The organism is Coprococcus sp. AF38-1 (assembly GCF_003603945.1).
Classification (GTDB): domain Bacteria; phylum Bacillota; class Clostridia; order Lachnospirales; family Lachnospiraceae; genus Coprococcus; species Coprococcus aceti.
The window spans coordinates 279303-336973 of sequence record NZ_QVGO01000004.1; the positions used below are offsets into that span (position 1 = coordinate 279303).

At 41.1% G+C, this 57671-nt stretch carries 49 protein-coding genes and 6 tRNA genes (2 of these 55 cut by a window edge); 38 read left to right on the forward strand and 17 right to left on the reverse strand.

Annotated features, from left to right (window positions below):
• Nucleotides 1-101, reverse strand: the 5' portion of a protein-coding gene (locus tag DW025_RS07515; protein WP_119999426.1) for an anthranilate synthase component I family protein. It extends 1411 nt beyond the left edge of the window; 101 of the gene's 1512 nt are visible here — the first part of the coding sequence; the start codon lies at nt 99-101; its stop codon lies beyond the left edge, outside the window.
• Between the two features lie 781 nt (nt 102-882).
• On the opposite strand from DW025_RS07515, the gene DW025_RS07520 reads away from it, so the two are divergent.
• Nucleotides 883-2262, forward strand: a complete 1380-nt coding sequence (locus DW025_RS07520) for an MATE family efflux transporter (RefSeq protein WP_119999428.1) — start codon at nt 883-885, stop codon at nt 2260-2262.
• On the opposite strand, the gene DW025_RS07525 is transcribed toward DW025_RS07520, so the two are convergent.
• The 6 genes from DW025_RS07525 to DW025_RS07550 form a co-directional block, all read right to left on the reverse strand.
• Nucleotides 2228-3592 carry an MATE family efflux transporter gene (locus tag DW025_RS07525; protein ID WP_117550554.1) on the reverse strand — a complete coding sequence of 455 codons (1365 nt, stop codon included), beginning with the start codon at nt 3590-3592 and terminating at the stop codon, nt 2228-2230. The genes DW025_RS07520 and DW025_RS07525 overlap by 35 nt on opposite strands.
• Before the next feature lie 245 nt (nt 3593-3837).
• The gene (locus DW025_RS07530) at nt 3838-4680 is read right to left on the reverse strand and encodes a hypothetical protein (protein WP_022217400.1); all 843 of its coding nucleotides are present in this window, start codon (nt 4678-4680) and stop codon (nt 3838-3840) included.
• Nucleotides 4681-4816: 136 nt separating this feature from the next.
• Nucleotides 4817-5680, reverse strand: a complete 864-nt coding sequence (locus tag DW025_RS07535; protein WP_117549916.1) for an aldo/keto reductase — start codon at nt 5678-5680, stop codon at nt 4817-4819.
• Nucleotides 5681-5767: 87 nt separating this feature from the next.
• Complete coding sequence (locus DW025_RS07540; RefSeq protein WP_243002904.1) at nt 5768-6244, reverse strand: flavodoxin; 477 nt, start codon at nt 6242-6244, stop codon at nt 5768-5770.
• A gap of 409 nt (nt 6245-6653) precedes the next feature.
• Nucleotides 6654-7745: a PTS transporter subunit IIC gene (locus tag DW025_RS07545; protein ID WP_015534420.1), complete on the reverse strand. Its 1092-nt coding sequence runs from the start codon at nt 7743-7745 to the stop codon at nt 6654-6656.
• Between the two features lie 34 nt (nt 7746-7779).
• Nucleotides 7780-9294, reverse strand: a complete 1515-nt coding sequence (locus tag DW025_RS07550; RefSeq protein ID WP_119999430.1) for an aminoacyl-histidine dipeptidase — start codon at nt 9292-9294, stop codon at nt 7780-7782.
• Between the two features lie 271 nt (nt 9295-9565).
• Between DW025_RS07550 and DW025_RS07555 the strand changes: the two genes are divergently transcribed.
• Nucleotides 9566-10411 carry an Mrp/NBP35 family ATP-binding protein gene (locus DW025_RS07555; protein WP_022217397.1) on the forward strand — a complete coding sequence of 282 codons (846 nt, stop codon included), beginning with the start codon at nt 9566-9568 and terminating at the stop codon, nt 10409-10411.
• Nucleotides 10412-10460: 49 nt separating this feature from the next.
• Complete coding sequence (locus DW025_RS07560; RefSeq protein ID WP_119999431.1) at nt 10461-11375, forward strand: radical SAM protein; 915 nt, start codon at nt 10461-10463, stop codon at nt 11373-11375.
• Between the two features lie 99 nt (nt 11376-11474).
• Here DW025_RS07560 and DW025_RS07565 read toward each other — a convergent pair.
• Together DW025_RS07565 and DW025_RS07570 are read right to left on the reverse strand one after the other, a co-directional pair.
• Nucleotides 11475-11547 (reverse strand) — tRNA-Lys (locus DW025_RS07565).
• Between the two features lie 172 nt (nt 11548-11719).
• Nucleotides 11720-11792 (reverse strand) — tRNA-Lys (locus DW025_RS07570).
• A gap of 239 nt (nt 11793-12031) precedes the next feature.
• Between DW025_RS07570 and trmB the strand changes: the two genes are divergently transcribed.
• The 10 genes from trmB (at nt 12032) to DW025_RS07620 (ending at nt 22964) form a co-directional block, all read left to right on the forward strand.
• Nucleotides 12032-12679: a tRNA (guanosine(46)-N7)-methyltransferase TrmB gene (gene trmB, locus DW025_RS07575; RefSeq protein ID WP_119999433.1), complete on the forward strand. Its 648-nt coding sequence runs from the start codon at nt 12032-12034 to the stop codon at nt 12677-12679.
• An 83-nt stretch (nt 12680-12762) separates the two neighbouring features.
• Complete coding sequence (locus tag DW025_RS07580) at nt 12763-13893, forward strand: sensor histidine kinase (protein ID WP_055272018.1); 1131 nt, start codon at nt 12763-12765, stop codon at nt 13891-13893.
• Between the two features lie 138 nt (nt 13894-14031).
• On the forward strand, nt 14032-15723 hold the full coding sequence (gene argS, locus DW025_RS07585; protein ID WP_055222373.1) for an arginine--tRNA ligase: 1692 nt from the start codon (nt 14032-14034) through the stop codon (nt 15721-15723).
• A 1337-nt stretch (nt 15724-17060) separates the two neighbouring features.
• Nucleotides 17061-17831: a ParA family protein gene (locus DW025_RS07590; protein WP_022217394.1), complete on the forward strand. Its 771-nt coding sequence runs from the start codon at nt 17061-17063 to the stop codon at nt 17829-17831.
• Between the two features lie 12 nt (nt 17832-17843).
• Nucleotides 17844-18812: a ParB/RepB/Spo0J family partition protein gene (locus tag DW025_RS07595; protein WP_022217393.1), complete on the forward strand. Its 969-nt coding sequence runs from the start codon at nt 17844-17846 to the stop codon at nt 18810-18812.
• A 49-nt stretch (nt 18813-18861) separates the two neighbouring features.
• Complete coding sequence (locus tag DW025_RS07600) at nt 18862-19392, forward strand: DUF4446 family protein (RefSeq protein ID WP_022217392.1); 531 nt, start codon at nt 18862-18864, stop codon at nt 19390-19392.
• 256 nt (nt 19393-19648) lie between these two features.
• Entirely contained in the window at nt 19649-20941 is a 1293-nt protein-coding gene (serS, locus tag DW025_RS07605) for a serine--tRNA ligase (protein WP_118017039.1), read from the forward strand.
• A 38-nt stretch (nt 20942-20979) separates the two neighbouring features.
• Complete coding sequence (locus DW025_RS07610) at nt 20980-21852, forward strand: DUF3881 family protein (protein ID WP_015534425.1); 873 nt, start codon at nt 20980-20982, stop codon at nt 21850-21852.
• 37 nt (nt 21853-21889) lie between these two features.
• Nucleotides 21890-21963 (forward strand) — tRNA-Arg (locus DW025_RS07615).
• A 38-nt stretch (nt 21964-22001) separates the two neighbouring features.
• Nucleotides 22002-22964, forward strand: a complete 963-nt coding sequence (locus tag DW025_RS07620) for a 3'-5' exonuclease (protein ID WP_022217390.1) — start codon at nt 22002-22004, stop codon at nt 22962-22964.
• Nucleotides 22965-22999: 35 nt separating this feature from the next.
• On the opposite strand, the gene rsmG is transcribed toward DW025_RS07620, so the two are convergent.
• From rsmG to rpmH, 8 genes are all read right to left on the reverse strand, one after another.
• Nucleotides 23000-23707, reverse strand: a complete 708-nt coding sequence (gene rsmG / locus DW025_RS07625) for a 16S rRNA (guanine(527)-N(7))-methyltransferase RsmG (RefSeq protein ID WP_015534426.1) — start codon at nt 23705-23707, stop codon at nt 23000-23002.
• Nucleotides 23708-23752: 45 nt separating this feature from the next.
• A complete protein-coding gene (mnmG, locus tag DW025_RS07630; RefSeq protein ID WP_119999435.1) occupies nt 23753-25633 on the reverse strand; it encodes a tRNA uridine-5-carboxymethylaminomethyl(34) synthesis enzyme MnmG in 1881 nt (626 codons plus the stop codon).
• A gap of 37 nt (nt 25634-25670) precedes the next feature.
• Nucleotides 25671-27050: a tRNA uridine-5-carboxymethylaminomethyl(34) synthesis GTPase MnmE gene (gene mnmE, locus DW025_RS07635; protein ID WP_117549928.1), complete on the reverse strand. Its 1380-nt coding sequence runs from the start codon at nt 27048-27050 to the stop codon at nt 25671-25673.
• Between the two features lie 183 nt (nt 27051-27233).
• Nucleotides 27234-27860 carry an RNA-binding cell elongation regulator Jag/EloR gene (gene jag / locus DW025_RS07640; protein ID WP_022217387.1) on the reverse strand — a complete coding sequence of 209 codons (627 nt, stop codon included), beginning with the start codon at nt 27858-27860 and terminating at the stop codon, nt 27234-27236.
• On the reverse strand, nt 27860-29194 hold the full coding sequence (locus tag DW025_RS07645) for a YidC/Oxa1 family membrane protein insertase (RefSeq protein ID WP_119999437.1): 1335 nt from the start codon (nt 29192-29194) through the stop codon (nt 27860-27862). Before DW025_RS07645 ends, jag begins: the two co-directional genes overlap by 1 nt.
• Before the next feature lie 11 nt (nt 29195-29205).
• A complete protein-coding gene (gene yidD, locus DW025_RS07650) occupies nt 29206-29418 on the reverse strand; it encodes a membrane protein insertion efficiency factor YidD (RefSeq protein ID WP_022217385.1) in 213 nt (70 codons plus the stop codon).
• A gap of 4 nt (nt 29419-29422) precedes the next feature.
• Nucleotides 29423-29764 carry a ribonuclease P protein component gene (gene rnpA / locus DW025_RS07655; protein WP_022217384.1) on the reverse strand — a complete coding sequence of 114 codons (342 nt, stop codon included), beginning with the start codon at nt 29762-29764 and terminating at the stop codon, nt 29423-29425.
• 77 nt (nt 29765-29841) lie between these two features.
• Nucleotides 29842-29976 carry a 50S ribosomal protein L34 gene (gene rpmH, locus DW025_RS07660; protein WP_004852723.1) on the reverse strand — a complete coding sequence of 45 codons (135 nt, stop codon included), beginning with the start codon at nt 29974-29976 and terminating at the stop codon, nt 29842-29844.
• Nucleotides 29977-30647: 671 nt separating this feature from the next.
• Here rpmH and dnaA point away from each other — a divergent pair.
• From dnaA to proS, 25 genes are all read left to right on the forward strand, one after another.
• A complete protein-coding gene (gene dnaA / locus DW025_RS07665) occupies nt 30648-32015 on the forward strand; it encodes a chromosomal replication initiator protein DnaA (protein WP_022217383.1) in 1368 nt (455 codons plus the stop codon).
• Between the two features lie 398 nt (nt 32016-32413).
• Nucleotides 32414-33520, forward strand: a complete 1107-nt coding sequence (dnaN, locus tag DW025_RS07670) for a DNA polymerase III subunit beta (protein WP_022217382.1) — start codon at nt 32414-32416, stop codon at nt 33518-33520.
• 14 nt (nt 33521-33534) lie between these two features.
• Nucleotides 33535-33744: an RNA-binding S4 domain-containing protein gene (locus DW025_RS07675; RefSeq protein ID WP_015534430.1), complete on the forward strand. Its 210-nt coding sequence runs from the start codon at nt 33535-33537 to the stop codon at nt 33742-33744.
• A gap of 32 nt (nt 33745-33776) precedes the next feature.
• Nucleotides 33777-34877: a DNA replication/repair protein RecF gene (gene recF, locus DW025_RS07680; protein WP_119999439.1), complete on the forward strand. Its 1101-nt coding sequence runs from the start codon at nt 33777-33779 to the stop codon at nt 34875-34877.
• Nucleotides 34878-34879: 2 nt separating this feature from the next.
• Nucleotides 34880-36799, forward strand: coding sequence for a DNA topoisomerase (ATP-hydrolyzing) subunit B (gyrB, locus tag DW025_RS07685; protein WP_117549934.1), 1920 nt, complete (start codon nt 34880-34882; stop codon nt 36797-36799).
• 59 nt (nt 36800-36858) lie between these two features.
• Complete coding sequence (gene gyrA, locus DW025_RS07690) at nt 36859-39417, forward strand: DNA gyrase subunit A (RefSeq protein WP_119999441.1); 2559 nt, start codon at nt 36859-36861, stop codon at nt 39415-39417.
• A 225-nt stretch (nt 39418-39642) separates the two neighbouring features.
• Nucleotides 39643-39918 carry a hypothetical protein gene (locus tag DW025_RS07695; protein WP_015534433.1) on the forward strand — a complete coding sequence of 92 codons (276 nt, stop codon included), beginning with the start codon at nt 39643-39645 and terminating at the stop codon, nt 39916-39918.
• Nucleotides 39919-39946: 28 nt separating this feature from the next.
• The gene (locus tag DW025_RS07700; protein ID WP_119999443.1) at nt 39947-40789 is read left to right on the forward strand and encodes a fumarate hydratase; all 843 of its coding nucleotides are present in this window, start codon (nt 39947-39949) and stop codon (nt 40787-40789) included.
• Between the two features lie 18 nt (nt 40790-40807).
• Nucleotides 40808-41404 carry a Fe-S-containing hydro-lyase gene (locus DW025_RS07705; RefSeq protein WP_119999445.1) on the forward strand — a complete coding sequence of 199 codons (597 nt, stop codon included), beginning with the start codon at nt 40808-40810 and terminating at the stop codon, nt 41402-41404.
• Between the two features lie 192 nt (nt 41405-41596).
• A complete protein-coding gene (locus DW025_RS07710) occupies nt 41597-42865 on the forward strand; it encodes a fibronectin type III domain-containing protein (RefSeq protein ID WP_119999447.1) in 1269 nt (422 codons plus the stop codon).
• 183 nt (nt 42866-43048) lie between these two features.
• A tRNA-Ser gene (locus tag DW025_RS07715) sits at nt 43049-43136 on the forward strand.
• A gap of 31 nt (nt 43137-43167) precedes the next feature.
• Nucleotides 43168-43239: transfer RNA gene (locus tag DW025_RS07720), tRNA-Asn, on the forward strand.
• Nucleotides 43240-43256: 17 nt separating this feature from the next.
• Nucleotides 43257-43327: transfer RNA gene (locus DW025_RS07725), tRNA-Cys, on the forward strand.
• A 116-nt stretch (nt 43328-43443) separates the two neighbouring features.
• Complete coding sequence (locus DW025_RS07730; RefSeq protein WP_243104931.1) at nt 43444-44913, forward strand: FHA domain-containing protein; 1470 nt, start codon at nt 43444-43446, stop codon at nt 44911-44913.
• 140 nt (nt 44914-45053) lie between these two features.
• Nucleotides 45054-46745: a tetratricopeptide repeat protein gene (locus DW025_RS07735; protein WP_055272027.1), complete on the forward strand. Its 1692-nt coding sequence runs from the start codon at nt 45054-45056 to the stop codon at nt 46743-46745.
• 18 nt (nt 46746-46763) lie between these two features.
• Nucleotides 46764-47087 (forward strand): hypothetical protein, encoded by a 324-nt coding sequence (locus DW025_RS07740; RefSeq protein ID WP_070098442.1) that lies wholly within the window; start codon nt 46764-46766, stop codon nt 47085-47087.
• Nucleotides 47068-48459, forward strand: coding sequence for a hypothetical protein (locus DW025_RS07745; protein ID WP_243104933.1), 1392 nt, complete (start codon nt 47068-47070; stop codon nt 48457-48459). Before DW025_RS07740 ends, DW025_RS07745 begins: the two co-directional genes overlap by 20 nt.
• A gap of 14 nt (nt 48460-48473) precedes the next feature.
• On the forward strand, nt 48474-49670 hold the full coding sequence (locus DW025_RS07750) for an FtsW/RodA/SpoVE family cell cycle protein (RefSeq protein ID WP_119999449.1): 1197 nt from the start codon (nt 48474-48476) through the stop codon (nt 49668-49670).
• Between the two features lie 30 nt (nt 49671-49700).
• Nucleotides 49701-51122 carry a L,D-transpeptidase family protein gene (locus DW025_RS07755; protein WP_119999451.1) on the forward strand — a complete coding sequence of 474 codons (1422 nt, stop codon included), beginning with the start codon at nt 49701-49703 and terminating at the stop codon, nt 51120-51122.
• A gap of 30 nt (nt 51123-51152) precedes the next feature.
• Entirely contained in the window at nt 51153-52028 is an 876-nt protein-coding gene (locus DW025_RS07760; protein WP_119999452.1) for a hypothetical protein, read from the forward strand.
• Nucleotides 52029-52266: 238 nt separating this feature from the next.
• The gene (locus DW025_RS07765) at nt 52267-52926 is read left to right on the forward strand and encodes a helix-turn-helix domain-containing protein (RefSeq protein WP_117549944.1); all 660 of its coding nucleotides are present in this window, start codon (nt 52267-52269) and stop codon (nt 52924-52926) included.
• A 67-nt stretch (nt 52927-52993) separates the two neighbouring features.
• On the forward strand, nt 52994-54694 hold the full coding sequence (locus DW025_RS07770) for a sensor histidine kinase (protein ID WP_119999454.1): 1701 nt from the start codon (nt 52994-52996) through the stop codon (nt 54692-54694).
• Entirely contained in the window at nt 54687-55376 is a 690-nt protein-coding gene (locus DW025_RS07775) for a response regulator transcription factor (protein ID WP_022217373.1), read from the forward strand. Before DW025_RS07770 ends, DW025_RS07775 begins: the two co-directional genes overlap by 8 nt.
• 211 nt (nt 55377-55587) lie before the next feature.
• Nucleotides 55588-56289: an RluA family pseudouridine synthase gene (locus DW025_RS07780; protein ID WP_119999456.1), complete on the forward strand. Its 702-nt coding sequence runs from the start codon at nt 55588-55590 to the stop codon at nt 56287-56289.
• 142 nt (nt 56290-56431) lie between these two features.
• Nucleotides 56432-57671, forward strand: the 5' portion of a protein-coding gene (gene proS, locus DW025_RS07785) for a proline--tRNA ligase (RefSeq protein ID WP_119999458.1). It continues 194 nt past the right edge of the window; 1240 of the gene's 1434 nt are visible here — the first part of the coding sequence; its start codon is at nt 56432-56434; its stop codon lies beyond the right edge, outside the window.

A 57671-nucleotide genomic window follows, 5' to 3' on the forward strand; every position in this document is an offset into this window, starting at 1 on the left:
ATAGGTGTGATCACATCCGATAACATCTCGCAGCACACCGGAACCATCCTGTATCCGTCCGCCGCATATTTCTTTGCCTCGTTAAGTTCTGGTCTTATCATGTCTCATCCTCCTTGCCAATTAATCCATTATGAGCAGACGCATGAAAGGCGCTTCTCGCGGCGTCTGCGTGCTTCACAACATGTCGTCAAGCGTAGCTTGATGACCTACTCGCACATCAGTGCGTTTCCTTTTTAGGATTCCTCCCGCTTATGCGGGTCCCTCCTTATGAAAATAAAAAAAACCACAGGACATAAAAAAATTCCTTATCCTACAAACATTAGGACAAGAAATCTAATCTCCTGCGGTGCCACCTAATTTCATCAATAAATAAAAAAAAATATATATAAATAATTTATATATATTTATATATATCGATGCCCTCGACCATATACAATCATATATGTACCTTCTATAACGGTAGGTCTCCGTCTCCCCTACTTGAATCTGAAATCTTTCGGTTTGCCCTCACAAGTCCATTCACCTGCACTCCCATCGCTGCAATCACACCACCTGCAACTCTCTGAACATGTTATATGCCGCTACTCCTCTTGATCAACGGTTTATCTTATATCTGTAACCATAATGCGCTTTCCTAGTAAATTTGTCAAGAATAATTTTTCAAGTTTTTGCTATATTTTCACTCGTTTTTTACTGTTTCCCGCATATTTGCTGGACTTTTTCCACTTATCATTTATTTTATACTTTCTTTATTATTTGTTGATTGACTACCCCATCTAACTGAAATATTCTATACATTAGGCATTATAATAGAGAACACATCTATTCAAAATATAATCTTTTCCGAAAAATTCGAAAAGTTATCAACATTAAGGAGCAGTTATGAACACAAGTACAATTTCTTCAAATTCTGAAGAGAGGATGGGCACGGCGCCGATATTTAAACTTATGCTCTCCATGGGCATTCCAACATTTGTGGCGCAGCTCATCAATCTCTTATACAACATAGTGGACAGAATATACATAGGACATATCCCCGAGGTAGGCGCAGCATCCCTCACCGGAATCGGACTGTGTCTCCCGATCATCACCCTTGTAAGTGCATTCAGCGTGTTCGTGGGCGCGGGCGGAGCACCTCTGGCTTCCATTGCTCTCGGTAAAGGCGACAGGGACAAGGCACAGCGCATCCTGTCAAATGGCGTAACCCTGCTCATCATATTTACAGTTATTGTTATGGCTGTCATCTACACATTGAAGAAACCGCTTCTGTATTTCTTCGGTGCCAGCGATGCCACCTATCCACATGCCGATGACTATCTGAGCATTTACCTTATAGGCACTATATTTGTCATGATCACCACCGGACTGAACACATTTATCACAGCCCAGGGACAGTCAAAGACCGCCATGTTTTCTGTGCTCATAGGAGCCATATTCAACATCATCCTCGATCCGATATTCATATTTGCACTGAACCTCGGAATCAAGGGTGCGGCCATAGCGACCGTCATATCCCAGGCGATAAGCGCGGCATGGGTTATCAGATTTCTGACATCCAGCAAGGCTAGTCTTCGCATATCAGCGCAGATGATGCGCCCACAGGGCAAATTGATACTGTCCATCGCAGCTCTCGGTGTGTCACCATTTATCATGCAGGTCACGGAGAGCCTTATAACCATCGTGTTCACTCACGGGCTCCAGAAGTACGGCGATGACCTGTACGTGGGATCATTCACCATACTCCAAAGTATCATGCAGATTATATTTATCCCGATGAGCGGTTTCTCCCAGGGAGTCCAGCCCATCATCAGCTACAACTACGGCAAGGGCAACGTGGACAGAGTGAAGAAGACATGTACCATACTGATAACCATGTCCATCATAGTGTCATTTGTCCTGGCTGGGGCCGCATTCCTGTTTCCGTCCGTGGCAGCCGGAATATTTACCTCGGATGAATCCCTCAAAGCACTCTGTGCAAAAGTTCTTCCGATATACATATTCGGAATGATGTTCTTTGGCATACAGAACGGATGTCAGCAGTCCTTCATATCCATGGGACAAGCAGGCAAATCCCTTATATTTGCACTGCTGAGAAAGGTCATACTGATAATCCCACTCGCGATCATCCTGCCATACTGCACGCACTCAGTCATGAGTATTTACTACGCCGAGCCTATCAGCGACATAGTGTCCGCATTCTCATGCGGCGCAACATTCATGCTGACATTTAAGTCAATGATGAAAGGTGCAGGGAAGAAGTAACCCTCCTCATTTTCCTTCTCAGCAACACCATGCCCACCACGCACGACACGATCTCCGTGATCGGGAATGCCCACCATATCAGTGATACATCCGCCTGACCGCCTCTGACCAGAGCCGCAAATGCTCCGGCAAGCGGCAGGATGATTATCAACTGTCTGAGCAGCGATATCACAAGCGATTCCACACCGCCTTCAAGGGCCTGATATATTCCCTGAAATGCAACATTTACCCCGGCAAATACGAAACTTAGGGAGATTATCCTCATGGCGTCTATAAAATACACTCTGGACTGTCCCGCATTAAAAAGTCCGGCAAATGCAGCTGGAAACAGCTCTGTCACAGCCATTCCAAACACCATCAGCACTATTGTGTAGATTATTCCATACTTAATCGCATCATTTATCCTCTTTCTGTCACCCATTCCATAGCTGTATGCCGTGATCGGGGTGATCGCATCCCTGAGTCCAAATGCGAGAAACAGCACAAACTGCTGAACCTTGTAGAACAGACCATATGCAGTCTGCGCCGACTGGTTAAACTTGAGAATGAGATTCAGCGCGTATACCATGATGGACATAAGTGCCTGGGCTATGATGGCCGGGAGTCCTATGGCATATATTCCCCGGATGATTCTCCAGTCAGGCTTCATGTATGCACATCCATGTTCAAATTCCTTATTAAGTCTCAGATGGAACACGCACAGCAGAACCGCAGACGCTATCTGACCTATAATAGTCGCATAGGCGGCTCCTCTGACACCCATCTCAGGAAATGGTCCCACTCCGTATATGAGAAGCGGATCAAGTATGATGTTTATGACAGCTCCCATCACCTGACCTATCGTTGAATACATGGATCTGCCAGTTGCCTGAAGCAGCTTCTCAAACAACGAGAAGAATATTATTCCAAATGAATACACACAGCATATTCTTAGATAATCCACAGCCATCTCTGTGACCTGCGTGTCCATAGTCTGTGAGACTATATAAGTCCTCACTCCCAATATTCCAAATAACAAACACACCACATATATTACAGCACCGAGAAACAGACTGTTGCCAGCCACCTTGGCAGCTCTTTCCTTATCACCCTGACCAAGGGTTCTGGCAATAAACGCATTTGTGCCGACTCCCGTGCCTATGCCCAGAGCAACCATGAGCATCTGCACCGGAAATACCAGCGTGAGGGCATTTAACGCAGCCTCACTTCCCACCTTCATATTTCCCACAAATGCGCTGTCTACGATGTTGTACACCGCCTGAAGCGCCATGGAAAGAATCATAGGAATACCCATCTGGATCATCAGCTTTCCAACTGGCATATCTTTCATCTTATTTCTCTCTCTGTTTTCCTCTTTGTTCTTATCTATTTCTTCCACTCTTCAAACTCCTTTCCCTGAACAAAAAAAGCAGCTACCGCCTAAGTTAGTTGGACTTACGCTGAATAGCTACACACTAGAAAATTATTATATATACACATAAAAAGCGAGTGACAAAACTGGATTTACGCAATCTTTGCCACTCGCTTTCGATGTGTATTATACTTTTTGTTTTTGAAAAAGTAAAGTTGTAAAATTTATAATGGACTGAACATGTTATCCAGAATATCCTGATAATTTCTGTCACCAAGTGTCTCTATAGCTATTATCATCGTATACTTTCCGTCATCTGATCTTACTATTACATTTGTCAGAGAGTACTCAGTTCCAGACATATCAGCCGTTGCTGTACATATGTAGTGCTCTTCGCCAAATACTGTACACTTGGAATAATCAGTCTCAATATTGCTTGCTTCAGCGCCAATTCTACTTGCTGTAGATGTAATAACAGTATCCATCTGAGCAACAGTTGCCTTTGCTACTGTATTCTCATCAGCCCACACATCATAACCGTAATTTCCACCACCCTTAGGGGACTTTATTTTGAGCAGAATATAGTGTGTACCATCATTTGCACAGAATGCATAATCGTTTCCTACCGTAAAGCTATTGTCCAGATTATCCAATGCCCTCTGTACAGTCTCATCGCTATTGGAATCCTCCACAACCTCAGAGATATCGGTGGCAGTCAGTAATGAACCTCTTGTCTGAATTCCATAGCTTCCTTCAAGGTTGATCTTAAATCCAAAATACGAATTCTCATAACCATTCTTGGTGTATACACCTACTATTGAAGGATCAGCTTCTGCCTCTTCACTGTCCTCTGTATCTTCCTCTGTGTCCTCCTCATCAATGGCGACCGAACTGTCCTCAGTATCATCTGCAGTGTCCTGTGTTTCAGTATCCTGCTCCTCTGTTGCTGCTTCTGTCTCAGCTTCAGTTGTAGCCTTAGTTACAGAATTGTCATTGCCCCCACAGCCTGTCAGCATCAATCCCATCATCATTGCAGCCACTACAATATAACTTGTTCCCTTTTTCATATTGTTCATTTCCTCCTAAATGTATAAAATTAGCAACATCTCTATTATAAGGTAACTATTATATTATGCAAGATATTTATGATTGCAAACTATACAAACCTGACGGCTGTCCACTATAGCTATGAACTTTTCTTTATTATATACGTCCACCATATACAGGAAAACCACTGCTCGCTCCATAGCTCTCGATCTTCTTGAAATTCTTAAGAGCCTCCATATCCTCTGCACTTATCTCGAAATCGACCTCTGTATTGCTCTTCATGTGCTCTGGATTGGCCGTCTTTGGCAGTGAAATTGTTCCGAGCTGGATAGTATATCTGATGCAGAGCTGTGGAACAGTCACACCATACTTGTCCGCCATAGCCTTGATCTCAGGCTGATTGAGTATCTCACCATGTGCGATAGGTGAATAAGCCTCAACAAGTATATCGTTCTTCTGACAGTAATCCACCAGTTCTATCGGAGTATTGCTGATGTGAAGAAGTATCTGGTTGACCATAGGCTTGATCTCAGCAGTCTCCATAAGGCTCTCGATATCACCGATCTGGAAATTGGATATACCAATAGCCTTGAGCTTGCCTTCCTTGTATGCCTCCTCAAGTGCTCTCCATGCTGCTCTGTTGCCCTCCACGTATCTGTCATCGCTCTGATTTACCTTTACCCAAGGCTGTGGGCTGTGAATGATCATCATATCGAGATAGTCAAGTCCCATCTTCTCAAGCGTTCCATCGATTCCCGCCTTGGCCTCCTCATATGTCTTGTGCTCAGCCGCAACCTTTGAGACTACGAACAGTTCTTCTCTTGGAATACCACAGGTTCTAACTCCTTCGCCTACTCCGCGCTCATTGCCGTATGCCTGTGCAGTGTCAATATGTCTGTAACCTATCTTTACGGCCTCCCTCACGGCATCTGCTATCTTGTCATCGTCGATGAACCATGTTCCAAGTCCAAGCTTTGGAATTGCTACTCCATTGTTAAGTGTGTAAGTTTCTTTTAACATTTTTATATCCTCCTGTTTCTTTTTATTTCAATTTCAAATTATTTCCAGCTATGTTTATTACATCTGTTCAGTTACTTATCTGACACATTACTGTCCAAGGCCGAGCCCGCTTATCCAGTCGGCCACATCCTGCTGTGTCACACCCGACGAGAATCTCTGACCATCCTTCCAGTCTCCGCTTCCTGCCTCAGAAGCCAGATCATCTGCACTGCTTCCCAGTCCTGAGCTCGCCGATGTGCAGAACGGATATACAGTCTTGCCAGTGAAGTCATTTGCCTTGACAAATGAATCTACCGGCCATGCAGACGTTCCCCACCATATAGGATAACCTACAAATACCGTATCATACGATTCCCAGCCAGGAACTTCAGTGGTGGTAAGCTCCACATCCCTGAGGCTTTCGTCATTGTGTTCCTTTGATACCCTGCTGCTGTCATCATTGTAGTTCAGATCATCCGATGTATACTCCTGGGCCGGGGTGATCTCAAATATATCTGCTCCTGTCTCTGCCGCTATATATTCTGCAGCATCTTTTGTATTTCCAGTTGCTGAAAAATAGATCACCAGAGTCTTACCTGTCTCTGTGTCCTCCTGTCTGTTTTAACTACCATATTTTCGAAAAACGTCAGGAACTGTTTCTCTGACATATCTAATAATACTCTTTGGAGTTCACTTCAAGGCAAGGACTTTTTTGTATTCTTGATTTTTCTATCGTCTGCTCATTTTTGCTGTATTTTCACTCCACAAATCAAGCACCATATATTTTGTATCTTTTTCCTTCTGAATCACCCATTTTAGGAAAATATTATCTCCTTTTCCATATAAAAAGGCCCGAAAGACACAAAATCTGTAAATTTGTATCTTTCGAGCCAATTTCAATCTTATTTGCGAAAATATTGTATCTTTTCTGTTGTAATCTGCCTGATGGAAACAATTTTGAGATAATTTTCCTCCACCGGATTTCAGCCAATCTTTATGATAAAGTCATATCTCCATCCTTAACCCAGCCGAGTTTTCTCACCACCATGTTGATGAGCGGGCAGAGAACTGCAGGAAGTACAAATGAGATTAGGATCAGACCAACCCAGTCCATAGCTGTGACCGCTGTCTTGCTTCCCGCCTCGATATCATTCATCCAGCCTGTGTATACTCCGATCTGTCCAACCAGACCACATGTACCCATACCTGATGATACAGGAGTTCCATTCATCTGAAGCTTGAACAGACATGTTGCAAGAGGACCTGTGATCGCAGAGGTAACTATAGGTGCGATCCAGATTCTCGGATTCTTGATGATGTTACCCATCTGGAGCATTGATGTTCCGATTCCCTGTGAAACAAGGCCACCCCATTTATTCTCTCTGAATGACATAACTGCAAATCCAACCATCTGCGCACAACATCCCGCCACAGCAGCACCGCCGGCCAGACCTGTAAGTCCGAATGCCGCACATATCGCAGCGGATGATATCGGAAGTGTAAGTGCCACACCGACGAGAACTGATACCGCAATACCCATCCAGAACGGCTGAAGGTTTGTAGCCAGCATGATGAGATCTCCGACCTTCATGGCTATGGCACCGAGTGTAGGTGCAAGAAGTGCAGACACAGCCACACCACTTCCGATGGTAACCAGAGGTGTCACCAGTATGTCAATCTTTGTCTCCTTTGAGACAACCTTTCCAAGTTCAGTTGCAATAACTGCAATAAAATAAACTGCCAGCGGGCCTCCTGCGCCGCCCAAGGCATTTGCCGCAAATCCAACTGTTATCAGTGAGAACAATACGAGCTGTGGTGCCTTAAGAGCATATCCTATAGCCACCGCCATCGCAGGTCCTGCCATAGCAGATGCGAGACCTCCAACTGTATAATCTGTTCCATTCACGGTCGCAACAACCGCTTTAAGAAATGGCACACCAAACTGATTGCCAAGTGTGTTCAGGATAGTTCCGATAAGCAGAGTACAGAACAATCCCTGTGCCATGGCACCGAGAGCATCTATTCCGTATCTCTTGACACTGAACACGATGTCTTTCTTCTTCAAGAATCCTTTTACCTTTTCCATCATTTTCTCCTTATTGAAATTATATTGCTGTCAATTACTTCAATTTCTCAAGTATACCCAGTGTATACCTCCATGTTCTCTGTACACTGGCAACATCCATAGACTCTCTGCTTGTATGGATATTCTTCATATCCGGGCCAAATGATACACAGTCCAGACCCGGCATCTTGCCAGCGAAAAGTCCACACTCCACTCCGGCGTGAATCGCCTGTATAACAGGCTTTCTTCCATACTGCTCTTCAAACACATCCACCATAATATCTCTGAGAGGAGAATCATGTCTGTACTCCCATGCAGGATAATCCCCCTGCACTTCCAGACTTCCACCAGCCGAGACAGATACACATCGGAGCTGATCTATCAGATTTTCCTTTTCAGACTGTACACTGCTTCTTACTGAAAAGCTTGCTGTGACCTCATCCTCAGTTGTATTCAATATTCCAAGATTCAGCGATGTCTGCACAAGCCCTTCTATATCATTGCTCATCTTCTGAATTCCATTTGGCATCATCATAAGACTCCTGATAACTATATCCGATGACTTTTCTGTCATAACTCTGTTGATCATGGTTCTACCATACATATCGTTCTGCACATCATCCGCGTTATTATATGAACCCAGATCATCTGACAGATCCGTTTCTACTTTCACTATAAGCTCTGGATCAGTATTTCCAAATTCATGCCTCAGAATATTCTCATTCTTTTCCGCAGATTTTACAAAGTTATCCACATCCTCCGGATCAATACCCACATATGCCTCCGCCTTGTTAGGTATTGCATTGTCCTTAAGACCGCCCTGTATAGATATCAGTCTGTATGGAACATCCCTTCCTATATTATATAGAAGTCTTGCAAGCTGCTTGTCGGCATTTGCCCTCTGTTTTATGATCTCCACGCCGGAATGTCCACCGGTAAGACCCTCTACAATAATTTTCACAACTGAATGATCATCTTCTGCATTCTCATATTCAACCGGAATATGGCACGTAGCACACGCACCTCCGGCACATGACACCAACAGATACCCCTCATCCTCAGAATCCAGATTGAGCATGATCCGTGACTTAAGTGGACTACAGTCAATCGCCGCAGCTCCCAGCATTCCTATCTCCTCATCAACCGTAAATACGCACTCAATCGGTGGATGTGGTATATCGTCGGCATCCAGTATAGCCAGTGCAAATGCCACAGCTATCCCGTCATCTCCGCCAAGGGTGGTTCCATCAGCGGATATCACTCCGTCCTCAAGCACTAGTCTCAGTCCGTCCCGCTCAAAATCAATATCACAGTCAACATCTTTCTCACAGACCATATCCATATGTCCCTGTAGCATGACAGGGGCACTGTCCTCATACCCGGCAGTTCCGTCCTTGAATATGATCACATTGTTGCTCTCATCCTGTATATATCTCAGATTTTTGTCTATGGCAAACTTCACCAGATAATCACTTATCTTCTTTGTATCCGACGATCCGTGTGGAATCCCGCATATCTCCTCAAAGAAACGAAAAACTCCATATGGCTCGATATTTGATAAAACTCCCATGCTATATTCTCCTTTTTATAGTATTTTTCATGCCCAATTACTTTATTAGAATACTTTCTATCAGGTATTTCATTTCAACTCTACAATCCGTATACTATCATGTCTCTGATTATATATTTGACACCCGTCAATTTCAACTCACCTCTCAAATTTCATAGTACCTGCATTCGTTGACTTTGTAACCTCTTAATGATATATATTAATCAAATGCGTAACTTAGCATACAACACAGATTGCACAGACATCCATGTGCAGTAGATTGGAGAGTATCATGTCAGAGAATTGTACACACAACTGCAGTACCTGTGGTCAGAGCTGTTCCAGCAGAACAGAACCACAGAGTCTTATCATAGAGCCACATCCAGGTTCACATATAAAACATATTATTGCCGTGGTCAGCGGCAAAGGAGGAGTCGGCAAATCCTCAGTAACCTGTCAGCTCGCCGTTCTCATGCAGCGCATGGGTTACAAGACAGCCATACTTGACGCAGATATCACAGGACCTTCTATTCCAAAGGCATTTGGCGTACATAAGACACCAGAGGCAGAAGGAGATTTCCTGTATCCCGATGAGACGGAAACAGGAATCAAGATCATGTCTGTGAATCTTCTTCTGGACGACGAGACAACACCTGTCCTCTGGAGAGGACCTATCATAGCGGGAACAGTCAAGCAGTTCTACTCAGACATCATCTGGGGAGACATAGACTATATGTTCATCGACTGTCCTCCTGGAACCGGCGACGTGCCACTTACCATATTCCAGTCCATCCCTATAGATGGAGTTGTGGTAGTTACCACCCCTCAGGATCTCGTATCTGTCATCGTTGGAAAGGCTGTTCACATGGCAGACAGCATGAATATCCCTGTCATTGGTATGATAGAGAATATGTCATATTTCATTTGTCCTGACTGCAATAACAAGCACTATATATTTGGCAAGAGCCAGCTTGAGCAGGTCATAAGAGACCTGTATATAGGCCACGCGATCCGTCTGCCTATCAATCCTTCCCTTGCGGGGCTTATGGATAGGGGTGAGATAGAGCACATGGAAGCAAATGCTGATCTTCAGGAATTTGCTGATCTCATAAGCACATTTGACCCTGACAAATACTAATTCACCTGTCAGTTAATAGCAATTATTATCTATTTTGGAGGTAAATAATATGGATATCCGGCACATCCTGAACAACTGCATATTGTGTCCAAGAAAATGCGGTGTAGACCGTACATCCGGTCACACAGGTGCCTGCCATATGACAGACACAGTCAGGGTGAGCCGTGCAGCGCTACACATGTGGGAAGAGCCATGTATATCCGGAGAGAACGGTTCAGGTGCCGTATTCTTCTCCGGATGTGCACTTGGATGCTGCTTCTGCCAGAATAAAGCCATATCCGGAGGCAAGGCTGGCAAGGATATATCCATATCAAGGCTGTGCAACATTTTCTTTGAGCTTCAGGATAAGGGTGCCAACAACATCAATCTTGTCACACCGGATCACTATATACCACAGATCATATCAGCTATAGATATGGCGAGATCACGGAACTTCAAGCTTCCATTTGTATATAACTGCAGTGGTTATGAAACGGCCGAGATGATACAGCTACTTGATGGCTATATAGACGTGTATCTTCCTGATTTCAAATTCATGTCACCGGATCTGTCCTCAAAATACAGTAATGCTCCAGACTATCCTGAACATGCCAAAGCCTCCATATCTGAGATGGTCAGACAATGCGGAGGAGACCAGACCCGCTTTGATGACGACGGAATTATGCAGAGGGGTGTTATCGTCCGTCATCTGCAGCTTCCTGATCATCTGGATGATTCCAAGTCAATAATCACATATCTATATAACACATACAAAGATTCAATATATATAAGCATCATGAACCAGTACACCCCTATGCCGGGAATTGAGAATAGATTTCCAGAGCTTGGCAGAACTATAACTCCTTCTGAATACGATGAGCTTGTGGATTATGCCATTGATATCGGCGTTGAAAATGGATTTATACAGGAGGGTGAGACAGCAAAAGAGAGCTTCATTCCAGCATTCGATAACGAAGGCGTGTAACCCACACATCTTCAAATAAGGAAATAAATAAAAGACCATGGATTTTTGCACAAAAAAAATGGACCAGCCACAACATATTGCAGTCAATCCATCTTGTAGTGGGCCGCCGGGGGCTCGAACCCCGCACACCCTGATTAAGAGTCAGGTGCTCTACCAAATGAGCTAGCGGCCCGTATTTATTTATTATGTTCGTCACAACAGAGTAGATTATATATCAGTTCTGAGAATAATGCAAGTGTTTTTCTCATTTTTTTCAACTTTTCTGACATCCAGCAAATGATTTCAAACTGAGTGACAAAAAAATGGACCAGCCACAATTATATTGCAGTCAATCCACCTTGTAGTGGGCCGCCGGGGGCTCGAACCCCGCACACCCTGATTAAGAGTCAGGTGCTCTACCAAATGAGCTAGCGGCCCGTATTTATCATGTTGTGTTCGTCACAACAGATTAGAGTATACATTAGTTCTTTTTATAATGCAAGTGTTTTTTTCAACTTTTTTCATTTTTATTTGTTCGGTATTACTCTGCTCCTATCCCATATCAAAATTACCAGTTATATATATTGTTTGAATATCATTTTCGCCTATGTTATTATTATAAGGTATGACTTTTTCAATAAAAAGAAGATTTTTACAATAAATAGATGGAGATTACTATGAGACTGAGAAATGTAAAAGGATCAAGAGAGACTATCGCAGCAAATGACTATGTAGTGCACAATGAAACAGGCATGAAGGGGCATTGGCATGAGTTATTTGACAACGATAACCCTATACATATTGAGATAGGCATGGGCAAGGGACAGTTTATCATGGAGCTTGCAAGACGCAATCCTGATATCAATTACATAGGCATAGAGAAGTATTCAAGTGTCCTGGTGCGTGCCCTTGAGAAAAGAGAGCTTGAACCTGAGATGACGAATCTCTACTTTATAAGAATGGATGCCGAATATATAACTGACGTATTCGATACAAATGAAGTAGATAGAATATATCTCAATTTCTCGGACCCATGGCCAAAGGACAGGCATGCCAAGAGACGTCTCACATCTACACATTTTCTTGGTCTGTATGATCAGTTCCTCGCCCCTGAGGGAAGAGTTATATTTAAGACTGATAACAGAGGACTCTTTGATTTCTCTCTGGAACAGGTTCCCGAGGCAGGATGGATCCTTGAGAACTACACATATGACCTTCACAATTCAGAATACAACAAAGGCAACATCATGACCGAGTATGAGACCAAATTCTCAGCAATGGGAACACCTATCAACAGACTCGTCGCATACAGGGAAAAGAAATAAACGTTGATTTTGCATTTGTTGACACACAGTTTTTGGTATACTACAATGAAGATTACAGCAAATTTATGGAAAGGAGTTTCATCATGGATACATCTTCTATAGAAAGTCTCAAATTGGTGCGCAAGACCAATCAGGATCTGTTGAATTTCTTTAATGATTCATATATCAGCAAGCTTGAGCAGGTTCAGTCACTCAAAACTGAAGATTTTGAACTCAAGGCAAAGATAGACCAGCTTATAAAGACATTAGATGTATACTCCTTCAAGACAAGCACTGGTCACAATGTATTTTCACCATTCTCAGTAGACACCACCTCACAGCAGGAAAAGGCTACTCAGATAGAGCTTCAGTTAAAGGAGCTTCAGGATATGCAGCAGACTCTTCATCTTCAGATCAAAGAGGACGAAGAAGAAACCGCATTGCTTAAGAAGCGTATAACTGATCTATCCACCTCCAACAGACATATAGATGATCTTCTGACGGAGGTGACTGAGGAAGTATCTACTATTAATAATGAAGATACAACAGAAACAGACGGACCAGATACTGATTCCCTGACAGCAGCGGATCACGGAAAAAATATCCTCAGATTGTACCAATATGAGAAAAAACAGCTTGCGGACAGGATTCAATCCGACATCACAGATGTTCTTGACTCTAATTCACACAAGCTGGATGTACTGTCCTGGCTTATAAGATCAGATATCAACAGAGCTAAGGTCACACTCGAAGAGCTCACCTCATCAACGGCAAAACTTGCCGACCATGTAGATGAACTTGCCAATTCTCTCTCTGGAGAATCAGACAGCGAAGAGCCTGTATGGAATCATCTTGAGAAACTTTTCCAGGGTTACAAGGATGAACATCCTGAATGTGGCATATCATACGACATCAACTGTGCTGATTATGCCATGAATATTCCAGGTATTGTAGCTACATATCTTTTATCAATAACTAAAGATATTATGGACAACATATTTGTTCATTCAAATGCCAACAAGGTCTCAATCAAGATATATCTGAGCAGTAAGCTCATAGATGTATATATCAACGACAATGGCGTGGGTATAGACAACAATTATGATACCAACAGTCCATGGTACAGCAGTCTCCACAGAATCAAGGAGATCATATATCTGTTAAATGGAACTCTGAAGATCGATGGCGATTCAAAAACCGGAACAAATGTAAGATTTACTATTCCACTTGAATAATAACGTATCTGTTGAAAGACATATATTACTTAGTTTACAGGTTGGATATCTTAAAGTAACAAAGTGTTATATTGTGTATATGTTGTTTTATCAACACATATATATTTCGAATAAAATAAACATAAAAGGAACATTATCATGAAAGAAAAAATTGCACAGCTTATCTCAAATAACGTAGAAGGAATCGAAATGTCAGATATCATTGCTTCAATCGAGATTCCACCACGCCCTGATATGGGTGATTTTGCATTTCCTTGCTTCAGACTGGCAAAGGTGCTCAGAAAAGCCCCAAATATGATTGCAGCCGATATAAAGGAAGCCATAGGAGATGTAGATTTCATCGAGAAGATCGATGTAGCAGGTGCATACCTGAACTTCTATATCAAGAAAGATGTATTTGTAAAGACAATGATAGAGGCAGCCAACACAGATGACTTCGGCAAATCCGATATAGGCGAGGGACAGACCATATGTATTGACTACTCATCTCCTAACGTTGCAAAGAATTTCCACGTTGGCCATCTCAGAACTACAATAATCGGTAACTCTCTTTACAAGATTCATTCCAAGCTTGGATACAATGTTGTAAGAATAAATCACCTTGGCGATTGGGGCACACAGTTTGGTAAGCTTATCGTAGCTTACAAGGCATGGGGTTCAAAGGAAGCTGTTGAGAAGGATGGAATCTCAGAGCTCATGAAGCTGTATGTGAAGTTCCATGAAGAGGCTGACAAGAATCCAGAGCTTGTTGACGAGGCAAGAGCATGGTTCAACAAGATGGAAAATGGAGACGAGGAAGCACTCAGCATATGGCAGTGGTTCAAGGATATAAGTCTTGTTGAATACAAGAGAACATACAACCTCCTCGGAATGGATTTCGACTACTATCTTGGAGAGAGTTTCTATAGAGACAAGTGCCAGGCTGTTGTGGACAAGGTTAAGGCTGCCGGTCTTCTGAAGGAGAGCGAAGGTGCTATGATCGTTGATCTCTCAGATTACGATATGGCTCCATGTATCATAACCAAGAAAGACGGAAGCTCAATATACGCAACAAGAGATCTTGCTGCTATATTCTATAGAAAAGACACATATCACTTCTCAAAGTGCTTATATGTAACCGGTCAGGAGCAGAAACTTCATTTTGCACAGGTATTCAAGGTAGTTGAGCTTCTTGGAAACGAATGGGCAAAGGATCAGCTTGTTCACATTCCTTATGGTCTTGTAAGTCTTGAGGGAGCAAAGCTTTCTACCAGAAGCGGTAATATCATATACGCAGAGGATATTCTGAAGGATGCCATTGCAAAGAGTCTTGAGATAATCACCGAAAAGAGCCCAAATCTTCCAAACAAGGAGGATGTAGCCAAGAAAGTTGGTGTTGGTGCTGTTCTTTTCAATGACTTATATAACCAGAGAATCAAGGATGTATCATTTAGCTGGGATAAGGTTCTCAACTTTGATGGTGAGACAGGTCCTTATGTTCAGTATACACATGCAAGATGCTGCAGCGTTGTAAGACTTGCTGAGTCATTCGATCCATCAAAACCGGTTAACTACAGTCTCATTACAGAGCAGGATGCCATAGAGTTATTAAAAGAGATCAACAGATTCCCATCTGTGATCAAGGATGCTGCTGATAAGTATGAGCCATCTGTTGTAGCAAGATATGCAGTTGATGTTGCTCAGGCATTTAACAAGTTCTATAACTCAACAAGAATCAATGTAGATGATGTTGAGCTCAAGAATGCAAGAGTTATGCTCACATATCTCACTAAGAATACAATATCTGAGGCACTTAACCTCCTTGGAATCGAAGCTCCAGAGGCAATGTAATCAGTGTTTCTTCTATATTAATATATGACCATATAACCTGGTTAGAGAAAAAGAGAATGTTTCACGTGAAACATTCTCTTTTTCTCATATATCTCCAGGAACCATTTTAAATTATATTGTCATAGATATTATTGTTTTTGATACTTTTCTCTAAATAATATTACTCATGATATTTCTGTTCTGAATATTCTTATCTGGCTGTCATTATTCTGGATATTATTGTTCTGAGTATTATCGTTCTGAGTATTATCGTTCTGAATATTTCATTCTGAATATTATCTTCTAAACACTATCTTCCAGACATCATTGTTTCGAAATTATTATCCTAGATAATTTTGTTCTGAATATCTTTACTTCAGGTGTTTTTTCTTATATCAGAATATTTTTAGGTATTCTTCTCTTGTTTTTCTAAGTTTTACAGTTCTCTTTGTGAAGATATTGTTTATTGCAATAACAAAATCATATTTCTAACCATATTACGTATTATATAATCTCTTCTATTCTATTCCTTTATATACTTCTATATTCTACATTGCGTTTTTATGAATACAGACTCTTTAAAGCTGTTAAATAATAAATTATATGGTGATTTAATTAATTTCAATAAATAGATCATTTGTATATTTAATTTCGCTTTAATATTATATATATTTGAATGTTTCACGTGAAACTTTATGATAAATGTATTTCAACTCAAACTTCAGATATCGCTTGCATTTGTTTTCTACACTTATAAATCTTTTACATCTTGTTTGTCGTTTCTGCTACCTTATTATTCATTTACATTATTACAAAGTATTTTACGACTCAATTATCACTCCATGAACTACTTTTCTGATTTATTTGATAATATTCATGTTTCACGTGAAACATTTTCATCATTACATATAATATTTATATATCTAAGTAATCCACATATAATAATTGTACTTTCTTGTCTATTATTCTGATTTTTTCAAAGAATTTCCAGAACTTTCAAGCATAGTCAATACTTTACTTACCTTTTTTACCATTAATTCAATTATAAAATGTTTCACGTGAAACTTTACCCATATAACGAATACAAAACATGCACCCACTATTTATCAGATTTTACACAGTTTAATTGCCACTTTGTATACGATATTATCCATTCATTAGATAATAGAATGTTTCACGTGAAACATTTTATTAAACATCATATTTTTTCTGTATTTTGTAGAATTAGCACTTTATAAGTGCTATAATAGACAAGCACTATTTATAACATAAAATATCATCATATTTTATCTATATTAAATAAGCAAACAACAATGTTTCACGTGAAACATTCTTTTTTTGAATGAAAAGGAGACAAAATGGGCAGAATTATAGCGATTGCTAACCAGAAAGGTGGCGTTGGCAAGACAACAACAGCCATAAACCTTGCCGCATGTCTGGCAGCAAAGGGTAAAAAAGTTCTGGCCGTTGATATGGATCCACAGGGTAATATGACAAGTGGATTAGGTGTAGACAGGGATTCTCTTGAATACACAGTCTATGATATGTTGAGAAATGAGTGCAACATAGGAGAATGTATGCTCATAAACGTATATCCTGGTCTTAATCTCATTCCTGCCAACAGAGAACTGGCAGGTGCTGAGGTTGAATTTGTCGGAATGGAGGATATGCAGCACATTCTTAAGACACATATCAAGAAGGTAAAGAACAAATTTGATTACGTTATCATTGATTGTCCTCCTGCACTTGGAATGCTTACTGTAAATGCTCTTACAGCAGCAAATACGGTACTTGTACCTATTCAATGTGAATTTTTCGCACTGGATGGTCTCTCACAGTTGGTATACACTATCGAACTGATAAGAAAAAATCTGAACAGACTTCTTACTATAGAAGGTGTTGTATTTACAATGTTTGACTCAAGAACCAATTTATCAGTTCAGGTTGTTGAAAATGTAAAAGAAAACCTCAAACAACACATATACAACACAGTTATACCGAGAAATGTCAGACTTGCTGAAGCGCCAAGTTACGGAATGCCAATAATTGAGTATGATCCAAGATCAGCCGGAGCTGAGCATTATATGATGTTGGCAGATGAAGTTATAGAAAATGACTACTATAGATAATGGAGGGCTAATATGGCACAGAAAAAAGGTTTAGGAAGAGGTTTGAACGACCTTTTAGGCACTTCAGAGGCTTCAAAGCCGTCCCGAAGTAGAAATAATCAGCAAAACTCCTCTGAAAACACAAGTAAAGAGGTAAAAACAGTAACCAAAGAGGTTGTGAAGGAAGTTGTAAAAGAGGTTGAACAGAAGATCAAGATCAATCTCATTGAGCCAAATAAGTCACAGCCAAGAAAGCAGTTTGATGAAGAAGCATTACAGGAATTATCTGATTCCATTAAGAAATATGGTGTTCTTGAGCCTCTGATTGTCACTAAAAAAGGCGATTATTATGAGATAATTGCAGGTGAAAGACGTTGGAGAGCTGCCAGAATGGCAGGAATAAAGGAAGTTCCTGTAGTTATACGTGATTATACTGACAAAGAAATAATGGAGATTTCTCTTATAGAGAATATTCAGAGAGAAGATCTGAATCCAATTGAAGAAGCTGAGGCTTACGAAGCTCTTATATCGGAATATAATCTCAAGCAGGAAGAAGTTGCAGAGAGAGTATCAAAAAGCAGATCAACAATAACCAATTCTCTCCGACTTCTGAAGCTTTGCGAGGATGTAAGACAGATGGTCATGTATAATATGATATCAACAGGACATGCCAGAGCACTTATTCCTATAGAAGATCCTAAATTACAGTACGAAACGGCTGCAATTGTATACGATCAGAAGCTCAGTGTTAGAGAAACAGAGGCATATGTAAAGGCAATTCTGGAGAAAAAGCCGGAAAAAGAGGAAAAACAGAAGCCTCAAAAGGATTTATCCGTCTTCTATTCTGATATAGAGAACAAATTAAAGTCAATTTTAGGTGCAAAGATAGCTATAAAGGCATCTAATAACGACAAAGGCAAAATTGAGATAAACTACTATTCTCAGGACGAGCTTGACCGAATAACAGAGATGCTTTACTCAATCAATAAAGAAATGATGTAGTAACCATCTGCATCATACATATGCACAATCAAGGAAGGACAATATTATAATGGAAAGTTCCATATTACAAAAAATAGGTATTGATCCTGCCTACATACTAATTGGTATGCTGGTTCTCATAATAGCCTTGTTTGTACTATTATTCATATTGATGGGCAATATTAAAAATAGAAACAAACAGATAAAAAGGCTGTTGAGCGGAACTCAGGCAGGTGATCTTGAAGATATTATCATGAAAAGATTCGCTGAGATGGACGCTGTAAAAAACAATTCCAAGCGACTTACAAAGGAACATAAGGAAATACAGAGTCATCTTTCAGCATGTGTCAGTAAAATTGGTCTTGTAAAGTATAATGCATTTGAAGGAATGGGTGGTAATCTAAGTTTTGCACTTGCTCTTCTGGATACAGAGAACAATGGTGTCGTACTCAACTGTATGCATACCAGAGAAGGCTGTTTTAACTATGCAAAAGAGATCATAGGTGGCGAAGCATATGTTGCACTGTCAGAAGAGGAAAAAGAGGCTATTGAACGAGCTAAAACTCTCGAGGATGAAATAGCTGAAAACAAACTAAAATAACCATATTTCAAAAAAATATTATACAAAACATACAACGTACAAATGTGTATGAAACACATAAAATAGAAAAGCGTATAAAGCACAAAAGTATATAAAATACAAAAGCGTATAAAACGTAAAATCGCTAAAACGATAAGAACAAGATTTATAAAATAAACAAGAAAATAAAAAGAAACAAAAACATGAAAATATATTATGTAGCTACATTATTATAATATATTTTCAAATAAATTTATATATTTAATAGGAGGATATCATGATTGATATTAAATTCTTAAGAGAAAACCCAGACGTAGTAAAACAGAATATAAAGAATAAATTCCAGAATGACAAACTTCCACTTGTCGATGAAGTAATAGAGCTTGACAAGCAGGCTCGTGCTGCTCAGCAGGAAGCTGATACACTCAGAGCAAACAAGAATGCAATAGCAAAGCAGATCGGTGCTCTTATGGCTCAGGGAAAGAAGGAAGAGGCTGAGGAAGTTAAGAAGCAGGTTGCTGAGACATCAGCAAGACTCAAGGAGCTTGAAGCTTTAGAGCCTGAGCTCAAGGAGAAGGTTAAGAAGATCATGATGATAATTCCTAACATCATTGATCCATCAGTTCCTATAGGAAAGGATGACTCAGAGAATGTAGAGGTTCAGAAGTATGGTGAGCCTGTTGTTCCTGACTTTGAGATTCCTTATCATGCAGATATCATGGAGGCACTTGGAGGAATTGACCTCGATTCAGCAAGAAAAGTTGCAGGAAACGGCTTCTACTATCTCATGGGCGACATAGCAAGACTTCACTCTGCTATTATCTCATACGCAAGAGATTTCATGATAGACAGAGGATTCACATATTGTATTCCACCTTTCATGATCAGAAGCAACGTTGTCACAGGTGTTATGAGCTTTGCTGAGATGGATGCCATGATGTATAAGATTGAGGGTGAGGATCTGTATCTCATCGGAACTTCAGAGCACTCAATGATCGGTAAGTTCATCGACACTATAATTCCTGAGGATGAGCTTCCAAAGACTCTTACAAGCTACTCACCTTGCTTCAGAAAAGAGAAGGGTGCTCACGGAATTGAGGAGAGAGGTGTATACAGAATCCATCAGTTTGAGAAGCAGGAAATGATCGTTGTATGTAAGCCTGAGGACAGCAAGATGTGGTTTGACAAGCTGTGGCAGAACACAGTTGATCTCTTCAGATCAATGGATATCCCTGTAAGAACACTTGAGTGTTGTTCTGGAGATCTTGCAGATCTCAAGGTTAAGTCTGTAGATGTTGAGGCATGGTCACCTCGTCAGAAGAAATACTTCGAAGTTGGAAGCTGTTCAAACCTTGGCGATGCACAGGCAAGAAGACTTCAGATCAGAGTAAAGGGCGAGGATGGCAAGAAGTATCTCGCTCATACACTCAACAATACAGTTGTTGCTCCACCAAGAATGCTTATCGCTTTCCTTGAGAACAATCTCCAGGCTGACGGAAGAGTCAGAATTCCAGAGAAGCTTCGTCCATACATGGGTGGAAAAGAGTATCTTGAGAAGACAGAAAAGTAATAATATAAATAAAAACATACAACAAGGGAGGTGTCGGAATGCATAGTTTTCTTCCATCTATAGGCTTTACTAACATAAAAAACAGACAGCAGCTTGAACCTATATACAGGCAGATCCTTGAATCGCCTGACAGGAAATTTATATCAACTATAAGTGCTGACACCTGTCTTGTACAATTCAGCAAAGACTTTGGGGAGAGATTTGGAATATCGCTTGTAGGTGAAATGTCAAAGGATGGCTCAATATCCATTGAGTATTACTTTCCTTACGTCACATCAAAGCTTTTGACCGATGACGAAAATATATACGTTGAGAAATATTCTGACAAGAGAGCATATGCCGGTGTTAGCAGTGATTTCAGTCTTGGAATGACTCTTATTTTCTTCATAACCAACATAGCAGACTATGAAAAATCATTGTGGATGAACAGATCAAACAAGTACTTTTCAAAGGCGTATTTTTCCGGTCTGTCAGTAAATGGTATGATCATTCTTGATGTGGATGATCACAGTGATAAAAATACATCCTATGGCAATGCAAAGAGAAGTAAACTCATCGAGGCTGCAAAGAAAGGTGATCCGGACGCAATAGAAAGTCTTACTCTCGAAGATATGGACACCTATAACACCATTGGAAGAAGGACTCACAAAGAGGATGTTCTGTCCATAGTGAAATCAAGCTTCATGCCTGTCGGTATTGAGACTGATCACTACGCAGTTATAGGAACTATCACATCATATATCGAGACAACCAACAGCTATACAAATGAATCGATATATCTGATTGATGTAGAAAGCAATGATCTGACATTTACCGTAGCGATCAACAAAAACCATCTTCTGGGTGAACCTGCTCCGGGAAGAAGATTCAAGGGTGATGTGTGGCTTCAGGGGCATATAGTTAATCCTTGACTATAAACTCTATAAATGTTACACTTATAATTGATGTGCATCTGTAGCTCAGCAGGATAGAGCGTCCGCCTCCTAAGCGGAAGGTCGTGGGTTCGAATCCCGTCAGGTGCACTATTTTTCACTAATAAATTTTCTAAAGGGACATGACTATGAATTATATTGTTATGGATCTTGAATGGAATCAAAGCTACAATGGGCATATGGGTGAACATCCACGTATGCCTTTTGAAATTATAGAGATTGGTGCCGTTAAGGTAGATAAGAATCTCAACATCATTGACGAATACTCAAGTCTTATCAAACCAAAAATTTATAAGAAATTACATTCAAAGATCAGAACAATTCTGAACTATGATGAGGATGACCTGAGTCTCGGAAGAGGATTCAAGGAAGTCTGTTCAGAATTTCTTGACTGGTGTGGAAAAGATTACATATTCTGCACATGGGGACCTATGGACCTCACAGAGCTTCAGACTAATATGGACTTTTATTATATGGACAAGCTTCCTAGGCCACTTAAGTTTCTGAATCTCCAAAGTATATATGCAAGCGTTACGAATACCTCAGGAATACCTCAGAGTATGAGTAAACTTGAAAAAGCGGTCAGTGAGATGAATATTCCGGAAAATGAACCATTTCACACAGCTCTCAACGATGCAAGATACACCGCACTTGTTATGAAAGAGATGAAAGCCAAGAATATAAATCAGCTTTACAGCTTTGATCTCTATATAACACCTAAGAATAAAGAAGAAGAGATTGAAGTATCTCATAATAACCAGTACGAATATATCTCAAGGGGTTTCAGAAATAAACATGCAGCACTGGACGATGAAAAAGTAACTCAGATTCGTTGTTACAAATGCAGCAAGAAGGTCAAGACACATATTGACTGGTTTGCAAATAGTCCATCATCGTACATGTGTGTTGGAAAATGCTGGATGCATGGTTATTTTTGTGGCAAGATAAAATTCAAATCTGTAAACAATAACTATTATGTTCACAAGACAATAAAACCTATCGACAAACAGGGTATAGAGGCAATTAAACAAAAACAGGAAGATATTCGTGAAAAAAGAAAAGAAAAAAGACATATGAAATCTTCAAACTAAAAAATAAAACAGCCATTTGAGGCTGTTTTATTTTTTTATGCTATTGGCTTTTTAGCAGCTCCCGCTTTTCTCGGGTACTTGTTGTCTGTATTTGCAATCTTCTTTACAAACACAAAGCTTCTCTGGTTATTGGTCTCCGGTATATTCGTATTAAATATGTTCTCGACCTGTCCCCCAAGAATCCTGATTGCTTTCTTTCCATCCCGCATCTCTTCCGGCAAGGCATTTGACTTATAAGATACAAAATATCCACCCGGCTTGACAAATGGAATACACCATTCCGACAGAGTTGCAAGATTGGCAACTGCCCTGGATACAGCCAGATCATATTTTTCTCTATGCATCTCATCCCTGCCTCCATCCTCTGCTCTTGAATGAACAGTGTGGATATCCTGCAGTCCAAGTTCATCTATAACTTCATCGAGGAACTTTAATCTCTTATTCAACGAATCCATAAGTGTTATATTCAGCTCTGGAAAAGCAATCTTCAGAGGAATTCCCGGAAATCCTGCACCTGTACCAACATCTATAACGTCAATATTCTCATGAAGATCTTTATACTTTGAAAGAAGCAGACTGTCAGCAAAATGCTTTATTATTACATCTTCCTTCTCAGTTATGGCTGTAAGATTCATTACCTTATTCCACTCAACCAGAATATCATAATATTTTGAAAATTGTTCTATCTGCTTATCACTCAATTCCAGACCAAACTGTTTTGTTATGGAATTTAATCTGTCCATATTGTTCTCCTTCAACAAATTATTCTGAATAACTTCTATACCAGTTTAGTCTCTACCCTTCATCTTGAGATACACCAGCAATACTGATATATCAGCCGGAGAAACTCCTGATATTCTTGACGCCTGTCCAATATTTTCAGGTCTGATGAGAGACAGCTTCTGTCTGGCCTCGATTCTGAGATTTGATATATCATTATAGTCAATATCTGCCGGCAGCTTTTTCTTCTCCAGCTTCTTAAACTGATTTACCTGCTGATTCTGTCTGTCTATATATCCCTGATATTTTATGGTTATATTTATCTGTTCTATAACATCATCCGGAAGTTTGGTTCTTCCCTCATCTATTAGTTCAATCGCCTCATATGACAGTTCCGGTCTTCTTATAAGTTCTGCAAGAGATGCAGCAGTCTTAAGCCCTGTACTTCCAAGATCCTCAAGAAACTTCTGTATGGTTGAATTTGCTCCAACCATGGTGCTCTCAAGTCTCTGTATCTCATCCATTATCTGTTGTCTCTTCTTTGTAAATGCAGCATATCTCTTGTCATCTATAAGACCGATCTCATGTCCGATCTCCGTGAGTCTCAGATCAGCGTTATCCTGTCTGAGAAGAAGTCTGTACTCAGCTCTGGATGTCATCATTCTGTATGGCTCCGATGTCTCTTTTGTGACAAGATCATCTATAAGAACTCCTATATATGCCTGTGATCTGTCAAGAACCACCGCTTCCTTGCCCTGTACTTTTCTGGCAGCATTGATTCCTGCCATTATCCCCTGGGCTGCAGCCTCCTCATATCCTGAACTTCCATTTATCTGGCCGGCACCAAAAAGTCCTGATACACTCTTAAACTCCAGAGAAGGTTTTAAGTTAATGGCATTTATACAATCATACTCGATGGCATAAGCATTCCTTATTATCTTTGCATTCTCCAGCCCCTTCATGCTGTGTATCATCTCATACTGAACATCCTCAGGAAGAGAGCTGCTCATTCCACCCATATACATCTCATTCGTATATTCACCCTCAGGCTCAATAAATATCTGATGTCTGGTCTTATCAGGGAATTTCGTAACCTTATCCTCAATAGAAGGGCAGTATCTTGGTCCTGTACCCTCGATCACGCCTGAAAACAGAGGTGATCTGTCTATATTATCTCTGATTATCTCATGTGTCTTCTCATTTGTGTAACAGAGCCAGCATGATATTTGATCACGTCTTATATCCGCCTCAGTATTTGTAAATGAGAATGGAACTATCTTCTCATCGCCCTTCTGTTCCTCCATCTGAGAAAAATCTATCGTTCTTTTATCCAGTCTGGCAGGGGTTCCCGTCTTGAATCTTCTTATCTCTATCCCTGCATTCTTCATGGAATCTGACAAATAATTAGCTGCCATAAGTCCATTAGGTCCGGTGTGATATACGACATCTCCGTATATACATCTAGCCTTGAGGTATGTTCCTGTACACAAAACCACAGCCTTTGCAAAATAAGTTGCTCCCGAATATGTCTTTACACCCTTAACCACATTATCCTCGATGATAATTTCCGACACCTCTGCCTGTCTCAATGTGAGATTATCTGTATTCTCAAGGGTGTGCTTCATGGTTCTGGAATAATTTGCCTTGTCTGCCTGGGCACGAAGAGAGTGAACCGCCGGACCCTTAGACGCATTAAGCATCTTTGACTGAATATACGTCTTGTCTATATTCTTGCCCATCTCTCCGCCAAGTGCATCTATTTCCCTTACCAGATGTCCCTTAGAGCTTCCTCCTACATTCGGATTACATGGCATCATGGCCACACTGTCCATACTCACCGTAAAAATAATAGTATTCAGACCAAGTCTTGCACTTGCAAGAGCTGCCTCACATCCTGCATGTCCTGCCCCCACAACTACCACATCATATTCTTCATTCAAAACAGGCATACAAATGTCCTCCTTCCAGTACCTTATATCCTGCAATCTATTTTCCCATACAGAATTCCTTAAATATCTTATCAGCCAAATCATCTCTGGCAGTTTCACCTATTATCAAACCGAGATGTTCATACGCATCCATGAGATCAATGGAGAAAAAGTCTTCCTCCATTCCCATATCTATGCTTTCTTTAACCTTTAACAGTGCATTTTTGGTGCACACAAGTTCATTTTTGTGTCGGGTATTAGTGATATAAAGCTGATCATTATATGTCAGTGTACCCTCAAAAAACATCCTGTTCAGAAGCTCATACAATTCTTCACTGCCATCACCGGTCAGTGCTGACAACTGAATTATATCTGCATCTATATATTTCTTAATATCCGATTCGTCTATCTTCTTTTCCAGATCAGATTTGTTGAGTATCACAACAACATTCTTATCCTGTATTCTGGACATGATCCTGTGATCGTTCTCATCCAGGTCAATTGAACTGTCTACCACATAGAGCACAAGATCAGCTTTATCCACAGACTCTAATGCCTTATCCACACCTATCTTCTCAACTACATCATCTGTATCTCTTATTCCCGCAGTGTCAACTATGTTCAGAGTTATACCTCTTACATTTATCACTTCACTGAGCGTATCCCTGGTTGTGCCGGCCATATCTGTTACAATCGCCCTTTCTTCGCCCACAAACATATTCATCAGCGAAGACTTACCCGCATTCGGTTTACCAACAATAACCGTATTTATTCCCTCAGACAACACTTTTCCATTGTCAAATGTTGTCAAAAGGTTATCCACACTATCTACAAGGTTATCCACAATTATTTCTAACTTTTGTGGAAAACCATCCAGACTGTAGTGTTCAGGATCATCCAAAGCAGATTCAATAAACGCCACATTGTACAGAATCTGTTCTCTCATATCAATGATCTTATCCCTAAGTCTTCCCTGAAGCTGCTCCACAGACGTTCTGGCTGCAAAGTCATTCTTTGCATTTATTATATCCATAACGGATTCTGCCTGTGACAGATCTATCCTTCCACCGAGGAATGCTCTCTTTGTAAATTCTCCAGGTTCGGCTGCCCTTGCACCACATTTTATTACCAGATCAAGTATCTTTCGGAGAACTACTATACCTCCGTGACACTGAAGTTCACACACATCCTCACATGTGTACGTATGGGGAGCCTTCATGACCAGAAGTATAGCCTCATCTATCATTCTGTCATCCTCATACACACCACCAAATGCAGCAGTGTAAGATTTCATATTTACCGCTTTTTTGTTTTTATTTGCAGCGCGGAACAACATGTCTGTTATCTCACATGCCCTGTCTCCGCTGATCCTTATTATTCCAACTCCGGCATTACTCATACCGGTGGTTATAGCTGCAATGGTATCTTCCTTGAACATATCTGTCTTACACTTTTCCTTTCACCGTGATTAAACAACCTATCTATGTAGTGTACAACATTACCAATTCATTTTCCATATAAAAAGACTAAACTGCAACAAAAAAGAGACCATTTTCTCAAATGATCTCTTTCCTGTCACCATAAAATATTGCGATGATCTTTACACGCATCAGCGTGACTATTATTTCTTCTTGAGATATACAATAACCTTACGATATGGCTCCTCGCCCTCGCTTCTGGTTGCTACATACTTGTCGTTCTGAAGAGTAGCATGGATTATTCTTCTCTCATAAGGATTCATTGGCTCAAGAGCAAATGATCTCTTTGATCTCTTAACCTTGAATGCTATATTCTTGGCAAGATTCTCAAGTGTCTCTTTTCTTCTTGCTCTGTAGTTCTCTGTATCGAGCTTAACTCTGATACGTGACTCGCTCTTCTTATTGATAGCAAGTGTTATAATATACTGAAGAGCATCTAGAGTCTGTCCACGCTTTCCAATCAAAATTCCCATCTCTGGTCCCTCAAGATTGATAGACAGAACATTCTCTTCCTCATCAAAATCCATCTGGATCTCTGTCTGGATATCCATAGCCTTGAACAGGCTGTCAAGGTACTCCTTAACATCGTCCAGGAATGTCTTCTTTTTTCTTGCCTTTATGATACAAGGCTTTGAACCTATACCAAGAAATCCCTTTGTCTCTTCGCTGATAACTTCATACTCAAGATCTGTACTAGGGACTCCAAGTTCAACACTGGCCTGCATAAGGGCTTCATCTTTGGTCTTACCTTTGAATTCTAAGAATTCCATTATTTATTTCCTCCCTTATCGTTGCTATTGTTCTGGTACTTAAGCATTATATTCGCCTTAGCTCCTATACTGCCTGGTTTATAGTTTACATTTTCTCTGCGGGTTACATCATCACTGTCAACATTCACTGAATGTGCAGGATTAACATAACTCTTAAGTCTTGAAGAAGCCATCTTATTTATATTCTCTGACTGACTGTTCTCTGTTGGAACGTTACCATTCTGAGCATCCATCATTCTCTCATAGAAAGATTTCTTATCAGGGTTCTTCTTCTTTGCCTGCTTCTTGGCAGCCTTCTCGGCACACTTTGCAAGCAGCTCATCCTTGTCCTGATGATTATAATAAGCATCAACTATAAGCTGAGATATTATCATAATAACAGAACCAACTATCCAGTAAAGACCGATAGCTATAGGAAGAGTTATACAGAATATAAGTGACATGATAGGCATGTAGTACATCATACCCTTCATCATGTTGTTGGCTGTCTGCTGATTGCTATCCATGTTGCTATTCTGTGATGACTTCATGGATATCTTTGTCTGTAAGAACTGCATGAGAGCAGAAACGATAGGAACCACCAAAGCTATTGAAAGCTTCCATCCCGGTGCATCTGCAATATTCAGTCCAAACAGGAACTGGTTCATATTGTGGAACTGATCAACATAGCTTGTGAGAGTAGCATTACCTGTAAGATCAAGATTAGCTATCAGCTTATCCCAATCACTCTTAGAAAACTTATCAAGCACATCAATGATCTGATTCTTTGTAGGGTCATCACCCATCTGTTTCAATGCCATTGTAACTGTGCTTACCTTCGATTCACCTGCTACATCACTTATAGCTTTGATATAATCTGTCTTGGTACTCAGTATCTCTACGATCTTTCCGTATGTCTTTGTCATTGAAGGAACATACGCAGGTATGTTCTGGATAACCCTGTACAGACCATAGAATATAGGCAGCTGTATAAGCGAAGTCAGACATCCTGATGCCATACTGACACCATATTTCTTCTGGATCTTCTGAGTTTCCTGCTGCTGCTTCATCATTGAGTCCTGATCAGTCTTGCCTTTATATTTCTTTGTTGCCTTGGCAATCTCAGGCTGGATGAAACTCATGATCTTACTTGATCTCTGCTGCTTGAAATATAATGGGAACAGCGCGCCTCTCAGTACAAATGTGAACAAAATAACGCACACACTGAGATTGACGTATGTGAATCCCATATGGCTTCCAATAAATCCAACGAACATGTAAATCCAATTGAATATCTTACCGAGCAGCCAACAAACTGGTCCGAGTATCATTCCATCTTCTCTAGTTAGAAACATAATTTTCTCCTTTATGGAACTGGATCATATCCTCCTTTTGAAAAAGGATTGCATCTAAGTATCCTCCATACTGCAAGGAGACCACCTTTTAAAACTCCATACTTTTCGATAGCCTCAATTGCATACTGCGAACAAGTAGGAAAATACTTGCAGGTAGCATGTCCCTTAAGCGGTGACAAATACTTCCTGTAAAATTTGATTAAACCAATAAATATTTTTTTCATTTCTTTACCCTATGTGGCTTATCTTCTTTAACCCACACAAATGCATCAAAGCACTCTCAATGTCCTGACATTTCTTGTCCTTTGATGACGGTCTGGCTACTATCACTATGTCATAGCCAACATCAATATTTGCTCTGTTTAATCGGTAAGCTTCTCTAATCAATCTGGTTACCCTGTGTCTTACCACACTGTTACCAACTTTCTTACTAACAGAGATTCCGAGTCTGTTGTAATCCAAGCCGTTGCTTCTCAGATACATAACTAAATATTTATTGGCTACCGAATTCTTTGTGCTGTACACACTGCCAAACTCTCTGCTGTTTTTTAATGTAATCATCTTACTCATTGTGTAACCACCGAAACTTTGATTATTAGAAAAACTGTTGCTGTGACCCTATAAAAAAAGGTCACAACCATGTGACCTTACGCTGATAATTTCTTTCTTCCCTTAGCTCTTCTAGCGGCCAGTACCTTTCTGCCATTAGCAGTACTCATTCTCTTTCTAAAGCCATGAACCTTAGATCTCTGTCTCTTCTTAGGCTGGAATGTCATCTTCATTACAAAACACCTCCTTCTTTACAAATTTACTTGCCTATTATAAATAAATAGGTAATGTGAGTCAAGCCTTTTTTGCCGTTTTTCCTATATTTTATAAGGATTTCAGCCACTATTTGATAAAGGTGACGAATCGTTCTAGATTAATTAGGTGGATACATTAATATTAATCACAAAATGTTGTGGTTTCATAGATTAATCACATTTTTGTAAGCATTTAATTTTTGTTACCAGTCGCTTTACATAATGTTATCCACAATTTGTTGGTAACTTGTTGATAACTTTTTACTTTTGTGGGTTTAATTCTAAAAAACCCAGTATTTATCGCTGTTTGTGATGTTCACAAATATAAAACAGTCATTTTTTTTTATTTACATAAGTTTGAAAATAATAATTATTATGAAACTTATGTAACAAAGTTATCAACATTACATGTGGATTATACACAAATAAGATTTTTTATTAACTTTTTCATTTTTTGCCCCTTATTCTCGTTTATTTTGATTTTACCCCCAAATACGTGTACCTAACCGTATAAGCATGTAAAATCAAAATAAAGGCAATTTATCTTGTTTTTGACCTTAATATGCTTGAAATAGGGGTGCATTTATTATAAAATGTAATAGTGTTATTAATAATAGGAAGAATTATTTTTTTGAGGAAGGTTTTTTACGATGAAGGACTTAATATTAGCCAAGTGGAATGACATTTTGAATATACTTGAAAATGAACATGGAATTTCCCATATCATGATCCATACATGGATCGAACCTCTCAAGATATATTCAGTTGAGGATAACAAGGTCTATTTCACTCTGGACGAGGATTACGGACAGAGAGGCGTAGAATTTCTCAAGAGAAAATTATTTGATATATATCTTGAAACAGTTCTCAGAGAGCTCTTTCAGGATGATTCAATTCAGGTTATATTCACACTCGAGAGTCAGATGAGAAAGGATGAAAAGTCCCCTACATATTCAGAGGACTACAACGATGCCATTGCCAAGAGCAATCTCAGACCTGACTACACATTTGAGAACTTTATTGTTGGTGAGAGTAACAAGCACGCTCACGCAACATGTCTGGCAGTTGCCGATTCACCTGGACAGGACAAGTTCAATCCACTTTTCCTGTATGGAGGATCAGGCCTGGGCAAGACTCATCTTATGCAGTCCATAGCCCACTATATACTCCAGCACAATAGTAATATGAAGGTTCTCTATGTGCCATCGAACAAATTCACGAATGAGATCATAGAAGCAATCTCCAAGAATAAAACTGAAGAATTCAGAAACAAATACAGAACAGTGGATGTTCTTCTGATCGATGATATCCAGTACCTGATCGGTAAGGCAAGTACGCAGCAGGAATTCTTTGACACCTTCAATGCTCTTCATGACGAAGGTAAGCAGATAATCCTGTCTTCGGATAAGCCACCAAAGGAGATCAAGACTCTGGATGAGAGATTCAGATCAAGATTTGAGTGGGGTGTTCCTATCGACATCCACGCTCCTGATTATGAGACACGTATGGCTATCCTCAAGAACAAGGCTGAGATAAAGGGACTTACCGATATCATCAGCGAGGAGATATTTGAGTATATCGCCAACAATATAACCTACAACGTACGTGAGCTTGAGGGTGCGCTCAACAAGCTCAGCGTATATTCAGAGCTCGGAGATATCAAGATCACTGAGGAACTTGCCAAGAACGTCCTCAAGGATTTCATATCCAAGGATTCCAAGGTTACCATAACACCTGAGCTCATTATCAACACGGTTTCAGAGCATACGAATATATCAGTCAGTGACATCGTATCCACGAAGAGAAGCCAGGATATAGCCACTGCCCGTCAGATATCCATGTACCTGTGCAGAAAGTACACGGACAAGGGTCTGAAGAGTATAGGAGATGCATTTGGAGGAAAGGATCATTCCACCGTGCACAGCAATATACAGAAGGTTGAAGATAAGATTGAGAAGGATCCGGAATTTGCTGAGATGGTTGACGTCATAATCAAGAAGCTTAATCCACAAAAATAGCAAGTTATCCACATTTTTATCTTATAAACTCACTTATTTGTTTATAACCTTACAAACATAACGTGATTGTATATTGTTATTTGATGTTTGTTACATGTTGTTATGTGTTTGAGAATTGTTCTTACGTCAAATGAACCTGATTTTGACATGTTGGTAAATGGTCAGTTTATGAACAGGTTAAAATTGATTAGTAACATGGACACATAATTCTCAAAGCCTTGATTTGTAAGGGCTTGATACACTTTCAACATTATCAAAATCACTACTACTGATACTACTAATTATCTTAATATATTTATAGTTAAGCGCTCGCGCTGTTTGTTGTTATTTGAAGTTATACACACATATCATATTTTGATGATCATTATATTTGGACATGAAAGGAGATCACACTTAAAATGAAAATTTCCATAAGAAAATCTAACTTACTTCAGGGTATAAATATCGTATCAAAGGCTGTCTCAAACAAGACGACACATCCGATACTGTCTTGTATCCTGGTTGAAGCTGCAGGCGGTGTTATCAAGCTCACAGCTAATGACATGGAGATAGGAATAGAAAGTTATGTTGACGGTACTGTTATAGAGGATGGAAAGGTTGCACTCGAGGCAAAGCTTTTCTCAGATTTCATAAGAAAGCTTCCTGACAGCGACATAACTATAGAGAGTGATAAGGACAGCAAGACACTTATCAAGTGTGAGAGACTTGAGTTCAACATACCTGGAAAGTCAGGAGAGGATTTCTCCAATCTTCCTGTTGTATCAAAGGATAAGTTCATAACCATATCCCAGTTTGCGCTGAGAGAGGTTATCAATCAGACAATATTCTCTATATCAGATAATGAGAACAATAAGCTTATGACCGGTGAGTTATTTGAGGTATCAAACAATAAGCTCAGCGTGGTTTCTCTGGATGGACACAGAATATCCATCAGATATATAGAGCTCAAGGGAGATAATTCAGACATTAAGGTTGTAGTTCCAGGAAAATCCCTCAGCGACATAAGCAAGATCATGAACGGTGGAGTAGATGATCCTGTAAATATTTATTTCACTGACAACAATATATTATTTGAGTTTGACAATACAAAGGTTGTTTCAAGACTGATAGAGGGCGAGTATTTCAGAATAAGCCACATGCTCTCAGTTGATTATCAGATCAAGATGAAGATAAACAAGAGAGAGTTCCTTGACAGTTTGGACAGAGCAACTCTTCTTATAAAGGATTCAGACAAGAAGCCTATCAGACTCAGCATTGATGACAGAACTCTCGGTCTCAAGATCAGTTCTCTCATTGGTTCTCTGAATGAAGAGATAGATATTGAGAAGGAAGGTAACAACCTTGTTATAGGATTTAATCCAAAGCTTATAATAGATGCACTCAGAGTAATTGACGATGAGAATGTAACTATTTATTTCAACAATACAAAATCTCCATGTGTTATCAAGGATGATGCAGAGACATATATCTACCTTATCCTTCCTATGGGAATCAATGAAGAGTAAGAAGAGGTGAGAATATGGAGATAATCAAGTTAAGAGATGAGTTCATAAAGCTTGGACAGGCACTTAAGGCTGCCGGTCTGGTGGAGTCAGGAGTTGACGCAAAGGAGGTCATAGTTCAGGGACTGGTTGTGGTCAACGGTGAGATAGAGACCAGACGTGGAAGAAAGCTTTATGATGGTGATGAAGTAGAATTTGATGGTGATAAGATAAGTATTCAGAAATAATTGTGGTCGCCATCTTGCAGATGGTTAAGGTTATGTATATAGAGTCGATAGAACTGAGTAATTACAGAAATTACAGTAATGTGAAAGTAGAATTTGGAAAAAATACGAATATCCTGTACGGCGATAACGCCCAGGGCAAGACAAATATACTTGAATCCATATACATGGCAGCGACTACGAAGTCACACAGAAAAAATACGCAGGATAAAGATATCATAAAGATAGGTGAAGATGAGAGCCATATAAGATTATTTGTCAACAAGAAAGACATATCGCACAAGATAGATATGCATCTTCGAAAGAGCAAAAATAAGGGAGTGGCGATCGATGGCATACCCATAAGGAGGGCCACGGAATTATATGGTCTTCTCAATGTCATATTCTTTTCACCTGAAGATCTGACTATCATTAAAAATGGACCAGCCGAGAGGAGAAGGTTCATGGATCTTGAATTGTGTCAGATAAGCAGATTGTATTATCAGAATCTGGCATCATATAACAGGATACTCAATCAGCGAAATAATCTGTTAAAGCAGATTTATCATAACAGAAGTCTCATGGATACACTGGATGTGTGGAATATGCAGCTTGTGGACTATGGGTCGAGGATAATAAAAGAGAGAAGAAATTTTATCGACATGATGAATGAGATAATTGGGGAGATCCATAGTCATCTCACATCGGGCAAGGAAAAGCTAGAGATAGTGTATGAGTGCAATGTCGATGAAGATAAATTCGATGAGACACTTCAGGAAAAGACTGAGATGGATATCAGATATTCAAGTACACAGTCTGGTCCACACAGAGATGATATAAGTTTTCTCATAAATGGAATAGACGCCAGAAAATATGGTTCACAGGGACAGCAGAGAACAGTTGCCCTGTCACTCAAGATGGCGGAGATAAAACTTGTAAAAAGGATAATCAATGATAATCCGATATTGCTTCTGGACGATGTCATGAGCGAGCTGGACACCAGCAGACGTGATGCATTGATAGAAGAGATAAAAGATATACAGACTATCATAACCTGTACGGGATATGATGATTTTGTTAAAGAGCAGGTAATAATCAACAATGTTTATAGCGTGGTGGAGGGAACGACCACCAGAGTAAGAACGGAGGAAGCATGACAATGGAAAATGATAATTATGGAGCTGAACAGATACAGGTTCTGGAGGGACTGGAAGCAGTCAGAAAGAGACCTGGTATGTACATAGGAAGTACATCCTCCACTGGACTTCACCATCTTGTATATGAGATAGTTGATAATTCTGTAGATGAGGCTCTGGCAGGATATTGTACCCACATTCAGGTGTATATAAATGAGGATAACTCCATCACCGTAGTGGATGATGGACGAGGAATTCCTGTTGGAATACATAAAAAGCAGGGAATACCTGCTGTTGAGGTGGTATTTACCATACTTCATGCCGGCGGAAAGTTCGGCGGTGGAGGATATAAGGTATCCGGAGGACTTCACGGTGTTGGTGCATCAGTTGTAAATGCACTTTCAACATGGCTTGAAGTCGAGATTACCAGAGATGGCAAGGTGTACAAGCAGAGATATGAGAAGGGCAAGGTTATGTACAAGCTTCAGGTTATAGGTGAAGCACCTGAGGGAGTATCAGGAACAAAGGTTACATTCCTGCCGGATCATACAATATTTGAAGATAACATATACGATTACGATATACTGAGAAACAGACTTCGTGAGATGGCATTCCTTACAAAGGGCCTGAAGATAAGTCTTACAGACAAGAGACTTATTCCTGAGAAAGTAAGATCATTCCACTATGAGGGTGGTATAAAGGAGTTTGTAACATATCTGAACAGACACAGAGATCCTCTGTACAATGAGGTAATCTACTGTGAGGGAGTCAGAGATGGAATAAGTGTTGAGGTGGCACTTCAGCACAATGATTCATACAATGAATCCACATACAGCTTTGTAAATAACATCAACACACCTGAGGGTGGAACACATCTGACAGGATTTAAGTCAGCCATAACAAAGGTGTTCAATGATTATGCAAGAAAGAATAATATTATCAAGGATAAGGATGACAATCTCTCGGGTGATGATCTGAGAGAGGGACTTGCAGCCATCGTATCTATCAAGATAAGTGATCCTCAGTTCGAGGGTCAGACAAAGCAGAAGCTTGGTAATTCAGAGGCAAGACCTGCAGTTGAGAGTGTTGTAACTGAGCAGCTTACATATTATCTTGAGCAGAATCCGCAGATTGCTAAGATAATTGTGAATAAAGCGGCTGTTGCACAGAGAGCCAGAATAGCTGCAAGAAAGGCAAGGGATGTTGCAAGGAAGGCAAATCTTTCAGACAACATGGCACTTCCTGGAAAGCTTGCGGATTGTTCAGACAAGGATCCAAAGAACTGTGAGATATACATAGTCGAGGGAGATTCCGCCGGTGGTTCAGCTAAGACAGCGAGATCAAGAGCAACACAGGCCATACTTCCACTCAGAGGTAAGATCCTTAATGTTGAGAAGGCAAGAATAGACAGAATCCTTGGAAATGAAGAGATCAAAGCCATGATCACCGCATTTGGAACAGGTATCCATGAGAACTTCAATATAGAGAAGCTCAGATATAACAAGATCATCATCATGACCGATGCCGATGTGGATGGAGCTCATATAGCAACTCTTCTCCTCACATTCTTCTACAGATTCATGCCTGATCTTATCAGAAAGGGTCATGTATATCTGGCACAGCCACCACTTTACAAGCTGGAGAAGAACAAGAAGGTATGGTATGCGTACAGTGATGATGAGCTGAACAGTATACTTGATGAAGTCGGAAGAGATCAGAACAACAAGATACAGCGATACAAGGGACTTGGAGAGATGGATGCAGAACAGCTCTGGGAGACAACCATGGATCCAGAAAAACGAATTCTTCTCAGAGTGGCAATTGATGATGACGATGAGTCAGAGATCGATATGACATTCAATGTACTCATGGGAGATAAGGTTGAACCACGTCGTGAGTTTATAGAGACAAATGCCAAGTATGTAAAGAATCTCGATATATAGTATATTGATTAAATAAAAGTGATAAATACAACAAATATCGAGAGAAAGGAAATCAAAAAATGGATGACGATAAGATTTTTGATAAAATAGATGAAGTTGGTCTGAAAAAGACAATGGAGCGTTCATATATAGATTATGCCATGAGCGTTATCGCTGCCAGAGCTCTTCCTGATGTAAGAGATGGTCTTAAACCTGTTCAGCGAAGAATACTTCATTCTATGATAGAACTTAACAATGGACCTGATAAGCCACACCGTAAATGTGCCCGTATCGTCGGTGATACAATGGGTAAATATCATCCACATGGAGACAGTTCAATATACGAGGCACTTGTAAAGCTGGCTCAGGAGTGGAATACCAGATATCCACTTGTGGATGGACATGGAAACTTTGGATCGGTCGATGGTGACCATGCCGCTGCCATGCGATATACAGAGGCAAGACTTTCCAAGATATCCATGGAAATGATGGCAGATATAAACAAAGATACAGTTGATTTCACACCTAACTTTGATGGTACAGAGAAAGAACCTGTGGTACTACCATCACGTTATCCTAATCTATTGGTGAATGGTACATCAGGTATCGCAGTAGGTATGGCTACCAATATTCCACCACATAATTTAAAGGAAACTATCGATGCAGCCATAAAGATCATCGATAACAGAGTGGAAGAAGGACGTGAGACAGAGATAGATGAGATCATGGACATAGTAAAGGGTCCAGATTTCCCTACAGGCGCACAGATACTGGGCAGACAGGGAATAAACGATGCATATAGAACAGGTCGAGGCAAGATAAAAGTACGTGCAATCACAGAAATCGAAACAATGAACAACGGAAAGCACCGCATTGTTGTAACCGAACTACCATATATGGTAAATAAATCACTTCTTATAAAGAATATGGTCGATCTTGTCAAGAACAAGAGAATCGATGGAATCACAGATATAAGAGATGAGTCTTCAAGAGAGGGAATGAGAGTTGTCATTGAGCTTAGAAAGGATGTCAATGCCAATGTAATACTCAACCAGCTCTTCAAGCACACACAGCTCCAGGATACATTTGGATGTATCATGCTGGCTCTGGTGGATGGAGTACCTAAGATACTCAACATCAAGGACATGCTCACATACTACCTGAAGCATCAGGAGGATGTTGTCACAAGAAGAACAAAGTATGATCTGAACAAGGCTGAGGAGAGAGCCCACATATTACAGGGTTATCTCATAGCACTGGACAACATAGATGAGGTCATCACGATCATCAGAAATTCAAAGAATGTTGGAGAGGCTAAGGCAAAGCTGATCGAAAGATTTGGACTTTCCGAGGCACAGGCCGGAGCAATCGTTGATATGAGACTCCGTGCTCTGACAGGTTTGGAAAGAGAGAAGATCGAGAACGAGTACAATGAGCTTATTGCGAAGATAGCTGAGTACAAGGAGATACTTGCAGATGAGAATAAGCTTCTCGGAGTTATCAAGAATGAGCTTGCAGCGATAGCTGACAAGTACGGTGATGAGAGAAGAACATCCATAACTGCATATTCAGATGATATAACAGATGAGGAGCTTATCAAGAGAGAAGAGATAGTTATCTCCATGACAAAGCTCGGATATATCAAGAGAATGCCAAAGGATACCTTCAAGGTACAGAACAGAGGCGGCAAGGGTATCAAGGGAATGAACACCATCGACAACGATATAATCGATGAGATATTCCTTACTAATACCCACAACTTCATAATGTTCTTCACCAATATGGGAAGAGTATATAGAATGAAGGGATACGAGATACCTGAGTCGGGACGTAATGCAAGGGGTGTTGCGATAGTCAACCTTCTTCAGCTTCTTCCTGGTGAGAAGGTAACAGCCATAATTCCTATAGCCGGATTTGACAAGAAGTATCTCATGATGGCTACAAAGAATGGTATTGTAAAGAAGACCAAGATAGAGGCATTTGAGAATATAAGAAAGACCGGTCTGGCAGCCATAACACTGAATGAGGGAGATGAACTCATAGAGGTTAAGGCAACGAGCGGTGAGAATGATGTATTTCTTGTAACTGCCAAGGGTATGTGTATCAGATTCAATGAGGAATGTGTCCGTGATACAGGACGTACATCCATGGGTGTACGTGGAATAAGATGCGACAAGGGCGATGAAGTTATAGCAATGCAGCTTGATGTTCAGGGCGACGAGATGCTCTTCGTAACCACAAAGGGTATGGGTAAGAGAACTGAACTGTCAGAATTTGCCCCTCAGATGAGAGGCGGTAAGGGTGTCAAATGTTACAGGATAACCGAGAAGACCGGTGACATCGTCAGCGCAAAGGCCGTGACAAATGACCATGACATTATGATGATGACCAATGAGGGAATCATGATCAGAATGCATTGTTCAGATATAACTGTAATAGGAAGAATAACCTCAGGTGTCAAGCTTATGAATATCGGCAAGGATGGCAACACATTTGTGGCATCTGTTGCAAAGCTTGCAAGAAGTGATGAAGATGAAGAGGCAGAGGACTCAGAAAATCCAGAATCAGCAGAAAATGAAGTATCAGAGAATGTAGAGAACGATACGGAGAATGATGCCGAGAGTAATTCAGAGGAGTAATTATAATTACAAATAAAGATAGATGTACTGTGTTGTAATATGCAAGACAGTACATCTTTTTTTATGTCCATGGATGTTTACAGATTGTGTGCAAATAGCCGTTATGATATACTTATCTTGGATTACACATTGGGAGAAAATAATCCTGAACGCAGGATTTTGAAGGTTATTATAAAGAGATTGGAATTATGGGAAAATACAACAAAATTATTGGGGGTAAAAGGCATGACGGCGAATGTGATACAGGTGGTGGCATCGGCAGCTACAACGGCTGCATCTACGGTTACAGAGGCAACAACGGAAGGAAAACTGGACAAGATATTCCAGAGCTCCGAGAAGGCGTCTGAACTTTCTTACAGTATAATGAACATCATATATATATTGGCGGCGATGATCATAGTTGTTGCGATATTTACAGTGGTGTTATACATATACAAATTCATCATGAACAGGAGAGATCCAAACTACAAAAAGAACGATGATACGTTCCTGGATGATTAAAACAAATTTATAAAATGGCGGTGAAGAGATGAGAGTTATTGCAGCAGAAGAGATTACCAGAAATGTAAGGGAGATGTGCATCGAAGCAAATGTAAATCTGTCTGAGGATATGGAGAAGGCGGTCAGGGATTCAGTAGAATCTGAGGACAGTCCGCTCGGAAAACAGATACTTGGACAGTTATGTGAGAATCTGGATATAGCAAAGGAGAATGATATTCCTATCTGTCAGGATACGGGAATGGCTGTTTTCTTTGTGAATGTTGGACAGGATGTACATATAGAAGGAATGAACATAACTGATGCCATAAACGAAGGTGTGAGACAGGGATACACTGACGGATACCTGAGAAAATCAGTGGTAAAGGATCCTCTTATCAGAGAAAATACAAAGGACAATACCCCGGCAATCATACATTATGATATAGTTCCGGGAGATAAAATAGAGATAACTATAGCTCCAAAGGGATTTGGAAGCGAGAATATGAGCAAGGTGTACATGCTCAAGCCGGCAGATGGAGAAGAGGGTGTGAAAGCTGCTGTTCTTCAGGCTGTAAAGGATGCAGGACCAAATGCATGTCCTCCCGTATTTGTAGGTGTGGGTCTTGGAGGAGACTTTGAGCTCGTTGCGAAGCTTGCAAAGAAGGCTCTTACAAGAAAGGTCGGAGTTCACTCAGACAGAGAGCATATAGCAAGGATAGAGAGTGAGCTTCTGGAGATGATCAACAACACTGGAATAGGACCTGGCGGTCTTGGAGGAAAGACCACGGCACTGGCTGTGAACATAGAGACATATGCCACTCACATAGCCGGAATGCCATTGGCAGTTAATATGTGCTGTCATGTGAACAGACACGTTACGAGAGTATTATAGGAGGAGGTTAGGTTCATCATGGATAGACATATAAAGGCACCATTTGACAGAGAAGAGGTAAAGACCCTCAAGGCAGGGGATTATGTATATATAGATGGAATAGTGTACAGTGCCAGGGATGCCGCACACAAGAGAATGTATGATGCCATCATGGAATCAGGATGCGTGGACGCCAGTGGAACTGAGTTATACGAGAAGGGCATAGTTCCTATAGACCTTAACGGCAATGTGATATATTATCTCGGACCGACACCGGCAAAGCCTGGACAGGTCATAGGATCGGCGGGACCGACAACCAGCAGCAGAATGGACAAATACACTCCACTCATTCTCAGCAAGGGTCTGTGTGGAATGATAGGAAAGGGAAAGAGAAGCCCGGAGGTTATACAGGCAATAATCGACAACAAGGCTGTGTATCTGGCAGCCGTTGGTGGTGCAGGAGCGCTTCTCTCCAAATGTATCAAGAAATCCGAGGTGATCGCATACGATGATCTCGGAACAGAGGCTATAAGGAAGATGACAGTGGAGAATTTCCCAGCTATTGTGGTTATAGATTCAGAGGGACACAACCTGTATGAAACAGCGGTAAAGGATTATTTTGAGCAGAATAAATAATACAGGAATAAAATAAAAAGTATACAGAATCTCAACAATGAATTAGCAAAAATGCACAAAATAATTGTTGAATATTACAGTCACAATAATGTTGACTAAAATATATTAAACTTGTAAAATTTTAATATGAGTTAGTCTCATATTAAATTAATTGTTGTATTAACAAGGGAAAGAAGAAAAAGGAGAGATTTAATGAGAAGAGAAAAAGTTTTCAACAGATCGTTATTGATCCTTGCAATCATGTCAATCATGCTCTTTGCAATGACAATAACAGCATCGGCAGCATCAGGAAGAGCAGTAACAAATCTTCAGCAGACAGATGATACCAAGACAAGTGTCACAGTTCAGTGGAGCGGTAATTATGGAGAGGAATACTTAGTGTATTTATCCCAGGATAGATCTTCAGGATATCAGGCATTAAGTTCTTATACTTCAACATCAAATAAGAAGTATATTTACAATCTTCAGGCCGGCAGAGCATACTATGTAATAGTTCAGACATATGTCAACAAGCAGCTTGTTGGACAGTCAGATCCTCTTCAGGTCATAACAACTCCTGAGAGCGTAGATTACAAGTCAATAAAGCAGACTTCAGGCACAAAGAATAAGATCGGTTTACAGTGGAACAGAGTTTCAGGTGTAACAGGATATGTAGTTGCCAAGATCAGCGGTTCAAAGGTTGAGGCTCAGTATAATGTTACTACAAACAAGGCAACTGTACCTGCAAAGGCCGGAACACATTATAGTGGATATTATGTATATTCATATAAGAGATCAGAGTCAAACTACATAGCACTTGGTTATGGACAGTCAACAGGTACACTCTACTCAGCACCTGTTAACCCACAGTATGTTGCCGATGCAAAGGCAGGAACTCTTATATGGAGCCCAGCTAAGAGAGGAAATGTAATAACAATCGGATGGAAGGCAAATCCAAACTATGACTATCCTACAGGATATCAGGTTCAGATCTACTCTCTCAACGGAAAGACCAGATTATACACAACAAAGGCTACAACAAAGACTAGCGTTAAGATCAACAACGCAAGGGTTCGTAAGGCAATCAACAACAAGGGATTCAAGGTAAGAATCCGTGCATACAAAGAGGCAAATGGTGGTGCTAAGTGCTGGAGTGACTGGTCAGCATTCAAGACGATCATACCTCAGGCATGTGTAAAGAAGAATAATGTAACTTCTGTAAGCAGCACTTCTGCAAAGGTTAAATGGAAGAAAGTAGCAAATACAAAGTATTATCTTGTATACTATACAAAGAATCCATACGCTTCAAATGCAAAATGGATAAAGAAAAAGGTAAGTGCTAAGAGCAGCTCTTATACAATAAGAGGTCTTAAGGCATATTCTACATTTGGAGTATATGTTATCCCTGTTGTCAAGGTAGGAGGAAAGACCTACAGAGGACAGGCTTGTGAGTATATAAGATGCAGTTACTACTATAGATAAGATAGTAAGAAACATCTACAAAACGATAAGAGGGCGGATACAAAAAGTATCCGCCTTTTTTGTCGATTTTAGGCTTATTATTTTCTTGTAAAAACTCCTTGACATTCACTGCCAGGTTTGGTATTATAAACAAGCGTCAAAAATTAAATACTCTTTGGTAGGAGATTTTTATTTAGGCATTTTGCAGAAGTACTCAAGTGGCTGAAGAGGCGCCCCTGCTAAGGGTGTAGGCCGTTTGCGCGGCGCGAGGGTTCAAATCCCTCCTTCTGCGTTTCCTTTTTTGGAGATGCTTATGACGTTATTCCTCGATAGCTCAATGGTAGAGCACTCGGCTGTTAACCGAGGGGTTGTAGGTTCGAGCCCTACTCGGGGAGCTTTAATTAAATAATATGGTGCGATAGCCAAGTGGTAAGGCCCCGGTCTGCAACACCGTCATCGCCGGTTCAAATCCGGCTCGCACCTCTCAAGCGGAAGATATATGTAATATATATCTTCCTTTTTTTGTAACCTTGAATATGCTTTTTTTGTCTGTTATACTGTAGAGGTATATTGGCTATTGAAATAGTAGGAGGTGGGGTATGACTCAAATTTTAAAAGATTCAATAAAAATTGAATACAAACTTGATCAGGTTACTCCTATTAGCAAATATGAAATGAATGCCTATAATGTGCCTTTTGCAGGCAACACAAGCATGTGCAGGGAAGTGTTTGTTAAGGGGGAAAGAAAACTCGAATTCTCAATAGATGGGGATATGAGTCTTAGTCAGATAATGCAGAAACCGGTTTTCAGGGATGAACTGGTGGAATACATATTCAGCATAAGCAAGCAGCTTGTGTCAGTCATACAGAATGGACTAGCACTCGAGAAGGTAGTGTGGGATACGAATTATATGTATGTGAGATTTAGTGACTTCTCCATACAGCTTCTGTATCTTCCATTTGAAAGCAAATTTGACAAGAAGGACATTGGGGAGTTCGTGAAGAGCATCTTGTCAGGATTTGTCTATGCACACACACCAGCCATAGAATGTGCTAACCAGATAGTTGATTATTTCAACGATCACAGGGAGTTTGATGCATTTCATTTCAATGAATTCGTGTCAGATCTCAGAGCATCAAGTCAGCTTCTTATAATACAGGGTGAAAAGGGCAAGAGTAAGGTACTCACTTCAAATGACAATAATAAAGAGTTTGCAATCCACAAAGCCGAGGAGGCAGCCAGAAAGGCTGAAGAGGCAAGAATGCAGGCCGAGAATGAGGTAAAGAGACAGATAGAGGAAGCAAAGTATCAGGCGGAAGTTGCCAGACAGGCAGAGGAGACCCGTATGAAGGCCGAGGCGGCAAGGGTCGAAGCCGAGATATGGAGACAGAAGGTCACTGCTGAGGCAAAGGATTATGAGCAGACAGCGGTACTCACAGCTCAGGATATGTACTCATATCAGGGCAATTCCGATGACAGTGAGAGGCTTAAGGCTGAAGAAATGTTCAGGAATGCCGAGGAGGAGCGAATCAGGGCAGAGAAGGTTTCATCGCAGTATGCAGATGAGATAAGACGTGCCAGAGAGCAGGAGATGCATGCTGAGGAGGCTAGAATGCAGGCAGAATTTGCAGCCCGCAAGAATGCTGAGGAGGCTAAGAGACAGGCAGACCTTGCAAAGCTCAAGGCGGAGGAAGCCAAGAGACTCAGCGAGCAGCCGGATGAGGAGCCACCTACAACACTGTTCAGCAACAGAACACTTGTCACAGGCAGCAAGCCGACCCTCACCAGAAAGACTACGGGTGAGAGCGTTCAGATTAATAAACAGGTATTCTGTATTGGCAAGGCTGATCAGGGTGTTGACTATAAGGTAACAGGAAACAAGTCTATAAGTAGAAGACATGCCTATATCACCAGTATCAATGGAACACATTATCTGAGAGATAACAACTCAACAAACCATACATTCCTGAACGGAACTCAGGTGTACAGCAATGTTGATGTGGCTATCCCTGATAACAGTGTGATAAGGCTTTCAAATGAGGAGTTCATATTCAGGATAAATTCTTAAATATGAAGTTCGATAAATGTAATAAATCAGGTTGATCCGTAAGGGATGTGTCAAGTTTTCTATGAAAACTTGACATGTAGCTCCAGCCATTTGCCGAAGGCAAATTTTGCATGGCTGGAGTTCAAGATGGAGGAAGAGATATGTATTGTGATAATTGTGGTTGTGAATTGGGGGAGAACGTAAGAAAGTGTCCTGTCTGTGGAAAAGAATTTCCTTTGATAGAGCCGGAAGTTGACGACAGCACAACTGTGCTTACAAGTGAGCCGGACGTCGATGAGGACGATGACAGCACAACTGTCCTGACAGGCGGAACACAGGGCATGCCTCAGATGATGCAGCAGCCACAGGGTAATCCTGTGCCACCGCAGCAGCCTCAGATGGGAATGCCACAACCTCAGATAATGCCACAGGAAGGCGCCGATATAATGATAAAGAAAAAGGGCGAGAAGAAGGGTATGAGCAAGGGTGCAAAGGCCGCACTCATAGCTATACCAGTGGCTATCGTCATCGCTATAGGCGTCTTTGCATTTATATTTGTTCCAAAGTTTAGAAAGTATAACGAGGCCAACGACCTCATGGACCAGGGAAAGGTTGAAGAGGCCGTGACACTGTATAAGGATCTTGGAAAATTCAAGGATTCCTATACAAAGGCAAACGGAGACGCTTATTATGAGTATGCCGAGGGTCTTGAAAAAGAAGGCAAGAACCTTGAGGCGGCTGAATATTATAAGAAGTCAGGCAACAGCAGAAAGGCTGCAGAGAACTACAGCAAGTCATCTGACGGTGACGAGGAGAGTTTCAGCAGCGATGACGCATTTGATAAGGCTTATCAGTGTTATTACAATGCGGGAATGGATCAGATGAATGCGGCATCCTACGATGCAGCCATAGATGCATTCAACAATGCAGGCTCATACAAGGATGCATCGGACAAGGTTATCGAGTGTACATATAAGAAAGCGGAGGCACTTATAACAGCCAAGAAGTACGATGACGCCATCAGTATTCTGTCAACCATAGAGGAGTACAGCGATTCCCAGACTCTTCTTGCAAAGTGCTATTACAACAAGGCATCAGAGCTGCTCGACAGCGGCAAATATGACGATGCGTATGATATGTACATGAAGTCAGAATTTGATGACTACAAGAACAAGGCCAGTGAGTGTACATACAAGAAGGCAGAGCAGTATTACAAGAACAAGGATTACGAGAATGCCATCAAGAGCTATGATAAGGTTGACAAGGATTACAAGGACTGTGTAGCTGAGAAAGACAAGTGTTATCAGGCACTTGGAGCCCAGGCATACAAGGACAAGGAATACAAGAAGTCAGTTGATTACTATGAGAAGGTAGTCAAGACTGATGTGTCCAAGAAGATAGCAAATGGAAAGCTTGCATTTGCAAATGCAAATAAGAACGCAGCCAATGAGACTACAATGACGTATCTCGGAGAACTCAGATACGACGGCAACGAGAAGGCTCAGAAGCTGTATTCAGAGCTTGTGAAGTGGAATATAGAATCATTTGTAAACAGCAGTGAAAAAGATCTTGATAAGGGATCTAACAGCATCAAGACAAAGGATGGATCAGATATATATATTCATACGTCATTTGGATTTGACGGTGATGACTCTATGAAGATATCGGGATACGTTGTGTATGCGGATGGAAACAAGTCTGACGTCATAACATTCTCAGATCCTGTGGTTGACGGCTGGTCAACATGGGTCAAGATATCAGGTGACAGCGCACCTAAGGGTGTAACATATCTGTATCTTCAGAACGAGACGACCAAGAAGATCATAGAGGTATATCCGTTCACAATAAAGTAAAGAGACAGGGTGATATATGTGATAAACAGACCTGAATTGCTGGCTCTGGAATTCTACAAGTTGCGGCCTTTTAAGGGCAGTGACAAGGGTATCCGTTACATGATACAGAAGGATGTTGTGGAGATTGAGCCGGAGGGTGAAAAAGATCAGACAGAGGAAGATGCACCGAAGGAGACAAAGACTGTACTCACGGCATTTATATGGCCGGAGCCATTCTGTTTTGAGGTCACACCGGATGAACAGAAGGGATCGAAGCAGTTTGATTTTTCCGAGGAAGGATTGTGTGAGGCCATAGCCTGGTTGAATGAAAATCATGATGCATATGCACAAAAAAAACAATAATAAACTACTTAAAAGAATAATTGGAATAACAGCGACTGTCATCATTCTGGTGGCAGCAGTTGTTGCAATTATTTTTTTTCATCTTATGAGAAAATCTCAGATAAAGCTTGTGGAGGCCATGGTAAATACCATCAATTCTTCCAGAGAGTCGGAGATGAATCAGCAGTATGGCACATTTGACATGGGTATGAACATGATAAATGGCAGTCAGAGCTTTTCATTTGAGGATAATTCTGATCACAGCGTTGACATATCGCTGAAGAGAAGTGCTTCGGATCACAATTTTCTTGCGGAGGCAGGAGTTGATGACAAGACATTCAAACTCTATGCAAATAAGAGGACTTCTCTCATATATATAGATGATATGGCAATCAGAATACAGTACGCTGACAATCTCATCACGAACATGAGCAATTCTCAGGTGGTATCACTGCTTGGGATAGACAGCGACACAGTATACTCATTTGGCACTGCCTATGAGAACTGTATGAGGATGGCTGCAAATAATTATACGGACATCAACGGTGACGATATCCAGACAGATATTATCCAGAAGACACTTAAGTATTTCTTCAATATGGAGGGTACGAGTGAGGGAAAACAGACTGTGGTTACTGGGGATAGTACACAGGACTGCAAGGTGTACTCGGTCATCTTCAATGTGGATGATTTCTATAGTTATCTGGATGACTGTTTTGGCACACATGATATAGATCTTCAGGAAGTGTATGACATGCTTGACAAATACATACCGGAGATAGATACCATTGACAATACGGCAGAATTGGTACATGATATAAAGCAATTTGTGGATGAAATGTTAGACGGCAGGGATATCACGCTCTATTTTGCTGTGAACAGTAATGATGAGCTGGTCAAGCTGTATGCGGATCATGTGTCCGACAGGGATATGAGCATGTCGCTGACATTTTCTGGAGACAAATATACAGCACAGTCATATGAGTTCACTGTTACTGACAATTCTGACAACCATCTTGTGATAAAAAAGAGGGATGTGAGCAGTGACGGAGAGACAGGAGTGGTGTTTGATGTGGATATATCGGCAGTCGATCTCATGGATTCCGTGAAGCCTGTCAGCATAAGTGCATCGGTGGAGCTTAGATTGTCTGGAAGTGATGCAATTCTTGGTATACAGGTTGGAGATGCCGTGTTCAGAAAAAATGCGGAGATCACCGGATATGATAAGGGTAACAGCATTGATCTTGCGTGGAGCGGGGACAGTGATGGAAGCATGCATATCGGCTGTGATTCAGGAGCGATAGAGAAACCGGAATACAGGGACAGCCTGGATATATTTGACACAGATGTGATAAGTGCGTATAAATTTATAAAAGAGATAATGAACAGATAGATGGAGATTTGTATATGAGTGATACATCAGTTGTGGATAACTCCACGGGCAAAGAAAAAAGCAGATATACATCGGGAACCATATATAAGATGATAATTGCTATAACGTTCCTTCTGGCATTTGGACTGATAATGATATTCAGCGCATCCAGTTACGGTACGGCTGCCAGCAATTTCAGAAGCCAGTTGGTGTTTATCGTTTTCGGAGCATTGGCAATATGGGGATTGGCGTTTTTCCCATACGGTCTGTATAAGAAGCTTACATGGCCTGCATATTTTCTGTCATTGATACTGACATTTTTGCTTCTCACGCCATTTGGAGTAAATGTAAATGGTGCGACGAGATGGATCCAGATCCCTCACATACCATTCAGAATCCAGATCGCTGATATAGTGAAGACTCTCATGATCATATTCATAGCTTCATTTATAAGCAGCAAATGGAGAGAGATGCACAAGTGGCAGACTGTCATAATACTGTGGGTGCTTGTGGGACTCCAGGCGGGACTTTTGCTCGTCATATCCACAAACCTGAGTTCGTGTCTGGTCGTTCTTGGAATATGTTACTGTTCAACATTTATAGCCAGCAAGAACTGGAAACTGCATTTGGGAATATTGCTGATAGCTGTGGTGGTGGCGGTGGTCTATGTGAAGGTAGCCACGAGCTACCTGCCTACGGAGGAAGAACTTCTGTCAAATGACAACTTCCGTGCAAAGCGAATCCTGGGATGGCTGTACACAGAAAAATATGAGAAGAGTGCAGGATATCAGGTCATACAGTCGTTGTATGCCATAGGAAGCGGATCTTTCTTCGGCAAGGGACTTGGAAATGGAACACAGAAGCTTTCGGCTATACCGGAGGCCCAGAATGATATGATCTTCGCGATAATCTGCGAGGAGCTTGGTGTGGCAGGAGCAATCATGTTATTTCTTCTGTATGGCTATCTGTTATACCAGATGTATGTTATAGTTAAAGAGTCATCGAACGTATTTGGAAGCATGATGGTCATAGGTGTAATGGTACATCTTGTATGCCAGATAGTGATCAACGTAAGCGTTGCGACAAATGTAATTCCGAATACAGGTGTTACTCTTCCTTTCATAAGCTCGGGAGGTTCCGCACTTCTCATGACCATGGTCGAGTGTGGTATGTGTATAGGAATCAGAAGGCAGCAGACGAGAAGAGTGTATCAGAAGCATTTGAATGAATAAAATCCATGTGAGGAATAAGAGAGGTAGTATATGGTAAAGTTTAGAAAAATTGCGTTTTTGACAATGGCAGCAGTATTGTTGTCAACTTGTGCGACAGGAATCTCAAATCTGTCAGAAAGCAGGGTCGGCGGACAGTACACGGTGTACGCTGCGGAGACTCAGGCTAATGCCGGAGAGAGTGTTGCGACATTGACGGATGCAACTGCCACTGTGAAGAATAAGAAGGGCTGGTATACCAAGAACGGTAAGACATATTATTACGATGAGAACGGCAAGGCGTTAAAGAGCAAGTTCCTTACATACAAGGGCGACAAATATTATTTTAACAGATATGGCCGCATGGTGAGAGGACTTAACAAGATCCAGAATAATTACTATTACTTCAGAACAAATGGCAAGGCACTGGTGAATACCTGGAAGAAAATAAAGGGTAAGAAGTATTACTTTGGTTCTGATGGAAAAGCCTATAAGGGTGCACATAAGGTAAAGAATAGCAAGTATTACTATAATTTCTCAAGTAATGGTTATCTTGCGGAGGGTGTCAGAAAGATAAATGGCGTGATATACAGATTTGGTTCCAATGGAAAGCCATATACAGGATGGTATACTACAAAGCTTGGAAACAGACAGTATTACAGCGCTTCAGGTGTTGCATACAAAGGACCTAAGAAGGTAAATGGCAAGTTGTATCTGTTCGACAAGAATGGTGCACTGGTGAAGGGCAGAGGCTGGAAATATTACAACGGCAAGCGTTACTTCGTAAGCGTCAAGGGAACATTACTCACCGGATACAGATATGTGGATGGAGCATACTATTACTTCAGTAAGAGCGGTGCCATGTACAGAAGCAAGTGGGCATATGCGAATGGATATAAGTTCTATTTCAACAGAGGTGGCAAGAGACTCACAGATGTTGATAAGATCCTCGGAAAACAGGATTCCTATGAGATAAAGGTCAACAAGACCACAAATGTTGTGACTGTATATGCAAAGGATGGCAACAAGGGATATATCATTCCGGTAAAGGCATTTGTATGTTCAGGCGGTGACACAACACCTCTTGGAACATTCTATACACCTGCAAAGGGAAGATGGTGGACACTGATGGGACCATGTTATGGACAGTGGGATACACTTATAACAGGTGATATACTGTTCCACTCTGTGTATTACGGAGAGGAGGATCCTACCACATTATCAGTCAGCGCTTATAACATGCTCGGAACGACATGCTCACACGGATGTATAAGACTTAAGGCAGGAGATGCAAAGTGGATATATGACAACTGCGATCTTGGAACAAAGGTAACTATATTCGAGAGCAATAAGAGCGGCCCGTTCCCTAAGCCTACATCAGTTCAGCTTGATTACAGCCATACATGGGATCCTACAGATCCAACCATGGCATACAAGTGTAGAGAGAACGGATGTCATAAGGGAATAGCGTGGTAATATCGTGTTCAATGTGGAGAGAATAGATATATGAAAAAAGCGTCGTGGATGGACATGGGCAGAAAATATATATTATTTATGATTGCGGTCATCTGTTTTGCAGGTATCTGCATGGGATGCGGGAAGGTGGATGACGGTCAGGAGGAGAGTACCGGTATCCAGATAAAGAGCGGTGATGTTGAATCCGCGGAGAATATGACTCAGATAGGAGTGTATCTCGATGTGGATAAGAACAGTTCCGAGATAACGGATGTGAAGTACAAGATATCCGGTGACATAGGTATCGTGAGTTTCAGGTACAGCGGAGTGAAGGTTGAACTCAGAGGCTCCTGCAAATACGAGATGTACGATCTGGCGGGCGTTGAGAACACCAGCAATGGTGACATGATAACCGGCAACATCCAGGGATACAGTGCTACTTATTACACTCTGACTCCCGGACGTATAGCTTTCTGGAGCGATGGAACAATTAACTATTCGCTATATATATACGTCACAGCCAGTGATGAGGTACTCAATGAAGTGCTGTCACATATAGTATTTGAGAACAGATATACGGACAGGGCTGATGTCCAGCAGCAGATAGAGACGGACAGCAGAGCATTTGCTGAGAAGATCGTGAAGGTGTTCAATGATGAAGATCTTGAGACCATTAAGGATATGGTTTTATATCCTCAGGAGACAAGTGGTGGACAGTCCATAGCAAATGAAAATGAGCTGTTGAATGTTGATAAGAAGGCGCTGTTCACTGACATTCTTATGAAGGCTCTGAACGATGAGAATGCACTGGATAATCTGAGAAAAACTAACGACGGCTCCGAATATGTAATTGGAACAAACTATAAAAATGTACATTTCAGACTGAACGACGATGGACAGTTTGTCATCACAAAAATAAATAACTGATATTTATCCCCTGCACATAAGGGCAAACTGATATGTGCAGGGGATTTTTCTGTTTAAAAATACTGAAAAAGTTCTATTTGTCACGAATAAGTTCAGAATGTGATAAGTATGGGAGTATAGTGGGAAAATTTAGAGGACGATTCGCGTTGAGACTGTGTATTAAAGTCCTTAGAATTGTATCAGGACAGGAAATAACTTAAGACAGGACCTGATCTGAGACAAGGAGGAGATATACACGATGACAGAGAGAGTTTACAGTATAAGTGAGGCAGCAGCCAAGGTTGAGGTTGAGTCACATGTGCTTAGGTATTGGGAGGAAGAGCTTGAGATCGATATCAAGAGAAATGACATGGGTCACAGGTGCTACAGTGAGAAGGATGTAAAGATACTTCAGAGGGTTAAGACTTTGAAGGATAAGGGGATACAGCTCAAGGCGATAAAGGATATGGTTCACAGAATGTATGAACTTCTTGACGAGGGAGAGAGCACAGAGGAAAAAAATGCGGATGATGCGGTGACGGAGCTTATCGCAGAGAGTGAAAATACAGAGAAGAAGACCATAGAAACCATAAGGGTGAGCAGCGATGTGGGGGATGATTCAAGAATAGTTGATTTCAAGATGGCACAATTCCAGAATATCATGGACAAGATAATCAGCAACTCCATAAAGGACAACCTTAAGGTGATAACACAGTCAGTGTCCGCTGCGGTGTCCGATGACGTGGTAAAACAGATGGATGTGCTGATGAAGGAGAAGGAGGATCAGGAGGAAGCGAGATACAGAAAGCTTGACGCCACCATAAGAGAACTTCAGCAGACCAGACAGGAGGTTGCGGCAACGGAGATAAAGAGGAAGAAAAAGGGCATTTTCAGAAGAAAACAGAGAGAGAGTTTATAAAAACTTCACACACTAACAATAGGGATTAATGCTATAATTAGCGCTAGTAAGATGGGAGTTAACACGAATGAAGATTACTAAGAAAGTTAAGATAGCGATAATTTTTATATGGATAGCAGCGATATTGTCCATGGTTATAGGTACGGCTATCATAGGGCGATATTTTATCACTGGAACTTATGGCCGAAATCACTCACTGCAGCTTTTATATTCGGAGGACGATCCGGTCAATGATGTGTACAAATCTCTGTCCACATTGCGTGAGGAAGTTATAAGCAAGGTGAAGAAGAATCCTTCATACTATACAACCCAGGATAATGCAGATGCACTGGATGAAAAGAGCTCGGTATTAAATACTCATATAGCAGTGAAGAAGGATGGAGAGTACATATATAGTTCCGTTGATCCTTTTTCTGAGAGCCTGAAGGAGCAGTTAAAGAGAAATGATAACAGTTCGAATATCAATGCGATAGATGGTGATTCGATTGATACCGGAAATAACAGTGATATAAAGGTTCAGGAATATCTCATAACCCAGCCGTCATTCTATCTGTGCAACCAGGTATCATATGTGCTGGATGGAAGTCAGGTAGATATTTACATGCTCACATACTATGGTAATTATATGGCGAAGTTCAGGGGAACCATCATGGGTTATTCCATACTGATGGTTCTAATGATGATGCTCCTGAGCGGTGTCGTGGCATTCCTTGTATACCAGCAGTTTGTGAATCCTCTTGTCAAGCTCAAGGAGGCAGCAGAGCGTATGGGCTCAGGCAACCTTGACGAGAAGATAGACTTTGGCGATAACAGAGTCGATGAGGTTGGTGAGCTCTGTGAGTCATTTGAGGATATGAGACAGAAACTGTCAGACTTTACCAAGGCGAAGATGAGATATGAGGAAGAGAACAGGCAGCTCATAAGCAATATATCACACGATCTCCGTACTCCTATCACGACCATCAAGGGTTATGTGGAGGGAATCATGGATGGAGTTGCAGATACCCCTGAGAAGCAGGAGAGATATCTGAAGATGATATACAGCAAGGCAAATGAGATGGACAGCCTCATCAATGAGCTTTCACTGTATACGAATATCAACAACAACGCCATACCATATGAGTTCCACAGGGTATCGGTGAAGGATTATTTTGATGACTGTATGGAGGAGGTATATACGACGCTCCTTTCCAAGAACATGACGCTCACATACAAGAACTATTGTGATGACGATGTGAAGGTCATAGTTGATCCTGACCAGCTCAAGAGGGTCATCAACAACATAATTACAAATGCTATCAAGTATACCGATAAGGAATATGGACAGATAGATATCAACATATATGACAATGACGCGGAGGTTAAGGTATCCATAAGCGACAATGGCCGTGGAATAGATTCAGAGAGTCTGCCTCATATATTTGACAGAATGTACAGAGCTGACAGCGCAAGACAGTCAAGAGGCGGAAGTGGTCTTGGACTTGCTATATGCAAGAAGATCGTTGAGGAGCACGGCGGCAACATATATGCCACAAGCCAGCTTGGTGTCGGAACAACGATAGTATTTACCCTGAAGAAGTATATTCCAAAGGTTGAGGAGATCGAGGGTGATACTTCTGACGCCGGCGGTGAACAGCAGGCAAATGTAAAAAAGGATACACAGAAAAAAGATGATCAGAGAAAAGACAATCAGAAAAAGGATGGTCAGAGAAAAGGATCATTGCAGATCATAAATTCACTAAAGAAAAGGAGAGATACAGATGAGTAAGATATTGATCATAGAAGATGAGCTTAGTATTGCAGAGCTTGAGAGAGATTATCTGGAGCTCAATGATTTCGAGGTAGAGATAGAGACAAATGGACTTAAGGGTCTTGAGAAGGCATTGGATGAGGAATACAGTCTTATCCTTCTGGATCTCATGCTCCCTGAGGTGGATGGATTTGAGATATGCCGACAGATAAGGGAGAAGAAGGATATTCCGATCATCATGGTAACAGCCAAGAAGAATGATATAGACAAGATCAGAGGTCTTGGTCTGGGAGTTGACGACTATGTCACAAAGCCATTCAGTCCAAGTGAGCTGGTGGCAAGAGTCAAGGCGCACATATCCAGATACGAGAGACTTGTTGGTTCAACGGCACTCAAGAATGACGTCATCGAGATCAGAGGTCTTAAGATAGACAAGACGGACAGAAGAGTGTATGTTGATAACGAGGAGAAGGTATTTACGAATAAGGAGTTTGATATATTGTGCTTCCTTGCCAGCAACCCAAACAAGGTATTTTCCAAGGATGAGCTGTTCAGCAAGATATGGAATATGGACAGCATAGGAGATATAGCCACGGTTACTGTTCATATCAAGAAGATCAGAGAGAAGATTGAATTTGACACATCGAATCCACAGTACATAGAGACTGTGTGGGGCGTGGGCTATAGGTTTAGGATGTGATAAGAAAGCCCCAGACGGCGAACATGCAGCGTTCATGCTTGCATGAAACGCTGCATGTTCATCGGATGGGCAGATATTCATGAGCATGTATGCCGATAGGCAGGAATGCGAATGAATGTGCGATTACGAGAGCCACGAAGTGGCGAAGTAATCGTAAGGCTTTCTTATCACAATTATAATAAGCCCCAGATGGCGAATGAGGAGAAAACAAATGAAATTAAACATTTTACATGAGGATAATGATATAATCGTGGCTGTAAAGCCATGTGGTGTGCCAACTCAGCCAGACAAGACCAATTCAGAGAGCATGGTGAGTATGCTCAAGCTCAGGATATACGAGAAGGAGAACAGAAAAGAGGAGCCATATCTTGTGCCTATACACAGACTGGACAGGCCTGTAGGCGGAGTTATGGTATTTGCCAAGACTCCTGAGGCGGCTGCAAATCTCTCAAAGCAGGGCGAGGATGGTTCTATGATGAAGTATTATCAGGCGATCCTCACTGGTGAGCTTCCAAATGACCAGGGAGTTTTGAAGGATTATCTTCTTCACGATACTAAGGACAATGTGACAAAGGTCGTGGACAAGGACACACCTGGAGCAAAGTATTCCGAGCTGGAATATGAGGTGCTGGATGTCATGGATACGGACGAGGGAGTTCTGTCATATATACTTGTTGAACTCATAACTGGAAGACATCATCAGATCAGGGCTCAGTTTGCGAAGAGAAAGTGCGGAATATGGGGTGACACGAAGTACAACCCTAAGTTCCAAAAGACGAAGAAGAAATATAAAGAGATAGGACTTCACGCGTCCAGATTGGAATTTGACCATCCGACAACAGGGGAACACATGGTGTTCAAGCATGAGCCGGAGGGCGGAGCATTTGCGATATTGGATCTGGATGAGTTCTAAGAAAAAGGTGTTCACAGGGCGGATGTTGGCATGTTACGTGTTGACATCCGCCTTGAAATTTTGTAGATTAAAGAGTGTATGCATTAGGTAGTTCAGCTATGCAGCAGATATAGAATGTTTTAGAATTAAGGAGATAAATAAGATGGCAAACGATAAGAAGATGGTTGAAGCTATTACTTCCATGGATGAAGATTTTGCACAGTGGTATACTGACGTTGTCCTCAAGGCAGGACTTATCGCATATACCAACGTGAAGGGATGTATGGCTATCAAGCCCGCAGGATATGCAATCTGGGAGCTTATACAGAAGCAGCTTGATGAGAGATTCAAGGCTACAGGTGTGGAGAATGTGTACATGCCTATGCTTATTCCAGAGAGCCTTCTTGAGAAGGAGAAGGATCACGTTGAGGGATTTGCACCTGAGGTAGCATGGGTTACTTATGGCGGACTCAATCCACTCACAGAGCGTATGTGTGTAAGACCTACATCAGAGACTCTGTTCTGTGATTTCTACAAGAATGATATCCAGTCATATCGTGATCTGCCAAGGGTATATAATCAGTGGTGTTCAGTTATGCGTTGGGAGAAGGAGACAAGACCATTCCTTCGTTCAAGAGAGTTCCTGTGGCAGGAGGGACACACTGCACACGCTACAGCCGAGGAGGCTGAGGCAAGAACAATACAGATGCTGAATCTGTATGCGGACTTCTGCGAGGACGTACTGGCTATGCCTGTTGTCCGCGGACAGAAGACAGAGAAGGAGAAGTTTGCAGGAGCAGAGGCAACATACACAATAGAGGCTCTTATGCATGATGGCAAGGCACTTCAGTCAGGTACAAGCCATAACTTTGGAGACGGATTTGCCAAGGCATTTGGAATACAGTTTACAGACAAGGACAACAAGCTCAAGTATGTTCACCAGACATCATGGGGTATGACGACAAGACTTATCGGAGCCATCATCATGGTTCACGGAGACAATTCAGGTCTTGTACTTCCTCCAAAGGTTGCTCCAACACAGGTTATGATCATTCCTATCATGCAGAAGAAGGAAGGAGTGCTTGAGAAGGCAGCAGAGCTCCGTGAGAAGCTTGGAGCATTCAGAGTAAAGGTCGATGACAGCGACAAGAGCCCAGGCTGGAAGTTCTCAGAGCAGGAGATGAGAGGTATTCCTATCAGAGTTGAGATCGGACCAAAGGATATCGAGGCCAATCAGGCAGTTCTGGTACGCCGTGACACAAGAGAGAAGATCACAGTATCACTTGATGAGATAGATACAAAGGTTGGAGAGCTTCTTGAGACTATCCAGAAGGATATGTTCGAGAGAGCAAAGGCTCACAGAGATTCACATACACATGCAGCTCTTAACTGGGATGAGTTCA

Bases quoted from the DNA above. Each gene is read 5' to 3' on its own strand.
- DW025_RS07520 (WP_119999428.1), top strand. From the start codon at position 883: ATGAACACAAGTACAATTTCTTCAAATTCTGAAGAGAGGATGGGCACG.
- DW025_RS07525 (WP_117550554.1), bottom strand. From the start codon at position 3,592: ATGAAAGATATGCCAGTTGGAAAGCTGATGATCCAGATGGGTATTCCT.
- DW025_RS07530 (WP_022217400.1), bottom strand. From the start codon at position 4,680: ATGAAAAAGGGAACAAGTTATATTGTAGTGGCTGCAATGATGATGGGA.
- DW025_RS07535 (WP_117549916.1), bottom strand. From the start codon at position 5,680: ATGTTAAAAGAAACTTACACACTTAACAATGGAGTAGCAATTCCAAAG.
- DW025_RS07545 (WP_015534420.1), bottom strand. From the start codon at position 7,745: ATGGAAAAGGTAAAAGGATTCTTGAAGAAGAAAGACATCGTGTTCAGT.
- DW025_RS07550 (WP_119999430.1), bottom strand. From the start codon at position 9,294: ATGGGAGTTTTATCAAATATCGAGCCATATGGAGTTTTTCGTTTCTTT.
- DW025_RS07555 (WP_022217397.1), top strand. From the start codon at position 9,566: ATGTCAGAGAATTGTACACACAACTGCAGTACCTGTGGTCAGAGCTGT.
- DW025_RS07560 (WP_119999431.1), top strand. From the start codon at position 10,461: ATGGATATCCGGCACATCCTGAACAACTGCATATTGTGTCCAAGAAAA.
- trmB (WP_119999433.1), top strand. From the start codon at position 12,032: ATGAGACTGAGAAATGTAAAAGGATCAAGAGAGACTATCGCAGCAAAT.
- DW025_RS07580 (WP_055272018.1), top strand. From the start codon at position 12,763: ATGGATACATCTTCTATAGAAAGTCTCAAATTGGTGCGCAAGACCAAT.
- argS (WP_055222373.1), top strand. From the start codon at position 14,032: ATGAAAGAAAAAATTGCACAGCTTATCTCAAATAACGTAGAAGGAATC.
- DW025_RS07590 (WP_022217394.1), top strand. From the start codon at position 17,061: ATGGGCAGAATTATAGCGATTGCTAACCAGAAAGGTGGCGTTGGCAAG.
- DW025_RS07595 (WP_022217393.1), top strand. From the start codon at position 17,844: ATGGCACAGAAAAAAGGTTTAGGAAGAGGTTTGAACGACCTTTTAGGC.
- DW025_RS07600 (WP_022217392.1), top strand. From the start codon at position 18,862: ATGGAAAGTTCCATATTACAAAAAATAGGTATTGATCCTGCCTACATA.
- serS (WP_118017039.1), top strand. From the start codon at position 19,649: ATGATTGATATTAAATTCTTAAGAGAAAACCCAGACGTAGTAAAACAG.
- DW025_RS07610 (WP_015534425.1), top strand. From the start codon at position 20,980: ATGCATAGTTTTCTTCCATCTATAGGCTTTACTAACATAAAAAACAGA.
- DW025_RS07620 (WP_022217390.1), top strand. From the start codon at position 22,002: ATGAATTATATTGTTATGGATCTTGAATGGAATCAAAGCTACAATGGG.
- rsmG (WP_015534426.1), bottom strand. From the start codon at position 23,707: ATGGACAGATTAAATTCCATAACAAAACAGTTTGGTCTGGAATTGAGT.
- mnmG (WP_119999435.1), bottom strand. From the start codon at position 25,633: ATGCCTGTTTTGAATGAAGAATATGATGTGGTAGTTGTGGGGGCAGGA.
- mnmE (WP_117549928.1), bottom strand. From the start codon at position 27,050: ATGTTCAAGGAAGATACCATTGCAGCTATAACCACCGGTATGAGTAAT.
- jag (WP_022217387.1), bottom strand. From the start codon at position 27,860: ATGGAATTCTTAGAATTCAAAGGTAAGACCAAAGATGAAGCCCTTATG.
- DW025_RS07645 (WP_119999437.1), bottom strand. From the start codon at position 29,194: ATGTTTCTAACTAGAGAAGATGGAATGATACTCGGACCAGTTTGTTGG.
- yidD (WP_022217385.1), bottom strand. From the start codon at position 29,418: ATGAAAAAAATATTTATTGGTTTAATCAAATTTTACAGGAAGTATTTG.
- rnpA (WP_022217384.1), bottom strand. From the start codon at position 29,764: ATGAGTAAGATGATTACATTAAAAAACAGCAGAGAGTTTGGCAGTGTG.
- rpmH (WP_004852723.1), bottom strand. From the start codon at position 29,976: ATGAAGATGACATTCCAGCCTAAGAAGAGACAGAGATCTAAGGTTCAT.
- dnaA (WP_022217383.1), top strand. From the start codon at position 30,648: ATGAAGGACTTAATATTAGCCAAGTGGAATGACATTTTGAATATACTT.
- dnaN (WP_022217382.1), top strand. From the start codon at position 32,414: ATGAAAATTTCCATAAGAAAATCTAACTTACTTCAGGGTATAAATATC.
- DW025_RS07675 (WP_015534430.1), top strand. From the start codon at position 33,535: ATGGAGATAATCAAGTTAAGAGATGAGTTCATAAAGCTTGGACAGGCA.
- recF (WP_119999439.1), top strand. From the start codon at position 33,777: ATGTATATAGAGTCGATAGAACTGAGTAATTACAGAAATTACAGTAAT.
- gyrB (WP_117549934.1), top strand. From the start codon at position 34,880: ATGGAAAATGATAATTATGGAGCTGAACAGATACAGGTTCTGGAGGGA.
- gyrA (WP_119999441.1), top strand. From the start codon at position 36,859: ATGGATGACGATAAGATTTTTGATAAAATAGATGAAGTTGGTCTGAAA.
- DW025_RS07695 (WP_015534433.1), top strand. From the start codon at position 39,643: ATGACGGCGAATGTGATACAGGTGGTGGCATCGGCAGCTACAACGGCT.
- DW025_RS07700 (WP_119999443.1), top strand. From the start codon at position 39,947: ATGAGAGTTATTGCAGCAGAAGAGATTACCAGAAATGTAAGGGAGATG.
- DW025_RS07705 (WP_119999445.1), top strand. From the start codon at position 40,808: ATGGATAGACATATAAAGGCACCATTTGACAGAGAAGAGGTAAAGACC.
- DW025_RS07710 (WP_119999447.1), top strand. From the start codon at position 41,597: ATGAGAAGAGAAAAAGTTTTCAACAGATCGTTATTGATCCTTGCAATC.
- DW025_RS07730 (WP_243104931.1), top strand. From the start codon at position 43,444: ATGACTCAAATTTTAAAAGATTCAATAAAAATTGAATACAAACTTGAT.
- DW025_RS07735 (WP_055272027.1), top strand. From the start codon at position 45,054: ATGTATTGTGATAATTGTGGTTGTGAATTGGGGGAGAACGTAAGAAAG.
- DW025_RS07745 (WP_243104933.1), top strand. From the start codon at position 47,068: ATGCACAAAAAAAACAATAATAAACTACTTAAAAGAATAATTGGAATA.
- DW025_RS07750 (WP_119999449.1), top strand. From the start codon at position 48,474: ATGAGTGATACATCAGTTGTGGATAACTCCACGGGCAAAGAAAAAAGC.
- DW025_RS07755 (WP_119999451.1), top strand. From the start codon at position 49,701: ATGGTAAAGTTTAGAAAAATTGCGTTTTTGACAATGGCAGCAGTATTG.
- DW025_RS07760 (WP_119999452.1), top strand. From the start codon at position 51,153: ATGAAAAAAGCGTCGTGGATGGACATGGGCAGAAAATATATATTATTT.
- DW025_RS07765 (WP_117549944.1), top strand. From the start codon at position 52,267: ATGACAGAGAGAGTTTACAGTATAAGTGAGGCAGCAGCCAAGGTTGAG.
- DW025_RS07770 (WP_119999454.1), top strand. From the start codon at position 52,994: ATGAAGATTACTAAGAAAGTTAAGATAGCGATAATTTTTATATGGATA.
- DW025_RS07775 (WP_022217373.1), top strand. From the start codon at position 54,687: ATGAGTAAGATATTGATCATAGAAGATGAGCTTAGTATTGCAGAGCTT.
- DW025_RS07780 (WP_119999456.1), top strand. From the start codon at position 55,588: ATGAAATTAAACATTTTACATGAGGATAATGATATAATCGTGGCTGTA.